At 68.9% G+C, this 55,912-nt stretch carries 53 protein-coding genes (1 of these 53 running past the window's edge); 29 read left to right on the top strand and 24 right to left on the bottom strand.

Going from position 1 to position 55,912, the window contains the following annotated elements:
* Positions 1-122: 122 nt before the first annotated feature.
* Complete coding sequence (locus GJG85_RS27430; RefSeq protein ID WP_235356237.1) at positions 123-1,283, bottom strand: hypothetical protein; 1,161 nt, start codon at positions 1,281-1,283, stop codon at positions 123-125.
* A 17-nt stretch (positions 1,284-1,300) separates the two neighbouring features.
* Positions 1,301-1,483 carry a PAAR domain-containing protein gene (locus tag GJG85_RS27420; RefSeq protein WP_239468954.1) on the bottom strand — a complete coding sequence of 61 codons (183 nt, stop codon included), beginning with the start codon at positions 1,481-1,483 and terminating at the stop codon, positions 1,301-1,303.
* 235 nt (positions 1,484-1,718) lie between these two features.
* On the opposite strand from GJG85_RS27420, the gene GJG85_RS27415 reads away from it, so the two are divergent.
* Positions 1,719-3,056, top strand: coding sequence for an MFS transporter (locus GJG85_RS27415; RefSeq protein WP_050014430.1), 1,338 nt, complete (start codon positions 1,719-1,721; stop codon positions 3,054-3,056).
* Between the two features lie 119 nt (positions 3,057-3,175).
* Here GJG85_RS27415 and GJG85_RS27410 read toward each other — a convergent pair whose 3' ends face one another.
* Together GJG85_RS27410 and GJG85_RS27405 are read right to left on the bottom strand one after the other, a co-directional pair.
* The gene (locus GJG85_RS27410) at positions 3,176-4,186 is read right to left on the bottom strand and encodes a 3-hydroxybutyryl-CoA dehydrogenase (RefSeq protein WP_050014429.1); all 1,011 of its coding nucleotides are present in this window, start codon (positions 4,184-4,186) and stop codon (positions 3,176-3,178) included.
* Positions 4,183-5,289, bottom strand: coding sequence for an NAD/NADP-dependent octopine/nopaline dehydrogenase family protein (locus tag GJG85_RS27405; protein ID WP_050014428.1), 1,107 nt, complete (start codon positions 5,287-5,289; stop codon positions 4,183-4,185). Before GJG85_RS27405 ends, GJG85_RS27410 begins: the two co-directional genes overlap by 4 nt.
* 138 nt (positions 5,290-5,427) lie before the next feature.
* Between GJG85_RS27405 and GJG85_RS27400 the strand changes: the two genes are divergently transcribed.
* Both GJG85_RS27400 and GJG85_RS27395 read left to right on the top strand, forming a co-directional pair.
* Complete coding sequence (locus tag GJG85_RS27400; protein WP_050014427.1) at positions 5,428-6,402, top strand: AraC family transcriptional regulator; 975 nt, start codon at positions 5,428-5,430, stop codon at positions 6,400-6,402.
* Positions 6,399-7,430 (top strand): LysR family transcriptional regulator, encoded by a 1,032-nt coding sequence (locus GJG85_RS27395; protein WP_050014426.1) that lies wholly within the window; start codon positions 6,399-6,401, stop codon positions 7,428-7,430. Before GJG85_RS27400 ends, GJG85_RS27395 begins: the two co-directional genes overlap by 4 nt.
* A 38-nt stretch (positions 7,431-7,468) precedes the next feature.
* Here the strand turns inward: GJG85_RS27395 and GJG85_RS27390 are convergent, their stop codons facing one another.
* A complete protein-coding gene (locus GJG85_RS27390; RefSeq protein ID WP_089489041.1) occupies positions 7,469-8,587 on the bottom strand; it encodes a porin in 1,119 nt (372 codons plus the stop codon).
* 410 nt (positions 8,588-8,997) lie between these two features.
* On the opposite strand from GJG85_RS27390, the gene GJG85_RS27385 reads away from it, so the two are divergent.
* On the top strand, positions 8,998-10,401 hold the full coding sequence (locus GJG85_RS27385) for an MFS transporter (protein WP_124630841.1): 1,404 nt from the start codon (positions 8,998-9,000) through the stop codon (positions 10,399-10,401).
* Between the two features lie 215 nt (positions 10,402-10,616).
* Positions 10,617-11,594 (top strand): PDR/VanB family oxidoreductase, encoded by a 978-nt coding sequence (locus GJG85_RS27380; protein WP_204384076.1) that lies wholly within the window; start codon positions 10,617-10,619, stop codon positions 11,592-11,594.
* 115 nt (positions 11,595-11,709) lie between these two features.
* Here GJG85_RS27380 and GJG85_RS27375 read toward each other — a convergent pair whose 3' ends face one another.
* Positions 11,710-12,627 carry a LysR family transcriptional regulator gene (locus GJG85_RS27375; protein WP_050014513.1) on the bottom strand — a complete coding sequence of 306 codons (918 nt, stop codon included), beginning with the start codon at positions 12,625-12,627 and terminating at the stop codon, positions 11,710-11,712.
* A 140-nt stretch (positions 12,628-12,767) separates the two neighbouring features.
* On the opposite strand from GJG85_RS27375, the gene GJG85_RS27370 reads away from it, so the two are divergent.
* The 3 genes from GJG85_RS27370 to GJG85_RS27360 all read left to right on the top strand — a co-directional run bounded on the left by GJG85_RS27370 (position 12,768) and on the right by GJG85_RS27360 (position 15,117).
* Positions 12,768-14,051, top strand: a complete 1,284-nt coding sequence (locus GJG85_RS27370; RefSeq protein WP_089489038.1) for an aromatic ring-hydroxylating dioxygenase subunit alpha — start codon at positions 12,768-12,770, stop codon at positions 14,049-14,051.
* Entirely contained in the window at positions 14,048-14,551 is a 504-nt protein-coding gene (locus tag GJG85_RS27365) for an aromatic-ring-hydroxylating dioxygenase subunit beta (protein WP_124630843.1), read from the top strand. The genes GJG85_RS27370 and GJG85_RS27365 overlap by 4 nt, the downstream gene beginning before the upstream one ends.
* A gap of 179 nt (positions 14,552-14,730) precedes the next feature.
* The gene (locus GJG85_RS27360) at positions 14,731-15,117 is read left to right on the top strand and encodes a tautomerase family protein (protein ID WP_050014418.1); all 387 of its coding nucleotides are present in this window, start codon (positions 14,731-14,733) and stop codon (positions 15,115-15,117) included.
* 50 nt (positions 15,118-15,167) lie between these two features.
* On the opposite strand, the gene GJG85_RS27355 is transcribed toward GJG85_RS27360, so the two are convergent.
* Entirely contained in the window at positions 15,168-16,715 is a 1,548-nt protein-coding gene (locus tag GJG85_RS27355; RefSeq protein ID WP_050014416.1) for an ATP-binding protein, read from the bottom strand.
* A gap of 152 nt (positions 16,716-16,867) precedes the next feature.
* On the opposite strand from GJG85_RS27355, the gene GJG85_RS27350 reads away from it, so the two are divergent.
* From GJG85_RS27350 to GJG85_RS27330, 5 genes are all read left to right on the top strand, one after another.
* Positions 16,868-18,061, top strand: coding sequence for an acyl-CoA dehydrogenase family protein (locus tag GJG85_RS27350; protein WP_089489036.1), 1,194 nt, complete (start codon positions 16,868-16,870; stop codon positions 18,059-18,061).
* 96 nt (positions 18,062-18,157) lie between these two features.
* Positions 18,158-18,535, top strand: coding sequence for a hypothetical protein (locus tag GJG85_RS27345; RefSeq protein ID WP_050014413.1), 378 nt, complete (start codon positions 18,158-18,160; stop codon positions 18,533-18,535).
* Between the two features lie 8 nt (positions 18,536-18,543).
* Positions 18,544-19,065, top strand: coding sequence for a nuclear transport factor 2 family protein (locus GJG85_RS27340; protein ID WP_050014412.1), 522 nt, complete (start codon positions 18,544-18,546; stop codon positions 19,063-19,065).
* 32 nt (positions 19,066-19,097) lie between these two features.
* On the top strand, positions 19,098-20,222 hold the full coding sequence (locus GJG85_RS27335; protein ID WP_089489035.1) for an amidase: 1,125 nt from the start codon (positions 19,098-19,100) through the stop codon (positions 20,220-20,222).
* Positions 20,223-20,281: 59 nt separating this feature from the next.
* Complete coding sequence (locus tag GJG85_RS27330) at positions 20,282-21,025, top strand: SDR family oxidoreductase (protein ID WP_089489706.1); 744 nt, start codon at positions 20,282-20,284, stop codon at positions 21,023-21,025.
* A gap of 124 nt (positions 21,026-21,149) precedes the next feature.
* Here the strand turns inward: GJG85_RS27330 and GJG85_RS27325 are convergent, their stop codons facing one another.
* Positions 21,150-21,782, bottom strand: coding sequence for a response regulator (locus GJG85_RS27325; protein WP_050014407.1), 633 nt, complete (start codon positions 21,780-21,782; stop codon positions 21,150-21,152).
* 334 nt (positions 21,783-22,116) lie between these two features.
* Here GJG85_RS27325 and hpaC point away from each other — a divergent pair, with 334 nt between their 5' ends.
* Positions 22,117-22,662, top strand: a complete 546-nt coding sequence (hpaC, locus tag GJG85_RS27320; RefSeq protein WP_089489033.1) for a 4-hydroxyphenylacetate 3-monooxygenase, reductase component — start codon at positions 22,117-22,119, stop codon at positions 22,660-22,662.
* Positions 22,663-22,673: 11 nt separating this feature from the next.
* Here hpaC and GJG85_RS27315 read toward each other — a convergent pair whose 3' ends face one another.
* Both GJG85_RS27315 and GJG85_RS27310 read right to left on the bottom strand, forming a co-directional pair.
* Positions 22,674-23,927 carry a YbfB/YjiJ family MFS transporter gene (locus GJG85_RS27315; RefSeq protein ID WP_050014403.1) on the bottom strand — a complete coding sequence of 418 codons (1,254 nt, stop codon included), beginning with the start codon at positions 23,925-23,927 and terminating at the stop codon, positions 22,674-22,676.
* A gap of 179 nt (positions 23,928-24,106) precedes the next feature.
* Positions 24,107-24,652 carry an alpha/beta hydrolase gene (locus GJG85_RS27310; protein ID WP_050014401.1) on the bottom strand — a complete coding sequence of 182 codons (546 nt, stop codon included), beginning with the start codon at positions 24,650-24,652 and terminating at the stop codon, positions 24,107-24,109.
* Between the two features lie 115 nt (positions 24,653-24,767).
* Between GJG85_RS27310 and GJG85_RS27305 the strand changes: the two genes are divergently transcribed.
* From GJG85_RS27305 to GJG85_RS27300, 3 genes are all read left to right on the top strand, one after another.
* On the top strand, positions 24,768-25,223 hold the full coding sequence (locus GJG85_RS27305; protein WP_050014512.1) for an Lrp/AsnC family transcriptional regulator: 456 nt from the start codon (positions 24,768-24,770) through the stop codon (positions 25,221-25,223).
* 341 nt (positions 25,224-25,564) lie between these two features.
* Positions 25,565-25,687 (top strand): hypothetical protein, encoded by a 123-nt coding sequence (locus GJG85_RS35265; RefSeq protein WP_006479692.1) that lies wholly within the window; start codon positions 25,565-25,567, stop codon positions 25,685-25,687.
* A gap of 58 nt (positions 25,688-25,745) precedes the next feature.
* Complete coding sequence (locus tag GJG85_RS27300) at positions 25,746-26,699, top strand: leucyl aminopeptidase (protein WP_124630849.1); 954 nt, start codon at positions 25,746-25,748, stop codon at positions 26,697-26,699.
* Positions 26,700-26,715: 16 nt separating this feature from the next.
* On the opposite strand, the gene GJG85_RS27295 is transcribed toward GJG85_RS27300, so the two are convergent.
* A complete protein-coding gene (locus GJG85_RS27295; RefSeq protein ID WP_050014396.1) occupies positions 26,716-27,225 on the bottom strand; it encodes a GNAT family N-acetyltransferase in 510 nt (169 codons plus the stop codon).
* 307 nt (positions 27,226-27,532) lie between these two features.
* Here GJG85_RS27295 and GJG85_RS27290 point away from each other — a divergent pair, with 307 nt between their 5' ends.
* Positions 27,533-27,865, top strand: a complete 333-nt coding sequence (locus GJG85_RS27290; RefSeq protein ID WP_204384074.1) for a type II toxin-antitoxin system RelE/ParE family toxin — start codon at positions 27,533-27,535, stop codon at positions 27,863-27,865.
* Positions 27,862-28,191 (top strand): transcriptional regulator, encoded by a 330-nt coding sequence (locus tag GJG85_RS27285; protein ID WP_006479699.1) that lies wholly within the window; start codon positions 27,862-27,864, stop codon positions 28,189-28,191. The genes GJG85_RS27290 and GJG85_RS27285 overlap by 4 nt, the downstream gene beginning before the upstream one ends.
* Positions 28,192-28,214: 23 nt before the next feature.
* On the opposite strand, the gene GJG85_RS27280 is transcribed toward GJG85_RS27285, so the two are convergent.
* Entirely contained in the window at positions 28,215-30,233 is a 2,019-nt protein-coding gene (locus GJG85_RS27280; RefSeq protein ID WP_204384072.1) for an LssY C-terminal domain-containing protein, read from the bottom strand.
* Positions 30,234-30,347: 114 nt separating this feature from the next.
* On the bottom strand, positions 30,348-30,800 hold the full coding sequence (locus GJG85_RS27275) for a hypothetical protein (RefSeq protein WP_124630851.1): 453 nt from the start codon (positions 30,798-30,800) through the stop codon (positions 30,348-30,350).
* 333 nt (positions 30,801-31,133) lie between these two features.
* Between GJG85_RS27275 and GJG85_RS27270 the strand changes: the two genes are divergently transcribed.
* Positions 31,134-31,781, top strand: a complete 648-nt coding sequence (locus tag GJG85_RS27270) for a response regulator transcription factor (RefSeq protein WP_204384070.1) — start codon at positions 31,134-31,136, stop codon at positions 31,779-31,781.
* The gene (locus tag GJG85_RS27265; protein ID WP_204384068.1) at positions 31,778-33,592 is read left to right on the top strand and encodes a sensor histidine kinase; all 1,815 of its coding nucleotides are present in this window, start codon (positions 31,778-31,780) and stop codon (positions 33,590-33,592) included. Before GJG85_RS27270 ends, GJG85_RS27265 begins: the two co-directional genes overlap by 4 nt.
* 161 nt (positions 33,593-33,753) lie before the next feature.
* Here the strand turns inward: GJG85_RS27265 and GJG85_RS27260 are convergent, their stop codons facing one another.
* Entirely contained in the window at positions 33,754-35,064 is a 1,311-nt protein-coding gene (locus GJG85_RS27260) for an MFS transporter (RefSeq protein WP_050014384.1), read from the bottom strand.
* Between the two features lie 123 nt (positions 35,065-35,187).
* A complete protein-coding gene (locus GJG85_RS27255; RefSeq protein WP_050014511.1) occupies positions 35,188-36,213 on the bottom strand; it encodes an ABC transporter substrate-binding protein in 1,026 nt (341 codons plus the stop codon).
* Positions 36,214-36,450: 237 nt separating this feature from the next.
* Between GJG85_RS27255 and GJG85_RS27250 the strand changes: the two genes are divergently transcribed.
* On the top strand, positions 36,451-37,116 hold the full coding sequence (locus GJG85_RS27250) for a response regulator transcription factor (RefSeq protein ID WP_050014383.1): 666 nt from the start codon (positions 36,451-36,453) through the stop codon (positions 37,114-37,116).
* Positions 37,103-38,527 carry a sensor histidine kinase gene (locus GJG85_RS27245; RefSeq protein ID WP_050014381.1) on the top strand — a complete coding sequence of 475 codons (1,425 nt, stop codon included), beginning with the start codon at positions 37,103-37,105 and terminating at the stop codon, positions 38,525-38,527. The genes GJG85_RS27250 and GJG85_RS27245 overlap by 14 nt, the downstream gene beginning before the upstream one ends.
* Before the next feature lie 56 nt (positions 38,528-38,583).
* On the opposite strand, the gene GJG85_RS27240 is transcribed toward GJG85_RS27245, so the two are convergent.
* The 5 genes from GJG85_RS27240 to GJG85_RS27220 form a co-directional block, all read right to left on the bottom strand.
* Positions 38,584-39,036 (bottom strand): hypothetical protein, encoded by a 453-nt coding sequence (locus GJG85_RS27240; RefSeq protein WP_204384066.1) that lies wholly within the window; start codon positions 39,034-39,036, stop codon positions 38,584-38,586.
* Between the two features lie 87 nt (positions 39,037-39,123).
* Positions 39,124-39,888, bottom strand: coding sequence for an ABC transporter ATP-binding protein (locus GJG85_RS27235; RefSeq protein WP_204384064.1), 765 nt, complete (start codon positions 39,886-39,888; stop codon positions 39,124-39,126).
* Positions 39,885-40,742 carry an ABC transporter ATP-binding protein gene (locus GJG85_RS27230; protein WP_204384062.1) on the bottom strand — a complete coding sequence of 286 codons (858 nt, stop codon included), beginning with the start codon at positions 40,740-40,742 and terminating at the stop codon, positions 39,885-39,887. Before GJG85_RS27230 ends, GJG85_RS27235 begins: the two co-directional genes overlap by 4 nt.
* An 11-nt stretch (positions 40,743-40,753) precedes the next feature.
* Positions 40,754-42,565: an ABC transporter permease gene (locus GJG85_RS27225; RefSeq protein WP_204384061.1), complete on the bottom strand. Its 1,812-nt coding sequence runs from the start codon at positions 42,563-42,565 to the stop codon at positions 40,754-40,756.
* A 34-nt stretch (positions 42,566-42,599) separates the two neighbouring features.
* Positions 42,600-43,793: an ABC transporter substrate-binding protein gene (locus GJG85_RS27220; RefSeq protein ID WP_050014373.1), complete on the bottom strand. Its 1,194-nt coding sequence runs from the start codon at positions 43,791-43,793 to the stop codon at positions 42,600-42,602.
* 355 nt (positions 43,794-44,148) lie between these two features.
* Between GJG85_RS27220 and GJG85_RS27215 the strand changes: the two genes are divergently transcribed.
* From GJG85_RS27215 to GJG85_RS27200, 4 genes are read left to right on the top strand one after another with little or no spacing between them, the layout of a single operon-like run.
* On the top strand, positions 44,149-45,162 hold the full coding sequence (locus tag GJG85_RS27215) for a LysR family transcriptional regulator (RefSeq protein ID WP_089489705.1): 1,014 nt from the start codon (positions 44,149-44,151) through the stop codon (positions 45,160-45,162).
* The gene (locus GJG85_RS27210; RefSeq protein ID WP_204384060.1) at positions 45,159-46,619 is read left to right on the top strand and encodes an NAD(P)/FAD-dependent oxidoreductase; all 1,461 of its coding nucleotides are present in this window, start codon (positions 45,159-45,161) and stop codon (positions 46,617-46,619) included. Before GJG85_RS27215 ends, GJG85_RS27210 begins: the two co-directional genes overlap by 4 nt.
* The gene (locus GJG85_RS27205) at positions 46,616-47,146 is read left to right on the top strand and encodes a hypothetical protein (RefSeq protein WP_089489026.1); all 531 of its coding nucleotides are present in this window, start codon (positions 46,616-46,618) and stop codon (positions 47,144-47,146) included. Before GJG85_RS27210 ends, GJG85_RS27205 begins: the two co-directional genes overlap by 4 nt.
* The gene (locus GJG85_RS27200) at positions 47,143-47,736 is read left to right on the top strand and encodes a peroxidase-related enzyme (protein WP_050014369.1); all 594 of its coding nucleotides are present in this window, start codon (positions 47,143-47,145) and stop codon (positions 47,734-47,736) included. Before GJG85_RS27205 ends, GJG85_RS27200 begins: the two co-directional genes overlap by 4 nt.
* 245 nt (positions 47,737-47,981) lie before the next feature.
* Here GJG85_RS27200 and GJG85_RS27195 read toward each other — a convergent pair whose 3' ends face one another.
* The 4 genes from GJG85_RS27195 to GJG85_RS27180 form a co-directional block, all read right to left on the bottom strand.
* Positions 47,982-50,744, bottom strand: coding sequence for an Hsp70 family protein (locus GJG85_RS27195; protein ID WP_050014367.1), 2,763 nt, complete (start codon positions 50,742-50,744; stop codon positions 47,982-47,984).
* Between the two features lie 5 nt (positions 50,745-50,749).
* Positions 50,750-52,591, bottom strand: a complete 1,842-nt coding sequence (locus GJG85_RS27190) for an Hsp70 family protein (RefSeq protein WP_204384059.1) — start codon at positions 52,589-52,591, stop codon at positions 50,750-50,752.
* The gene (locus GJG85_RS27185; protein ID WP_050014363.1) at positions 52,588-53,178 is read right to left on the bottom strand and encodes a DUF2760 domain-containing protein; all 591 of its coding nucleotides are present in this window, start codon (positions 53,176-53,178) and stop codon (positions 52,588-52,590) included. Before GJG85_RS27185 ends, GJG85_RS27190 begins: the two co-directional genes overlap by 4 nt.
* A 251-nt stretch (positions 53,179-53,429) precedes the next feature.
* On the bottom strand, positions 53,430-53,870 hold the full coding sequence (locus tag GJG85_RS27180; protein WP_204384058.1) for an Rrf2 family transcriptional regulator: 441 nt from the start codon (positions 53,868-53,870) through the stop codon (positions 53,430-53,432).
* Positions 53,871-54,010: 140 nt separating this feature from the next.
* Between GJG85_RS27180 and GJG85_RS27175 the strand changes: the two genes are divergently transcribed.
* Together GJG85_RS27175 and GJG85_RS27170 are read left to right on the top strand one after the other, a co-directional pair.
* Entirely contained in the window at positions 54,011-54,925 is a 915-nt protein-coding gene (locus GJG85_RS27175; RefSeq protein ID WP_050014359.1) for an NAD(P)/FAD-dependent oxidoreductase, read from the top strand.
* 126 nt (positions 54,926-55,051) lie between these two features.
* Positions 55,052-55,912: the 5' portion of a LysR substrate-binding domain-containing protein gene (locus GJG85_RS27170; protein ID WP_089489024.1), read on the top strand. 99 nt of this gene lie beyond the right edge of the window; the window shows 861 of its 960 coding nt (coding positions 1-861); the start codon lies at positions 55,052-55,054; its stop codon lies off the right edge, out of view.

The following is a 55,912-nucleotide window of genomic DNA, read 5'->3' as shown; positions in this document are numbered from 1 at the left end:
CGCTGAGCGCGCCATGCCACGTCGCACGAAGGCCAGAAGCGATACACCGGGATGCGGGCGGGGACGTCCCGCAACGCGAGATTGTTGTCGGAAGCCCCGCCGCCCGTGCTGCAATTTTCAGGTCAGCCTTCCTTCATCCACTCCGGCTCCACATATTCCTTTACCCACATCCACTGACCCGGCTCAAACAAATTCGTGTATTGCTTCCGTTCCGCTTGCTCCCGAGGGGTCAGCGTGCGGACATCGGGGAATTCATGTCCCTTCCGGATCATATGAATATCCGAACTGGAAGTCTTCGTGTATCCCTGCCAGATCCCCGTTTCAGGACACAGCATCCCCGTACACAGATTCATCGACCCGTATTTGTGGCGCTTCGCTTGTTGCTCTTCCAAGCGGCGCTGTTCGCGTTCCTCCGGTGTCAAAATCCTGTATATGCGGCTTATCTCAACTATCCACAGTCGCTGCGGAAAAGATCCATCCACCGGGTTGATGTAACCAAGATCGACATCGATAGGAAATTTGCTACCCGGAACATCCTTTGATCGGTAACGAAAAGACTGCAAATTGGGAGCGTCGGGAGTGCGCCCCATTATTTCATTCCCGTACTCACGATTTCCATCCCCGTCAACCCAATAGTCCTCTAGTTGGAGGAGAGATTTGATTTCCGTATCAGGCAGATTGGCAACCCTTGCGTCAACGACAATTCTTACCCCAGCCGGAACGATTTTCACTTTATCGCGATCCTCACTGTAGTCCTCCGGATCGTCGCCAGTGGAAAATTCAATCTTCGTCCCGCGCAGCGCACGATTTTTGTATTTATAAAGAAACCCTTTTGCAGGAGGGTGCGTCCACGTCGTGTAGTTTGTCCCAAAGATAATATTCTTCGGATCGTACGGCGCATCATCGCGCAGGATTGCCATTGCTGTTTTAAGGATGGTGCGCAGTGCGACGCGCTGCTCTTCGTCGGTCGCCTGCATCCCTCCCCCAATGGCGTCAAGTGAAGCATCGTATCCTCCTGTGCATGTACCGGGGTTGCGCACGAAAGCACGATCAGGGCGGTCCCAATAGGCTTGCACCACTTCCGCACACGCATAAGCATCTTCTTCATGTAACTGGCTCCGGTATCCCTCTTCGAAACTCACCATCTTCGCCGCCGTTTCCGGTGACACTCTCAACAGCTTGCACACCTCGGCCTGTGCGATCGGCACATCGGGTTTCATATAGGCTCCGCCCGTCTGATTTTGCATGTGCGAAATCATCCAGTAATAATGGAAAATCAACATGCGATGTAGCCCCGCCATCACACGCGTGTCATCTGGGATAACGGAAAAACACCGCCGCATTTCCGACAACGAACACTATGGCCGTCAAGCGCCACGCCGACTCCGAGATGTTTCAGGTCGTTCGCGCATTCGATGACTTCGCCACCATGATCGGTGGCGTCTCCCAGGCGAACCATTTCGTGGCCTTGTGCATTCTTCATCAGCGATCTCACATCTCACGTGGATCGAGATTGATAATGTGGAAATGCTGTGTCGCCTATAGGATGAATACGATTTTTCCGGTCCTGATCGCACGGCTGGTACGCACCCATCATTTGCCGGAGTGATGACACTCCCCTTTTTCTGCGGATTTGACCGGGGCCGGCGGGGCCGACAACACTAGCCCGCAGTGCCGCACAAGACGGCACGCGCCTGCCTCCCCCTTCAGAGTCCGCCATGTACCCGACCGACACCGTGCAATCCCCGAGCGCCGCCCGGCCGCTCGCCGACCGGCAACTACGCCGGATCGTCATCGCCTCCGTCGCCGGCAACGCGATGGAATGGTATGACTTCTTCGTGTACGGCACGGCCGCGGCGCTCGTGTTCGGCCACGTGTTCTTTCCGCCCGGCGCATCGCCGCTCGCCGGCAGTCTCGCCGCGTTCGCGGCGTTCGCGCTCGGCTTCGTCGCGCGGCCGCTCGGCGGGATCGTGTTCGGCCACGTCGGCGATCGCTACGGGCGCAAGGCGTCGCTCGTATGGACGCTGCTGATCATGGGTGCGTCGACGTTCGCGATCGGCCTGCTGCCGACCTATGCGCAGGTCGGCCTGTGGGCGCCGGCCGCACTCGTCGTGCTGCGCCTGCTGCAGGGCATCGCGTCCGGCGGAGAATGGGGCGGCGGCGTGCTGATGATCAGCGAGAACGCGCCGCCCGAGCAGCGCGGCTACTACGCGGCGTGGAGCCAGCTCGGCGTGGGCGGCGGCTTCGTGCTGTCGTCGGCCGCGTTTCTCGCCGCGCAGGCGCTGCCGGACGACGCGTTCCGCACGTGGGGCTGGCGGCTGCCGTTCCTCGCGAGCATCGCGATCTTCGCGATCGGCATCTACATCCGCCGCCATCTGCCGGAAAGCCGCGACTTCGAGCAGGCCGGCAAGCGCGGCGCGCACACGCACTTGCCGATCGTCGAGTGCATCCGCCGTCATCCGAAGGAAATCCTGCTCGCGATGGGGCTGCGCGTGGCCGAGAACGGCGGCGCGTACATCTTCCTCGCGTTCTCGCTCGTCTATGGAAAATACGTCGGGATTCCGAACGGCACGATGCTGACCGGCGTGATGATCGCGATGATCGTCGAGATGGGCGCGATGCTCGCATGGGGCCGGCTGTCCGACCGGATCGGCCGCAAGCCCGTGTACCTGATCGGCGCGCTGAGTCTCGTCGCATGCGCGTTTCCGTTCTTCTGGCTGCTCGACACGCGCGTGACGCCGCTCGTGTGGCTCGCGCTGACGGTCGGCACGGCGGTGAGCCACGGCGCGATGATCGGCACGCTGCCGGCACTCGTCGGCGAACTGTTCAGCACCGAAGTGCGCTACTCGGGCGTCGCGCTCGGTCATGAGGTCGCGTCGATCTTCGCGGGCGGGATGTCGCCGCTGATTGCGACCGCGCTGCTCGCGCGCTATCACGCGTCGTGGCCCGTGTCGCTGTTCCTCATTGCGCTCGGCCTCGTCACGGTCGCGACGCTGTGCGTGATGCGCGAGACGCGTGCCGTGCCGGCAGCCGGCACGCGCGGCGACACGGCATGAGCGCGCGGCCCGCGCCGGCCGCCGCACCCGCGTTGCCGGTGGGCGATTGGCGCACCGGTCCACGGCGCCACGTGCGCGCTTGCGCGGCGCCGCAAGCGCACGCAGCCGCAACGTCCAGGCTACGCGTCCCGGCCGCGCCGCGCGCTGTCGAACGCCGGCGCCAGCCCGAGATGGTCGAGCAGCCGCGAGAATTCGCCGAGCCGCTGGCGCATGTACGCGGGCACGTCGACCGCCGCATAGTCGTGGAAGCCGGCGCCCGTGCGCACGCCGTCGCGCCCGGTTTCCATGTTGCGCACGACGCTCGCGGCCGGCGCGAAGCGCGGGCCGATCTCGCCGGCCAGGTACTGCGACGCGTAGTACAGGATGTCGCAGCCGCCCCAGTCGATGAATTCGAGCAGCCCGAGCACCGCGAAGCGCGGACCGAAGCCGGTGCGGATCGCGATATCGATGTCCTCGGCGCTGGCCACGCCTTCCTCGACCATCCGCGCGGCCTCGTTCATCGCGAGCGCCTGAATGCGCGGCACGATGTAGCCGGGCGCCGGCCCGCAGATCACTGGCTTCTTGCCCACGCGTTCGAGCAGCGCTGCGACGGTGTCGACAACGGCCTGATCGGTCGCGTCGCTGCGGCTGACCTCGACGAGCGGCATCAGCAGCGCGGGATTCAGCCAGTGTGCGTTCAGCATTCGTGCCGGGTGCGCAACGTGGCGCTGCAATTCGGTGACGACGAACGTCGACGTGGTCGACGCGATCGTTGCGTGCGCATCGACGTGTTCGCCGAGCCACCGCAGCGCGTCGACCTTTGCATCGAGCACTTCGGGCAGTGCTTCGAACACGATATCGGCATCGCGCACCGCGTCGGCCGCGCCGTCCCGCGCCACCAGTGCGATGCGCGCGACGACGGCGTCGGCCTGTGCGGCATCGATGCGGCCGAGCGCGAGCTGCGCATGCAGCGGCCGGGCGATCTCGTCGCGCGTGCGCGCGTCGAACGCGCGACGGCCAGCCGCATCGCGCGGCTTGAAGTCGATCAGCGTCACGTCGAGGCCGGCAAACGCGAACACGAGCGCGATGCCCTGCCCCATCCGTCCCGCGCCGAGCACGTGGATGCGCGTCACATCGTCGGCCGCCTTCATGCCGCGTACCCCGCATCGACCAGCGCGCGCAGCGCGTCCTTCGACAGCGCCGCGAGCCCGAGCCGCTCCAGCGTGCGGCCCTCCGCATACAGGTCGCGCCCCGCGACCGCGCTCGCGATGCTCAGCAGCCCCTGCGCGACGGGCGTCGGCACGCCGGCCCAGCGCCCGCACGACACGATGAACGACAGCCCGAGCCGGGTATCCTCGAGCATGTAGCGATGCGTGCGCAGATCGATCTTCTCGCGCCAGTCGCCGCTATCGGTCAGCTTGCCGTGCGCGCCGCGCCCGTACATCCACTCGTCGCCGTCGATCGCGTAGTGATCGGCGAGCGGGAAATGCGGCGCGCGATAGCCGAGCGCTTCGCGCACCGCGATGCGTTCGGCATCGAGCGCGTTCGTCACGCGGCGGATCGACGGCTGCGTGCCTTCGTTGTGGATGTCCCACGCGTCGAAGTGTTCGAGCGGTCCGGCGTTCATCAGGATCAGCGGCGGATGGATCACCGGGCCCGCATTCATCAGCGCGCCGGACAACGCATCCTCGACCGGCTCGACCGACGGATAGCCGGCGCGCAACACGTCGAACGCCCAGCCGGCTGCATTCACCGGCCACACGCCGGTCGGCAGGCGCGTCGCGTACGCGCTGATCACGACGTCGTTGTCGCGATACTTGCGCACCAGGTACGGCAGCGTGCCCGTTTCGGCGAACGCGACGCGCGAACGGTTGCCGGCATCGGCCGCCGCGCGGGCGAACACGGCGCTGCCGAACGTGCCGGGCGGCAGGAACACGACCTGGCCGTCCTCCAGCAGCGGCGCGACCTGCGCGGCAAGCGCGTCGTGCGACGTGGCCGGCAACGGCACCACGACGAGTTGCGCGCCGTGCAGCGCGGCGGCCAGATCGTCGGTCAGGCGGATCGCGCCCGGCGCATCGCCGAGCGGCACCGCGCGCTTGCCGCGATAGTCGGTGACGTTCAACACGCCAAGCGCGCGCAGCCGCGCGTGCGGCTCGCGATCGCGCCGCCACCACGTCACGTCGTGACCTTTTTCGAGCAGGTCGATGGCCGCCGCATGGCAGCCGTGGCCGCCGCCCAGAACACATACCTTCATCGTCTTCTCCTGGTGATCGAGTACGCCCGAGACTACGCGGCCGCCTGCGCCGCGTCGCTTCAAAACACGCAACGACGCGCCCGTTCGCGCAACGCTGCGCAAGCCGACGCGCCCCTGCATCCGCTACGAGGTCTATCAATGGACATCGCCCTTTCCCGCCATGCACCGAACCGGCTCGGCACGCTGCACGCCCCCGACGAAGTCGAACGCGCGGTCGCGCATCGGCTCGGACCGCACCGGATGGCCGCGTCCGGCCGCGATCCGTTTCGCGCGGAGCTGTACGAGGTGCCACTGCATCACGGCGCGCTGCTCGAACTCAGCTACGGACGCGAAACGCGCATCGAGTTCGGCGAAGACGCCGATCACTTCCTGTTCCGGCTGACGCTCGCCGGTGCGTGCGAGCTGCAGGCCGGCAACGTCGTCGCGTACGCCGGCCCCGGCGCGCTGACCGTGTCGTCGCCCGCGCTCGCGAGCCGCCTGCGCACGAGCCCCGATTGCCGCAATCTCGTGCTGCGGCTCGAACGCGGCGCGCTCGAACGCAAGCTGCAGGACATGCTTCGCGCGCCGCTCGCGCGCCCGCTGCAATTCGACGTGGCGGCCGGCGGCGCCGGCACGGGCGCCGCGCTCGTGCTGCCGACCTTCGAGTACCTGTGCCGGATCGGCGCGCAGCCGGGCATCGGCATCGCGTCGCCGGTGTTCGGCACCGACCTCACCGCGTGGCTGATGTCGCTGCTGCTCACGCACCTGCCGCATTCGTACAGCGACACGCTGCTGCGCGGCACGCCGCCGCTGCCGGCCCATGTGCGGCGTGCGTGCGCTCACGTCGATGCGCACCTCGACGAACCGCTCGCGCTCGCCGCGCTGGCGGCCGTCGCGGGCGTCGCGCCGCGCACGCTGCAGCATGCATTCCGCGCGTTCCTGCACACCACGCCGGCCGCGTACGTGCGCGAGCGCCGGCTCGCCGCCGTGCACGCGGCGCTGCAACGCGGCGACGCGCGCAGCGTGACCGACGTGCTGCTCGCGCACGGCATCCATGGCTTCGGCCATTTCGCGAAGGCGTATGCGCGGCGTTACGGCCACGCGCCTTCCGTCACCGCGAGGCAAGCTCGATGACGCACTCCGCCCCCGGTCGGCCGACGGCCCGCCCCGAACCCGCGCCGCACGACAGCGACGCCGCCGACGGCCTGCGTGTGCAGGATCTCGATCTCAACCTGTTGAAGACGTTTCGCGCGGTGTATGAAGAGCGGCACGTCGGCCGCGCGGCGCTGCGGCTCGGCGTCACGCAGCCGTCCGTCAGCTATGCACTCGGCCGGCTGCGGCTGATGTTTCGCGACGCGCTGTTCGTGCGCACCGGCACCGGCGTCGAGCCGACCCCGCGCGCGCAACGGCTCGCGATCTCGGTCGACAAGGCGCTCGCGATCCTGCAGCACGTGCTCGACGAAGGCTCGCGCTTCACGCCCGACAGCACGCAGCGCGTGTTCCGTCTGCACATGAGCGATTTCGCGGCGAGCGCGTTCCTGCCGACGCTGCTCGCCGCATTCGACCGGCGTGCGCCGGGCGCGGTGATCGAGACGCTGCACGTCGACGAGTGCCAGCTCAACGTCGCGCTCGAATCCGGGCGCATCGACTTCGCGCTCGGGCATTTCGCCGATGCGTCGAGCCACTTCCAGCGCACCGCGCTGCTGCACGAGCGCTGCGTGCTGTTGATGCCGCGCCGCACCGCCCAACGCGTCGGGCTGCCTGACGATTTCGTGCTCGACGGCACGGCGCCCGACGCGCTGCGCTTCGTCGCGGTCACGTCGCATCGGCAGTCGATGCAACTGCTCGAACGGCACGAACTGATGCCGCGCGTGCGCGCCGCGCTGCCCGATTTCATGGTGGTGCCCGCGTTGCTGCAGGACGGCGATTACGCGCTGATCCTGCCGGAGACGATCGCGATCACGTTCGCGGCGCGCCAGCCGTGCGTGCTGTACGAGATCGCCGGCGCCGGCGAATGGGCCGTCAACGCGTACTGGCATCGGCGCTTCGATGCGGACCCCGGCCATCGCTGGCTGCGTGCGCTGCTGCTCGAACTGTTCAATATCGGCGAGCAGGCGCCGTTCGATGCATGGCTCGCGCCGCAGCCGCCTGCTTGCGCGTAGCGGCTCGAGCGAGCATGGGCACGGGCCCGCCGGCACGCTCAGAACGACGTGAGGATGCCCGCGACGAGCGAACTCGCGGTCGCGCCCAGCTTCGCCACCGCGACGCCGCCGCCCGCCGCGCCGTTGACGACGAAGCGCGCATGCGCGCCGTTGCGCACCATCGCGGCGCCCGTGTACAGCACCGTGCGCTTCGACAGCGGATAGTCGAAGCGGATGCCGTACGAATCGGCGTTGCCGTCGCTGTCGGCGACCTTCCGGTAATGGCCGACACTCAGCAGCAGCGACGCGCGCCCGATCGGCACCGTCGCGCTGAGCTCCATGATGTCGCTGTGCGGATACGCGCTCTGGCTGTCGATCGCGGTCGCGACGTCGGGACCGCCGCGATGGCGCAGGTACAGCGCGGCCACCTTCACGACGCTGAAGTCGTACGAAATCGCGCCGAGCGTGTAGTTGCTGTTCGCGGCCGTGCTCGCGGCACCGAGCGTCGATGCGGCGACCGGGCTGAACTTCTGCTGCATGATGTCGACGTCGACCGACAATCCGCCGCGCACGTAGTTGATGCCGGCGCCATACGTATCGCCGAGCGTCGCCGGCTGCCCGGCCGCGCCGTTGGCGCCGCGCGCGGCCATCGCGCGCAACAGGAAGCCCGCGTAGCGCGGCGACGTGTAGCGCATCGAGTTGCGCACGCGCAGGAATGCGGGCCCGACGAAGTTGTTGGTCGCGTTGCCCCATGCGAGCCCCGCGCCGAGCCCGGGCAGGCTGTATGTGACGAGTGTCGTATGCAGGATCGTGTAGAGCTCGCCGAACTGCACGCCGCCGAACGGCCCCGTGATGCCGACCCACGCTTCGCGGCCGAACAGCGCGCTGCTGTTCGACAATGCGCCGCTCGCCGCGTTGAAGCCGTCCTCGAGCTTGAAGATCGTCGCGTAGCCGCCGCCGAGATCCTCGACGCCCTTCAGCCCCCACTGCGACGCCCACAGGTTGCCGCTGCCCATGCGCGTCACGTGGTTCGGCCCGGCGTTCGCGTATTCGATCGCGGTGTCGATGCGGCCGTAGAGCGTCACGCTCGATTGCGCGACGGCAGGCAGCGCGTTGCACGCGAGCAGCGCGGCGAGCGGTACGGCAAGCCGGAAGGCTCGCCCGTTCGAATGGTTCATCTGCGTCGTCCCGTAGAAGTTGCGGCGCCTGTCGGCATCGCGCCGCTTGATGTGAAGCGCGTTCGCTTTCGGATGCGAACGCTGCCGATCAAAACCGGCCCGAGTCTAGGAACGACAATTTCGGACGTCGACGCAATGCGCTCTATAACGCTTATAGACGCGCCGCATGACGCGCACGGGCCCCGCCGCGCGCGCGCTGCGCGGCGGCCCGCGCGCACGGCCTCGGTGTTTTCTTTATCCGGGTCGGTAAATATCCGTGTGGCGCGGCTGTCACTCCGGCTATGGCGGCCGAATTTGGCCGACTACGCTGCGTCACCGATCGTGTCATCCGCACGCTTTCGCGCCGCGACGGCGCCCGGCCCGCGAGGCCGATGCCGCGCTTTTCCACCGCCCGCTCCTGGAGAACCCGCATGTCCGCATCCACGGCCCGCGCTGCCGACGGCAAGCGCTATACGTACGAATGGTATGTCGTCGTCATCTGCATGCTCGCGTACGTCTTTTCGTTCGTCGACCGCCAGGTCCTCGTGCTGATGATCGAACCGATCAAGCGCGACCTGCACCTGTCCGATACGCAGTTCAGCCTGCTCAACGGCTTCGCGTTTTCGCTGTTCTATGCGGTGATGGGGCTGCCCGTCGCGTATCTCGCCGACCGCTATGCGCGCCCGCGCATCATCTCGCTCGGCATCGCGCTGTGGAGCATCGCGACCGCCGCGTGCGGGCTCAGCCAGCACTTCGTGCAGATGTTCGTTGCGCGGATGGGCGTCGGCGTCGGCGAGGCCGCGCTGTCCCCCGGCGCGTATTCGATGCTCGCCGACTACTTCCCGAAGGAGAAGCTCGGCCGCGCGATCGCCGTGTATTCGCTCGGCTCGTTCATCGGCGGCGGCATCGCGTTCCTGATCGGCGGCTACGTGATCGCGCTGCTCAAGCATGCGAGCGCATTCACGCTGCCGGTGGTCGGGCAGGTGCATGCGTGGCAGGTCACGTTCCTGATCGTCGGGCTGCCGGGCATCCTCGTCGCGCTGCTGTTCGCCGCGACCGTGCGCGACCCGCAGCGCAAGGGGCTCGCGCAGGATCGCTCGGGCGCCGTGCGGCGCGTGTCGATGCGCGATTCGCTGCGCTTCGTCGGCATGCACAGCGCGACCTTCTCGTGCCACTATCTCGGCTTCTCGTTCTACGCGATGACGCTGTATTGCCTGCTGAGCTGGACGCCCGCGTTCTATATCCGCCGCTTCGGAATGACGGCCGTCGAAGCCGGCTACACGCTCGGCATCGTGCTGCTGGTCGCGAACACGGCCGGCGTGTTCTGCGGCGGCTGGCTCAACGACTGGCTGCTGCGGCGCGGCCGCGGCGATGCGCCGATGCGCGCCGGCGCGATCGGCGCCGCCTGCATGGTGATTCCCGCGACGCTGTTCACGCAGCTCGACAGCCTGCCGGCGTCGCTCGCGATGCTGGTCGTCGCGATGTTCTTCGCGTCGTTCCCGATGCCGACGTCGACCGCCGCGATGCAGACGCTCGCGCCGAACCAGATGCGTGCGCAGATCTCCGCGCTGTTCCTGCTCGTGTCGAACCTGATCGCGCTCGGGATCGGCACGACCGTCGTCGCGCTGTTTACCGATCGCGTGTTCGGCGCGCCGGCCGCGGTCGGGCACTCGATGTCGATCGTCAACGTCGCGGCGGCGACGCTCGCCGCGCTGCTGCTCGCCGCCGGCTGCCGCCACTATCGCCGCAGCCTCGAGCGCGAACGCGGCCACGCGTCGGCATCGGCTTCGGCTGATGTGGCCGTCGACGGCGGTAACGCCATTGCCGCCCGCTGAGGTCGCGCGGTTCACCGATCGCGTGGTCGGCGCACCGGCCGCGCGATTGCCGCACCGCTGACCGGCGACGATCGACACGCCCACCATCATCCATCCCGCTTATTCCGGCATCGATTTTTAATCGATTTGATTTATGCGATGCCCGTCCCTATTCTCGATCGCATGACGGCGCGGGGCTCCGCCGCGCCGCGTTTCTCTACCCCACGGAATTTCCCATGCAAGCGAACCGCCACCAGGTCCGGATCGACACACTGATCGACGCGGCGCAGGACATCCGCTGTTTCCGGGTCTCGCGCGTCGACGGCCAGCCGTTCGACGCTTACGAACCGGGCGCCCATATCGACGTCACCGCGCCATCCGGCATCACGCGGCAATATTCGCTGTGCGGCAACCCCGACGAGCGCGGCAGCTATCTGTTCGCGGTGAAGAAGGAAGCGCAGTCGCGCGGCGGCTCGCGTTCGCTGCACGACGACGTGAGCGTCGGCGCCGAATTGTGGATCGGCACGCCGCGCAACCTGTTTCGTCTGACCGATGACGCGAGCGAGCACGTGCTGATCGCGGCCGGCATCGGCATCACGCCGCTGCTGTCGATGGCGTATGCGCTGCACCAGCGCGGCGCGCGTTATCGACTGCACTATTTCGCGCGCAGCCGCGACCATGCGGCGTTCGTCGACGAACTGTCGGCCGAACCGTTCGCGTCGCACGTGACGTTCCATTACGGTGTCGAGCCCGATGCGCTCGCGGCCGAACTCGGCCGCTGCATCGAGTCGATTGATCTGGAAGCGCATGTCTATACGTGCGGCCCCGGGCCGTTCATGGATGCCGTTGTCGCAGCCGCGGCCAGGCGAATCCCGGAAGACGCGATTCATCTCGAACGCTTCGCGGCGGAACCCTCCGCGACGGTCACTGCGGATGCCGCTCCAGCGGAAGGCTTCGAAGTGCGCCTGCAACGCAGCGGCCAATCGGTGCGCGTCGCGCCCGATACGTCGATCGTCGACGCACTCGCGAAGATCGGCATCGAGGTCGATACCTCATGCGGCGAAGGCGTGTGCGGCACCTGCATGGTGCCCGTCATCGACGGCGAACCCGATCATCGCGATCACTGCCTCAGCAAGGCCGAGCGCGCGAGCAACACGGTGATCTGCTGCTGCGTGTCGCGCGCGCGCTCGGCGGTGCTCGTACTCGATCTCTGATGCGCCGAACGCGCCACCGTATTGCCGCGCCGATCTACTGATCGACTCATGTAAAGATGCGCGGCCGACGGACACTCCGCCACCGCGGTTGCGTCGGGCACGAGCCGCCCGACCGTCATTCGTCGAAACGCTCGACGATCTCGGCGAGCAGCGCGCGCATCCACGCATTGCCCTCGTCCTCGTGAAAGTGCTCGTGCCAATGCATCGTCACCGGCGCGGGCGGCAGCGTGACCGGCAGCGCATACAGGCGGAACGCGTTGTCGCGGTTCAGGATCTGCGCGAGCCGCTTCGGCAGCGTCGCATACAGATCGGTGACCGACAGCACGCTCGGCAGCGCGACGAAGTGCGGCACCTCCAGCGCGATGTTGCGACCCACGCCCTGCGCGCGCAACGCGTCGTCGAGCGCGTGGTGGCTGTGCTCGACCGATTTCACGTTGACGTGCGCGGCGCGCACGAACTGCTCGAGACTCAGCGCGGCGGCCGTCGGCAGCCCGCGCCGGCGCCCCGTCATGCACACGTAGGTTTCCTCGAACAGCACCTGGTGGCGCGTGCGCGGCATCAGCTCAGGCAGGTTGCCGATCGCGAAATCGAGCCGGCTCGCGCGCAGCGCCTCCTCGATCTCCTCCACCGGCAGCGGCTGCACGCTCAACGTCACGCGCGGCGCGCGCTCGCGCAGCGCCTGGCAGATCGCCGGCAGGTATGCCATCTCGCCCGCATCCGACAGCGACACCCGGAACGTGCGCGTGCTGGTGGCCGGATCGAAGCGCTCCGCATAGCGCAGCGCGACGCGCACCATGTCGAGCGCCTTGCCGACGATGCCCGCGAGCTCCAGCGCGACCGGCGTCGGCTGCATGCCCGAGCGCGTGCGCACGAACAGCGGATCGTCGAACAGCGTGCGCAGCCGGCCGAGCGAATAGCTGACGGCCGGCTGCGACAGCGCGAGCCGCTCGCCGGCCTTCGTCAGGCTGCGTTCCTCGACGATCGCCTGGAATACGCGCAACAGGTTCAGATCGAGATGATCGACCGACGTCATCGTGACCTCCATCATTTGCCACATTTATTTGATTATCAATTTTAGATCAATTTGACCGATATGCGGCAGAAGACGAGACTGGTCTCCGGACGCTGCGCCCAGCGCGGCCCGATTTTCGCGACTCTTTCCCCACGACGACGATGAGCGACATTCCCTACCAGACGATCGACACCCGCGCTTTGCATGGTCTCGCGCAGCCCGACCGCATCGCGCCCGCGATGTATCACGATCCCGCGCTGTTCGAAGCCGAGCTCGAGCGCATCTTCTACCGCACCTGGATCTGGGTCGCGCACGACAGCGAACTGCCGAACCCGGGCGACTTCATCACGACGACGATCGGCCGCCAGCCGGTAATCGTCGTGCGCGACAAGACCGGCGAGGTGAACGTGCTGCAGAACCGCTGCCGCCATCGCGGCGCGACCGTGTGCGAATCGCACAAGGGCAACGCGAAGGGCTTCACGTGCCCGTATCACAGCTGGTCGTACGCGCTCGACGGCACGCTGCGCGCGCTGCCGTACGGCGACGGCTACGAAGGCGTGTGCGAGAAAGGCGACCTGCCGCTCGTGAAGCTGCGCGTCGGCGTGTACCAGGGGCTGATCTTCGCGAGCTTCAACGATGACATCGAACCGCTCGAGGATTTCCTCGGCGGCGCGAAGCCGTGGATCGACCTGTTCGTGAAACAGGGCGCCGGCTACCCGATCAAGGCGAACGGCGAGCACAAGTTCAAGTTCAAGGGCAACTGGAAGATCCAGCTCGAGAACACGACCGACCTCTATCACTTCCCGGTCGTGCACAAGTCGTGGATGAAGTCGATCGACGACGAGACGGCCGCCGCGATCACGAGCTTCATGACGAGCGAGCACGCGTTCTGCCGCGCGCTCGGCAACGGCCACAGCCTCGCGGTGCTGATGCCCGAGCTGATCGATCTCGACGATGACGACGGCGCACCGCTGGCCGAACGCTTCGCGCCGCTCGCGGCGAAACTCGCCGAACGTCACTCGCCCGACGAAGTGCGCCGCATCGTGCGCTCGCTGATGGGCGTCGGCTTCAACCTGAACCTGTTCCCGAACCTCGCGCTGTCGATGGCGTTCTTCCGCGTGCTGCGGCCGATCTCCGCGAACGAAACCGAGATCCGCCACGTCGCGCTCGCGATGGACGGCGGCCCCGACGAAGCGAACCGCGAGCGGCTGCGCATTCACGAGCACTTCCAGGGCCCGTTCGGCTTCGGCAGCCCCGACGATGCGGAAGCGTGGGAGCGCGTGCAGCGCGGCGCGCAGGCGGGGCCCGACGTGCCGATCCTGGTCAACCGCGGGCTGAACCGCGAGACGACCGCCGCGAACGGCGAAAAGACCGCGCATGCGACCGACGAGACCGGCATGCGCGAAGCCTACCGGCAATGGCGCAACATGATGGAGCAGCAATGATGGACGACCGCAACGCCCTCTTTTCCGAGCAGACCTTCGCCCGCGCGGTCGAATTCGTGTGGCGCGAAGCCGAGATGCTCGACCGCCGCGACTATCGCGCGTGGCTCGACCTGTGGGATCCGACCGGCCACTACGTGGTGCCGATCGATCCCGACGCGACCGATTTCGCGGCGACGCTGAACTACGTGTTCGACGACCGGGACATGCGCGAGAAGCGCGTGCAGCGGATGGTGTCCGGCTATTCGGCGTCGGCCACCGACGCGGCGCGCACGGTGCGCACCGTATCGCGCTTCACGCTGGAAAGCGGCAGCGCCGATACCGTCGAGCTGAAATCGGCGCAGGTGGTGGTCGCATACAAGCGCGGCGTCGCGACGCTGTTCGCGGCCGACGTCACGCACAAGCTGCACGTCGATGCCGAAGGCGAGATGCGGATTGCGGAGAAGGTCGTGCGCCTGATCGACTCGACCGAAGCGCTCAGCGCGATCGGCTTCCTGCTGTAAGCCGCGACCGGTTCACCGTCGCCAGCGCAATGGTGAGCCGGGCACCTTCACCTGTGAACGGCTGCCGGTTCGCCGTCGCCCGCGCAAAGGTGAACCGGTCACCTTCACCTTTCAGCGGCGACCGCTTCGCCGTCGCTCGCGCAACGGTGAGCCAGTCACCTTCACCTTTCCGGACGACCATGCCCACACTCGAAGTTTTCCTGCCGGCCGGCCATGACGACGCGCGCAAGGCCGAGCTGATCGCGCGCCTCAGCCACGCGACCGTCGACGCGATCGGCGCACCGCTCGAATCCGTGCGCGTACTGCTCACCGAACTGCCCGCGACGCATATCGGCCTCGGCGGCCGCAGCGCCGCGGACGGCGCGCCGCCGTCGCTGCCGGTGATCGTCGCGATCCTGATCGCCGGGCGCACCGACGCACAGAAGCGCGCGCTGATCGCCGCGCTGTCCGATGCGGGCGCGAACGTGCTCGACGCGCCGCTGCAGGCGACGCGCGTGATCATCAAGGACATTCCGAACACCGACTTCGGCATTGGCGGCCAGACCGCGCGGGCGCTGGGGCGCTGACCATGCGTCGCGCGTCGCCGCCCCGCCGCAATGCGCCGACGCGGTTGCGCTCACCCGTCGGCGAGCGGCAGCGTCACGCGGCAGTCGAGCCCGCCGCCCGCGGCCGGGCTCGCGGCGATCCGCCCGCCGTGGCGCGTGACGATGCTCTTGCACAGCGACAACCCGATCCCGTTGCCGCCCGCCTTCGACGACGAGAAGCCGTCGAACAGCCGGTCGTGCGCGCCGGCGTCGACGCCCGGGCCATTGTCGATCGCACGCAACTCCGCATGGCCGGCCACGTTCGCGGTGCCGAGCGTCAGCGTGCGCGGCGCGCGCTCGCAACTGGCGAACGCCTCGATCGCATTGAACGCGAGATTCAGGATCACCTGCCCGATCAGCACGCGCTCGCAGCGGATCGGCAGCGGCGCGTCGGCCTGCACGATCGCGACCGTCACGCCGGCCTCCTTCGCGCGCAGCTCGATGAAGTACGCGACGTCCGCGAGAATGTCGCGCAGGTCGGCGCGCGCGACGACCGGCTCGCGCTTCACGATGAATTCGCGCACGCTCTTGATGATCAGCGCCGCATGCTCGGCCTGCCGATCCGCGCTGCGCAGCCCCCAGATCGCGTCGTCGACGGCGCCGTTGCCGTTCAGCCGCCGCACCGCGCCTTCGATGAAATTGCGCACGGCCGCGAGCGGCTGGCTCAGTTCGTGCGCGATCACGGTCGCCATCTCGCCCATCGCGTTGTAGCGGCCCGCGTATTCGAGCATCCGCGCCTCGGCGCGCCGCGCGTCCTCGATCGCGACTTCGTCGCTCACGTCGCGAAACTGCACGAGCAGCCCGTCGAGATCGCCTTCGATCTCGACCTGCCGGCACAGGATGCGCAGCCAGCAGGCGGAGCCGTCGCGCCGCACGATCCGGTAGCGCTGCGGCGCGGACGGGCATGCGGACGGCGCGTCGCGCAACTGCGCGACGAGCCGGTCGCGATCGGCCGCCGAGCAGTAGTCGAGCACCTCGCCGAGCGGCTCGTCGGGCGCGAGCCCCAGCACGCGGCGGCCCGACTCGCTGATGAACTGCACGCCGCCGTGCGGCGTCACGACCGCGATCCCTTCGTCGAGATCCTGCATGAACTCGCGCAGCCGCGCCTCGTAGCGGCGCAACTGCTGGCGGACCGCCTCTTCCGCGCTGATGTCGCGGAACTGCACCATCACGACGTCGCGCCCGCGCAGCGGCACGTAGGTCGCGGTGGCCTCGGACAGCATGTCGACCCCCGTGCGCGAGCGATAGCACCATTCGTACACCTGCGGGCCGTCGACGAGTGCACGATCCCACGCGCTCACCGCGATCTCGCGCCGGTACTTCGGCTCGGGGCGCGTCATGTCCGGCGCCTTCAGCGGCAGCAATTCCTCGACGGAAAAGCCGAGCGCGATGCACGCGGCGCGATTCGCCCACACGATCGCCCGGGTGCGCGCGTCGTGCAGCAGCACGCACGTGGTCAGCGCGTCGAGCAGCCGGTGGAAATCGTCTTCGTCGGGAAAACTCATGATCGGATTCGGAGGAAGGCGCGCGGCATCGCGCGGCCGGAAACCCAACATAGCACCGGCGCGCGCCGATCGCATCTGAAGATTTCTTTAGGCCGGCACGGAGCGTCACCAGTCGCGCGGCCCAACGCACCAATTGCTGCGTGTTTTCGGCGTTTCTAGACTAGGGTCTGTTTGCATATGAAACGCACATGCGAATGCCGGAATCGCCCCATCCCCAGGAGACTTTCATGCCGCAAGCCGCCCTCGCCATCGAATCCGCGCCGACCTCGCCGCCCGCGGCCCGTCCCGCGGCCGCGCCGTTGTCGCCGCTCGACGCGGTGATCGAAACCGTCGCCGCGCGCCGCGACGAATTCGACCGGCTGTCGCACGTACCGCGCGACGTGATCGCGCTGTTCAAGCAGGCCGGCATCTATCGCGCGGGCACGCCGCGCCGCTTCGGCGGCGATGCGCTCGCGCCGACCGCGTTCCTCGACATGATCGAACGGATCGCGACCGCCGACGGCTCGGCCGCGTGGGTCGCAAGCTTTGGCTCCGCGAACGTCTATCTCGCCGCGCTGCCGCTCGACACGCAGGCCGAGCTGTACGCGAGCGGCCCCGACCAGGTGTTCGCGGGCGGCCTGTTCCCGGTGCAGCCTGCGCAGGCCGCGCCGGGCGGCTGGCGCGTGAACGGCACGTGGAAATTCGCGAGCGGCTGCAAGGGCGCCGACTGGCTCGGCGTCGGCATCGCCGTGCCGGGCGCGCAGGACGCCGCGCCGAACAAGCCGCGCACCGCCGTGTTCCGCGCCGCGGATGTCGAGATCGTCGAGAACTGGAGCGTGGTCGGCATGCAGGGCACCGGCAGCCACGACCTGCGCGTGAACGACCGCTTCGTGCCGGAGGCGTGGACCTTCGTGCGCGGCGGCGAAGCGACCGTCGACGAGCCGCTGTACCGCTATCCGACCGTCGCGTATGCGGCGCAGGTGCTGGCCGTCGTCAACCTCGGCCTCGCGCGCGCGGCGCTCGACGTCGTGAACCGGATGTCGGGCGGCCGCCAGACGACGACCGGCGCGCCGCGTCTCGCCGATCGCGCGTATTTCCGCATCGAGCTCGCGAAGGCCGAGGCGCAACTGCGCTCGGCGCGCGCGTTTTTCTACGATGCGACCGATTCGGTGTGGCAATCGATTCTCGCGGGCAACCCGGTGACGCCCGACCAGGTCAGCCTGCTGCGGCTCGCGGCCACGCAGATCGCGCGCGAAGGCGCGAGCGTCGTCGAACGCGCGTACCGCCTCGGCGGCACGGCCGCGATCTACCGGTCGCATCCGCTGCAGCGGCTGCTGCGCGATGCGATGGTCGTCACGCAGCACGCGTTCCTCGCCGAAGGCAACTTCGACGGCGCGGGCGCGGTCTTCACCGGCGTCACGCCGTTTCCCGGCTATCTGTAACCTGCATCGCCCGAAACTTTCGATGAACGCGCATGAAGCCGCCGCACCGTCGCCGGCCGGCTCATGCGCCCGACCGATTCCTCTGGAGAACCCATTATGTCCGATTCGAATCCGCTGCCGCTGCGCGTGCTGTTCTGCTGCGGCGTGTCGCAGAATTTCTTCGACCTGCCGCGCGAGAAAATCGGCGAGGTGTGGCAGGCGTACGGTGCGATGCTCGCGGCCGTCGAAGCGATGCCCGGCGTGCGCGTGCTCGGCGTGATGGACGACGATCGCCTCGTGGTCGGCCAGGCCGACGGCGCACCGTGGACCTTCTACATCATGGCCGACGTCGCCGATTTCGACACGACGGTCGCCGTGTGCAACCTGTACCGCACGACGCCCGTCGGCGAATACAACCTGTGGCGCTACGGCAAGATCGAGGCACGCGTCGGCCGCGCGCTGACCGTGCCGCCGGCCACGAAGCCCGCGGCGTGAGGCGCGCGATGACCGATCTGTCTCCGGCCGCGATCGACGCGCTCGCACAGCGCGTCGCGGCGCTCGACGCCGAGCGCGCGGTGCGCGCGACGATCACGCGCTACATGGCGCTGTGCGACGTACCCGAAGATGCGGGCGAAGGCCCGTCGCTGGCGGAACTGTTCACGTCCGACGCCGTGTGGGAAGGCATCGGCCCGCGGTACGCGCGGAAGTTCGGCCGTCTCGAAGGCCCGGCCGCGATCGTCGCGATGCTCGGCCGCTATCTTCCGCCCGATCCGCATTTCTCGGCGAACCTGCACTTCCTGACGTCGGAGTCGATCGAGATCGGTGTCGACCATGCAAGCGCACGCGGCCGCTGGATCATGCTCCAGGCGTCGCGCTACGCAGACGATTCGGCCGAGCTGATCGCCGCGCGGCTCACGATCGATTTCGCGCCGTGCGCCGACGGCGCCGCCTGGCTGATCCGCCATTTCCGCACCGAACGCGTGCTCGACGGCCCGTGGCCGCTCGCCGCCGCGCCACGGTCCTGAACCCTTCCACCGTATTCGCACGCCATCGCACCATGACAGGCTTCATCGACACCTTCACGCTCGGCGGCCCCGGCCCGACGATCGCGATCAAGGACACGATCGACATCGCGGGCTATCCGACCCGCGCGGCAAGCCGCGCGCTCGCCGATGCGCCGCCGGCCGTCCGACACGCGGACGTGGTCCGCCTGCTGCTCGACGCCGGCTGGCAGATCGCCGGCAAGGCGAACATGCACGAACTCGCGTTCGGCATGACCGGCATCAACGACTACACCGGCACGCCCGTCAATCCGCAGGATGCCGCGCGCATTCCCGGCGGCTCGTCGAGCGGCTCCGCGTCGCTCGTCGGCCTCGGCGCCGTCGACGCGGCGCTCGGCACCGATACCGGCGGCTCGATCCGCGGGCCGGCCGCGTGCTGCGGCGTGGCCGGGCTGAAGCCGACGTTCGGCCGCGTGTCGCGTCGCGGCGTCGCGCCCGCGGACACCACGCTCGATTGCGTCGGGCCGTTCGCGCGCGAGATCCGCACGCTCGTCGCGGTGATGGCCGCGATCGCGCCGGACTTCGATCGCGCGCAGGCGACCGCTTCCGTTGAAGGCTGCACGGTCGCCCAACTCGCCGTCGAAACCGATCCGGCGATCGCCGCCGCGCTCGATGCGGCCGTTCGCGCGTCGGGCCTGCGTTCGCATACGATCGTGCTCGATGCAATGCCGGCCGCGTTCGCGGCGGGGCTCACCGTGATCAACGCGGAAACGTCGCGCGCGTTCGGTCACCTGGTCGCGACCGGCAAGCTCGGCGCCGACCTCGATGCGCGATTGCGTGCGGCCGCAACGACCGCGCCTGCGGCATTGAAGGAAGCCGAAGCCGTGCGCGCACGCTTCACCGCACAGATCGACGCCGCGCTCGAACACGCGGACGTGCTGGTGCTGCCGACGCTGCCCGCGTTGCCGATCACGCTGCAGCAGGCACGCGACGGCGTATCGGTGATCGCGATGTCGTCGCTGATCCGCCCGTTCAACCTGAGCGGCCATCCGGCGCTCAGCCTGCCGCTGCCGCTCGCCGGTTCGCCGTTGAAGGCCGGCTTGCAGATCGTCGGACGCAAGGGCGCGGACGAACGGGTCTGCGCAATCGCGGCACACTTCGAAGCCGCGCTCGCCGCATGAACCACGATACGGGCGCCGCTTCCCTCGGCGTGCGCCCGCGAACCACGGAACTCCATACCATGTCAGACAGAGTCGTTCTCGTCACCGGCGCCGCGCGCGGGCTCGGCGCCGTCATCGCCGAACGCTTCCATGCGGCCGGCTATCGCGTCGCGCTGGCCGACATCGCCGCCAACGCGATTCACGCGCATGCACGCGAGCTCGATCCGAGCGGCGAACGCGCGATCGCGCTGCCGCTCGACGTCACGTCGAAACGCGATTTCGAAGCCGCGCGCGATACGCTCGTCGCGCGCTGGGGCACGATCGACGTGCTCGTCAACAATGCGGGCGCATCGAAGGTCGTGCCGGCGATGGAGATCACGGCCGAGCAGTTCGACCAGGTGATCGACGTGAACCTGCGCAGCGTGCTGTTCGGCTGCCAGGTGTTCGGCCAGTATTTCGCGACGCGCGGCGCGGGTCGCATCGTCAACATCGCGTCGCTGGCCGGACAGAACGGCGGCTCGGCGACGGGCGCCCATTACGCGGCTGCGAAAGGCGGTACGCTGACGCTGACCAAGGTGTTCGCGCGCGATCTCGCTGCACAGGGCGTGACCGTCAACGCGATCTCGCCGGGGCCGCTCGATCTGCCGATCGTGTACGAAAGCGTCGCGCCGGAAAAGCTGCGTCAGGTGCTCGCGAGCCTGCCGGGTGGCAAGCTCGGCTCGGCCGGCTTCGTCGCGGATGCCGCGGTGCTGCTCGCGTCGGGCGACGCGCATTTCGCGAACGGCGCATGCTGGGACATCAACGGCGGGTTGTACATGCGCTGAACGGTACGCACGCATCGGGCGCGCGGTGCGTGTGCGCGGTGTGCGTGCGCGTCGGCTGCGTCGCGTGCGTTGCATGCTTCTCGTGGTCCGGATGCGCAAGCCGATCCGCGCACAGCCCCGACCGCTATCGAGACGCCTCCCCATCGTCGCCCCACACGACCATCACGTCGCGCACGAGCGCGGCGATCGACGTCGCGCCGAGCTTCTCCTTGATGCTCGCGCGATGCACGTCGACGGTCTTCACGCTGATCGACAGGTCCGACGCGATCTGCTTGCTGCCCTTGCCGTCCACGACGCCGCGCAGCACTTCCTTCTCGCGCGCGGTCAGCGCGTCGAGCCGCTGGCGCAGCTCGCGGTGGCGCTGGCTCACCGCATGCCGCTGCTGCGCGAGCCGCAGCGCGCGCTGCACGCGTTCGAGCATCTGCTGCGAGTTGTACGGCTTCTCGACGAAATCGATCGCACCGTTCTGCAGTGCGCGCACCGACATCGGAATGTCGCCGTGTCCGCTGACGAAGATCACCGGCAGCGTCGCGCCGCGCGCATTCAGTTCGGCCTGCACGTCGAAGCCGCTTTTCTCCGGCATCCGCACGTCGAGCACGAGGCACGCAGGCAGGTTCACGTCGAAGCGCGCGAGAAAATCGGCCGCGTTCGCGAACCCTTCGGACGCGATGCCGACCGATTCGAGCAGCCACGCGAGGGACGTCCGCATGCCGCCGTCGTCGTCGACGATGTATACGATCGGTGCCGGTGACGTCATCGGGGTGTCTCGCAAAATATCGGTATCGGTATCACGCGCGACGCAGGGGTGAAGCCCGCGTCGTTCGTCGGGGGTATGCGGCACATCATAGCGAGCCGAAAATCCGCTGAATACCCCTTCACGTACCGCGTGAACGCACAACCGCTCATTTTTCGCGCAGCGTGCCGCGCATCTAGGTAGAACCTTTAGATGCGTTGGCGCGAACGCCATCTTCGTCATCGTTCGTGCGAATGGTCGGCCGCATTTTCGCGGCGTACGCTTGGGTCATCGTCGGCCGAGCGATGCTGCATCGACAGCACCCGCGATCGCCGCCTTCATCCAATCTGGAGTGCCCATGTCCGCCACGACCGATATCCCGCAACCGGCGCGCGTCGAACCGACCGACGCGCAAAAGGCCTTCCGCCAGGCGATGGCCCATCTCGGCGCGGCCGTCAACGTGATCACCACCGCGGGGCCGCACGGCCGTTGCGGGATCACCGCGAGCGCCGTGTGCTCGGTCACCGACGCGCCGCCGACGCTGCTCGTGTGCCTGAACCGGTCGAGCGCGATGCATGCGACCTTCGAGCGCAACCGTCAGGTCTGCATCAACGTGTTGCCGGCCGAGCACGAGCTGCTCGCGCGACACTTCGCGGGGCTCACCGACCTGCCGATGGAACAGCGCTTCGCTCTCCCCGTGTGGGATCGCGGCGAACGGGACGTGCCGGTGCTGCGCGATGCGCTCGCGAGCCTGCAGGGCACGATCGCCGAGATGAAGGAAGTCGGCTCGCATTCGGTGATGTTCATCGAGGCGACGTCGATCCGCGTGCGCGACGACGGTGACAGCCTGATCTACTTCAGCCGCGCGTTTCATCGCGTGTCGCGCACCGCATGCGTGCGGTGACGGGTGCTTGGCTACGCGGACGTGCTGCGCAGCGCGCGCTGCCCGGCCGCGAATGCCGCGCCCGCGAACAGCGTGAGCGCCGAATACACGAGCCCGCGCGCGAGCCCCGCGCTGTCCGACACCCAGCCGATCGCGACCGGCCCCGCGATCTGCCCGAATGCGAAGACCGTCGTGAAGGCGCTGATCCCCTTCGCCCAGCCGTCGGGCGGCAGGTTGTGCCGCACGAAGGCCGTCGTCGACGCGACCGCCGACAGGAACGTCGCGCCGAACAGCAAGCCCGATGCGAATGCGGCGGCCGGATGCACGAACAGCGCGGGCATCAGCGTCGCGACGCCGAGCAGCGCGTTGAGCACCGCGAGCGCCTGGCCGCCGCGCATCCGGTCGAGCAGCCCCGACCATAGCCGCGCCGACACGACGGTCGCGACGCCGAGCATCACGTAGAACGCGGCGACGACCGAGCCGCTCATCCCCGCGCCGCGCAGCAACGCGACGATGAACGTCATGTAGCCGATATAGCCGACGCCGAACAGCGCGTAGCCGGCCAGCGCGAGTGCGAAGCGGGCCGGGCTCGCGGCAGCCGCCGGTTTCGCACCGTCGGCCCGCGTGGCCGGTGCCGCATGGGCATGCTCGATGCGGCGCGCGGCCGACACGGCGACTGCCGAGAACAGCACGCACGCCGTCGCGAGTGCGAACCACGCGGGCTGCCAGCCGTGCACGCGTGACACGAGCGTGGCCGGCACGAGCAGCGACGACGCGACGATGCCCCATCCGGTGCCGCCGTAGTAAAGGCCGAGCAGCAGCCCCGCATCGCGCGGCGACGCGGAGGCGAGCCGCGCGGCCAGTACGCCGCCGCTGATGAAGATCAACGCGCTGCCGACACCCGTCGCCAGCCGCTGCGCGAGCAACGCGTGCATGTCCGGCGTGAGCCCGCCCGCGGCCATCAGCACGGCGGTCAGCGCGCAGCCGGCCGCGAGCAGCGTGCCCGCGCGCCAGCGCCGCGACAGCAGCGGGAATGCAAGCGCGCCGATCAGGTAGCCGGCCGCGTTCGCCGTATTCAGCGCGCCGGCCTGCGCGAACGTCCAGCCGAGATCGGCCTTCATCGGCGACAGCAGCAACGCATACGAAAAGCGTGCGAGGCCGAGCGCGATCGCGCTGCCGAGCGACAGGCAGATCGCGAGCCGCCACGCGGCCATGCGGCCGGGATCGGTCGCGCCGGCGTCCGGCCGCGAGCGACCGTCACGCTCCGGTTGCGGCACTGCACGCATCGGGGTGTCTCCTTCGTTGTTCGATTCCGGGGCTTGCGCCGCCGTCGGTCGATCATACTGGAGCCGCCACGAAATCGGCACGCGCGGCAGCGGAACAACCGCGACGGCCGCCGCGCCCGGTTCCCGCTCCCCGACACGACGGCCGAACACCGCGGGAAACCAGCCGGCGCGGGCACGCGCTATCGCCCGAGTCCGGCCGCAAACGCCGCCAGCAACGCGCGCCCTTCGGGCCATCCAGCCAGCCCGGACGCCGCGTTCAGATGGCCGCGCGCGCCGAGCAGAAGCGGCGTCGCACCCTGTTCCGTTGCCCATTCGAGCGCGCGCCCCGACGGATCGTACGGATCGTCCTCGCTCGCGATCGCCAGCACAGGCACGCGCCCGAACCCACTGTTCGGCAGGTTCGCGAACGCGGCGGCGGCAACGGGAAAGCGCGGCCCTGCCGGGTCGGGCACGGCCACGAGAAACGCGCCGCGCACCGCCCGAGCCGACACGGCATGCCAATGCGCGAACAACAGACAACCCAGCGAATGACACACCACGAGCGGAGGCACCCCGGCGTTCGCGACGGCCTCGTCCAGCGCCGCCGTCCAGTCGGCCAGGTCGGGCGCGTCCCATGAAGCCGGCGCGATGCGCGCGGCGCCGGGCAACGCCGCCTCCCAGTGGCTCTGCCAATGATCCGGTCCCGAATTGCCGATACCCGGCACGATCACGATCGCTCGATCCATCACTCCCTCCATCGACGAAAGCCCAGAGTGTGACCACGCATCAGTCGGCATGGAATGGCAAGTCATCGGTTATTGGGACAAAATGCCGATGAATCAACGGTACCGGAGGACCGTCATGCCGGAAGAAGCACTGGATCGCCTGGATCTTGCGATCCTCGAAGCGCTGCAGGACAACGCGCGGACGCCGCTGTCGGAAGTCGGCAGGCGCATCGGGCTGTCGCAGCCCGCCACGTCGGAGCGCGTGAAGCGGCTGGAAGAACGCGGGATCATCGCCGGCTACGGCGCGCGGATCGATCCGGCGGCGCTGGGGTTGGGCATGATGGCGATCATCCGGCTCAAAACGACTCACGAGCACATCAAACCGGCGCTGCGCACGTTTGCCGAGATGCCGCATGTCATCGAAGTCCACCGCATGACCGGCGAGGACTGCTTTCTGCTGAAGGTGCTGGTACCGACGCCGGGCCAGCTCGAAACCCTGATCGACGCGATTGCCCGCTTCGGCGCGGTCACGACTTCGCTGGTGCTGCGCTCGGAACCGACGAAGGCGATCGGAAAGGCGCTGCTCGGATGACGTTCGCATGCGGCTTTCTTTAACGACATAAAGTGCAGCAATCATTTCAATTGAACTCAAATTAAAAATTACCGAATTCAATTCGGCGTTCTGGATTTGAATTCACTAAAAAAAGATGCGCGATCTGTCGCTCGTTTTATCCATTTTTCCAATATGTGAATCGAAAACGCCAGTGTTTAGCGCACCTCAGCTAAAAACAATGCGACGCATTGCATTCGTAAATTCGTCAGACTAATATCGACGCCACTCGCCCGGCATTCACAAAATTCCGAACGAGGAGCGGCCATGTTTTTGCCGCGCTTTCATGTTGAATCACTCATGTTCACCACAGGAGAATTGACATGCAGGAAACCCAGCAGATCGAATTGCTTGACTGGATGCAGGAAGACACGCACCCCGAGGCCGTCGACATGATGGTCGAGGACGCCGTGGTGCCGTTCGGCACCGCGCTCTGGCCGGTCTGAGCGGGCCACCCGTTCTCGCGGAAGGGCCTCGGCCCTTCCGCCGCTTCCGGAGATACGCATGCTGAACCTGCACCGCGCGCTCGGTTTTCACCCGGCGCTGCGCGACAAGCTGGCACGCGGCGAATCGGGAAAACTGCTGGTCGGCTATGACACCCGCAACCGCGACACCGCGTTGCGCGCCTTTTCCGCCCTGCCCGATTCGCTCGACGCGACCACCCTCTGCCTCGAAAGCACCGCGCCCGCCGATATCGCCGCCGCACTCGACGACGCCGACCTGTTCGTGCTGCTGTACGACTCGTCGTGCCTGCCGACGCCGTCGCCGAGCGGGCCGCCATTTCTCGCCGCGATCCGCCCCGCGATCGTCGAACACTGGGGCAAATCGGTTTTATTCAAGGATTACGGCCCGCACCTCGACGAGGCGTTCGCCGAATCGCTCGACGACATCGCCGCGCGCAACGGCCGGCTGATCGAGGCCGCCGCACGCGCGTCGCAGATCCGCTTCATCGACGAAGCCGGCAACACGCTGACGGGCTCGCTCGCGCCGGACCAGAAATGGACGAGCGTGGACGGCATGGGCAACCTCGACGTCGTGCCCGGCGAGATCGCGACGCACGTGACGGACCTGAACGGCACCGTCGTGTTCAGCGGCACGTTTCTCGGCACCGTGCCGTTCGCGATCAAGTACAAGGTGGCCGAGCGGCTCGCGACGCTGCATGTCGAGCACAGCACGATCGTCGATTTCGACACCGACGATGCGGGCTTCCGGCGCGATTTCGCGACCTATCTCGACCGGCACGCGAATCATCGGCGGATCGAGGAATTCGGCATCGGCACGAACCTCGGCATTCGCGGCCTGTACGGCCGCAACGCGGGGTTCGAGGAACGCCATCCGGGCCTGCATCTCGGGCTCGGCGGCGGCGAAAACGGCAGCCACCATCTCGACCTGATCTTCGCGCGCGGCACGCTCGCGCTCGACGAACGGATCGTGTTCGACGGCGCGTTCGCCGTCTGACGCGGCGGCGGGTTGCTCAGGCTTCGGCGGCCGCCGCGTCGCCGAGCCACTTGAACATCACGAAGCAGTCGACGAAGCCGAGCCGCGCGTGACGGTATGCGCGCGGCACCCGGCCGACGATCTCGAATCCCAGCTTCTGCCACAGCGCGACCGCGACCGCGTTCGTCGCGACCACCGAATTGAACTGCATCGCGAGGAAACCGCGCTCGCGCGCCATCTGCTGCGAGTGTTCGCACATCAGGCGCGCGACGCCGCGTCCGCGCGCGGCCTCGCTCACCATGTAGCCGCAGTTGCTCACGTGCTTGCCGGGCCCGGCCGCGTTCGCCTTCAGGAAATACGAGCCGAGCACCACGCCGTCCTCTTCGGCGATCCACGTGCAAAGCGGCGCGTCGAGCCACTGTGCGCGCGCCGCTTCCTGGGTCGGCTCGGGATCGAATGCATAGGTTTCCTGAGCAGCGACGATCGCGCGGTAAGTCGGCCAGAAGCGCGCGAAATCGTCGTCGGTCATCGGGCGAATCGTGATCATGCGGGGTCTCTCGTGAGGTGATGTCGGCAGGCCAGACGGGCGAACGAGCGATCGTACCGCGATTCATCGACGGTCGCCGTTATCGCCGCGCTGCGCTGCGATACGCGCGTCCCGTCGCACCATCCGTAGCGGCCATTTGGCCGAATCGTCACGCGCCATCCCGGATGAAAAAATGATCGTCGTCCGGGAAGCCCGCTCCACGCCCTCGAATCCCGAACGATGAAGACGCCGCATGCTCATCGGCCGCCCAGCCATTGCGATGTGAACCGCCCCGCTCCATTTACCTTTTTGTAGCTTATAAGTTACAATGCTCTCCAAGTTCGAACTTCTTCGCTATCAACGCGACGACGGTCGCGAGCCGTTCACCGAATGGCTGAACGCCGTCCGTGACAAGCCCGCGCAGGCGCGAATCCGCGAGCGGCTGCGCCGCGTGCAGACCGGCAACTTCGGCGATTGCGAGCCGGTCGGCGAAGGCGTGATCGAACTGCGCGTCCATGTCGGCGCCGGCTATCGCGTGTACTTCGGCCGGCACGGCGGCGCCGTGGTGCTGCTGCTGTCCGGCGGCGACAAGGCGAGTCAATCCGACGACATCAGGCGCGCCAAGGAACACTGGTCGAACTGGAAACGGAGGCAAACATGAACAAGCTCAAAGGCGCGGTATCGCACCACGATGCGGAAGTCGCCGAACTCGGCGCCGACCGCGAGCTCGCGGTCGCCTATCTGCGCGTCGCGATGGAATCGCTCGACGATCCCGACAACCGCGCGGCCGGTCTGCTCGCGCTGCGCACGGTCGCGGAAGCGTACGGCGGGCTCGGCGCCGTCGCGGCCGAAGCCGGCATCAGCCGCGAATCGCTGTATCGCACGCTGTCTCCGAACGGCAACCCGACGCTGAAAACCCTGCTCGCGGTGCTCAAGACCGTCGGCCTGCGCCTGTCCGTCGTTCCCGCGCAGCCGTCGCACGCGTAAGGGCGCACGTCACACCTGCCCCGTCACGGCTGAACCATCCACACCAGCAGCATCTGATCCGGCGAGGCCGTCATCCCCGCCGGCGGATGCGCGATCATCGGCTCGACCGCCAACGCGTGTGCGATCGTCGCCGCATCGTCGATCGTCGTCGTGTGCACGATCGTCATCAGCCGCGCCGGCCGGCGCAGCGTTTCGCGATACAACGCGCCATACCACAGCGGCCGCATGCCGAGCGCATCCTGCAACACGTACGGATAACGCCACAGCCGCAGCACGAAGCGGCTTTCCGGGTGGGCGGGATCGACGCGGACGAACACGCGTCGCGTGCTCTCGCCGTGCGTATAACGCGGCAGCACGGGCAGCGTATCGGCGGGCGCCTGCGGCAATAGCCAACGCAGCGCGGTGGCCGGCGACCACGGCGTCGCGCGCTGCCAGCCGGCCTGCGCGAGATGGCGGTCGAGCGTGTCCGACGTCGCGCTCCATTGCAGCGGCAGATATTCCTCGCGGTCGCCGCCGATCTCGGTGCGCCGCGCCGGCACGCGCTGCCACCCGCCGCGCAGCCACTGGTCGACGGTCATCGCGACCACGTCGCCGACATGCGGACGCGCCGCGCGATCGAGCTGCCACTGCGCGGGCACCGTCCATACGCCGGCCGTCGCGAGCACGACGACGACCGCGACGAGCGCGCCGCGCGGCTGCACGTGCTCGCGCACGCGCCAGTACGCATAGGCGCCGGCGAGCAATGCGAACCAGGCGAGCCCGAGGCTCCATCCGCCCAGCAAGCCCGACAACCAGGTATCGCCAACGTACAGCCGCGCGAAGCCGCCGAGCACGATCCACAGCATGACCGCCGTCACGACCGGAATGCGCCACCGCGCGGGCCGGTCGCGCGCCAGCACCCAGCCAAGGCCGCTGCTCGCGAGGATCGCGAACGCGGCGTCGCCGTCCGGCAGCGGCACGTGCAGCGCGCCGGGCGGCAGGCTCGCAGGCGTCGCGCCGGGCGCGCCCGCGCCGAACACCGGCACGAGCACGACGGCGACGCCGATCGTCGCGAGCCACCATGCGGCCGTCAGCCAGCAGCGGTGGATCATCAGCCAGACGAGAAACGCGGCCGCGACGATCAGCCCCGTGTCGTGTCCGTGCAGCACGGCGAGCGCGCTCATCGCGGCGTCGGCGGGCGGCGTGCGCAGGTGCTGCAAGAACGCGTACAGCGCGATGTCCGCGTGCATCAGCGGATCGTTCGCGACGACGTCCTGCACGATCCCCGCGAACAGCCACACGCAGCCGACGAACAACAGCGCGAGCACGGGCACCGCGCCCGGCAGCCCGCGCAGGTACGCGATCCCGTCGTGCAGCCGCGTGCCGAACCGCGGCCAGCGGCGCACGCATGCATGCACGGCTTCGGCGAGCGCACGACACAACAACGGCCAGCCGCGCCGCAGCGCGACGCGCACGCCGATCCACACGAGCGCGACCAGCGCGGCCACGACCAGCAGGATCGCGGCGACCCGCACACTGATCGCCGCGGCCAGCGCGGCCGACGCGCCGAACAGGATGCCGGGCGCGACGTGCACGGGCGCCCACACGAGCGCCGAGATCACGTTGACCGGATAGAACAACCGGCGCGGCAGCGTCGCGCAACCGACGACGACCGGTACGACCGCACGCACCGGCGCGAGAAAGCGCGCGAGCACGATGCTCTTCATGCCGTGACGCAGCACGAATTCCTCGCCGCGTGCGTACGCGTTCGCCGAGCCGAAGCGCGCCCACGCAGTGCGGATCATCCCGCGGTAACGTCGGCCGAGTTCGTAGCTGATCCCGTCGCCGATCACCGCGCCGACGGCCGCGACGCCGATCGTCGCCCATGCGTCGAGCGCACCCGCGCCGATCAGCGCGCCGGCCGCGAACATCACGGCGCCCGCCGGCACGACCGTGCCGATCAGCGCGATCGCCTCGGCGCACGCGGCCACGAACACGACCGCCAGCACGAGAAGCGGATGCGCGCCGATCGCGCCGATCCACGCATGGATCGTGTCGCTCATCGCACACTCCCGAACGGTGCGGCCCGATGCGCGAACAGCGGGCCGGGAGGGGCATTGGATACGTTCATCGCGACATGCGCACGCTCGCGCCGGCGTCGGAGGCTAGGGGGTGGGTCAATCGAACTCGTGTTGCCGCGCGTCGGCCTCGAGCGGTGCGTCGTGGTAGCCGACCGTCGCGATCTCGTGCAGGTAGCGCGCAAGAAACGCGCCGATCGAGCCGGCGGCCTCGTATTGATGCACGTGACGGAACTCGTGAGTCAGCAGCCGGCGCGTGTCCTGCCCGCGCAGCACGTACACCGCATGACCGAGCGTGAGGCCGATCGTCCCGGGCGACAGCAGCCCCGTGTCGCGGGCGATCGCGGCAAGCGTCGGCGTGTCCGGAAACGGCATGCGCTCGACCGTCATCACGCGAATCCGCTCCGGCTGCGCGACACCCACCGTGCGCGCGTCGTCGGCCTGCCCGAGGGTCAGCGGCGCGCCCTGCGCGAGTCCGCGCGCTGCCTCCGCTTCGGCCCAGGCAACGGCGGCAGGCAGGGCGGACGGCAGGATATCGGCCAGCTCGATCATTGCAGGACTCCTCGGTTCGCGCAGATGGCATCGGGCACCAGTTTAGTCCCGAATCGGAGCGGTTCGCGGGGCGAGCCGTCGATGCCGCGCCGGCCCGCGTCCGGTGCAACGATCATCCGGGAATACCCTGATTCGCGTGCGCTGCGCACGATACGCTTGCCGGGAAATTATTTCGTCGCAGTGCGCATTCCGCGATCAACCCCCTTGAAAATTTCTCGAACGAGTACCGTTTTCGGGTTCGGGGGCATATATTGGTCAGAAGAACGGCCGCGGCGACAACCGGACAGCCACGACGGCAACGCGCGGCGTCATCCCGAAGAGGACCGCTGGAAGATGATCAGGGTAATTCTGGCTGACGATCACGCAGTCATGCGGGACGGACTGCGTCACATTCTGGAGATGGCCGGCGGTTTCGAGATCGTCGGCGAGGCAAGCGACGGCTCGGGCACGCTCGCGCTGGCCGAACGCATGGCCGCCGACGTGCTGCTGCTCGACCTGTCGATGCCCGCGCCGACCGGCATCGAGCTGATCCGGCTGGTCAAGCGCCAGGCGCCGTCGCTGCGCACGCTGGTGTTGACGATGCACGCGGAAGCGCAGTACGCGGCGCGCGCGTTCAAGGCCGGCGCCACCGGCTACCTGACGAAGGACAGTGCGACCGCCGAACTCGTCGAGGCCGTCGGCAAGGTGGCGGCGGGCGACGTCTACGTGAGCCCGTCCGCGGCGGAAAGCCTCGCGCACACGCTGCGCGCACCGGCTCAGGCGCTGCCGCACGAGCGACTGTCCGCGCGCGAGTTCGACGTGATGCGCCGCATCGTCGCCGGTCAGACCGTCACGCGGATCGCGTCCGAACTCGCACTAAGCGCGAAGACGGTCAGCACGTACAAGACGCGGATCCTCGAGAAGATGGGGCTGCCGCACGAAGCCGCACTGGTCCGCTACACGGTGCGCCACGATCTCGACCTCGGGGCCGACGACGCATGATGGCCGCCTTCCGCTTCCCGCCCGCACCGCCGTCGCCGCCGTCGCCGTCGTCGGACAACGACGATCCGGACACGTCGCGCCTGTTCATGTCGTCGCTGCCGCCGGGCCGGCGCGAAAGGCGGCTCGCGCTCGCGACGGTACTCGTGTCGGCCGTGATCTTCGCCGCGCTCGCGCCGTTCGCGGCGATGCCGCTCGCGCCCGGCTGGGCGTTCATTCCCGTTTACCAGTCGGCGATCGTCGTCAACGACATGGTGACGGCCGGCCTGCTGCTCGGTCAGTACGCGATCCTGCGCGAGAAGCCGCTGCTCGTGCTGGCGGGCGGCTACCTGTTCACGGCGTTCATGGCCGGCACGCACATGCTGACCTTCCCCGGGCTGTTCGCGCGGACCGGCCTGCTCGGCGCCGGCGAACAGACCACCGCATGGCTGTACCTGTTCTGGCATGGCGGCTTTCCGCTGTCGGTCGCCGCGTACGCGCTGCTGCGCGCGACGTCGCGCGGGCATCCGGCCCCGAGCCCGGCCCTGCAGCGCCGCGCGGCGATTCCGGTCGGCCTCTGCATCGCCGCCGCGATCGGCGCGACGGTCGCGCTCGCGCTGCTCGCGACCGCCGGCCACGACCTGCTGCCGCGCATCATGAGCGGCAACCGGATGACCGCGACGATGACGAAAGCGATCACGGTCGTCTGGGGGTTGAATCTCGTCGCGCTGATGCTGATGTGGCGGCAGCGGCGCCGCCATTCGGTGCTCGACCTGTGGGTGATGACGGTGCTCGTCGCGTGGCTGTTCGACATCGCGCTGTCGTCGATGCTGAACCACGGGCGCTTCGATCTCGGCTTCTACGCCGGGCGCGCGTACGGCCTCGTCGCGTCGGGTGTCGTGCTGTTCGCGATGCTGTTCGAGAACGGCCGGCTGCACGCGCAGACGGTGCGCGCGCTGGCCGGCGCACGCTTCCAGCATCTGCTCGTCGTGCAGAAAAGCGCGCAGCTGAACGACGCGAACGAACGGCTCGAACAACGCGTCGCCGCGCGCACCGCGCAGCTGAGCGCGTCGAACCGCGACCTGCGACGCGAAGTCGAGGAGCGCGTGCGCGCGGAGCGGGCGTTGCAAGCGTCGCGCGAGGAGCTGCGCGAGATCGCCGCGATCAGCGCCAGCGCGCGCGAAGCCGAGCAGCGCCGCATCGCGCGCGAACTGCACGATGAACTCGCGCAGTCGCTCGCGGCGCTGAAGAACGATCTCGAATGGCTGATCGACCGCGTGCCGCAGGACGACGCATCGCTCGCACGCAAGATCGCGGCGATGCATGCGCTCGCGCGCGGCGCGGTGGCCGCGACGCGCCGCATCGCGTCGGACCTGCGCCCGCTGATGCTGGACGATCTCGGCTTCGCGGCGGCGATGCAATGGCTCGTGGAGGATTTCCGGCACCGTCACGGGATCGCCTGTTCGCTGCACGTCGAGCCGCCCGAACTGCAACTCGACGAACCGTATGCGACGGCCGTGTTCCGTATCGCGCAGGAAGCGCTCGCGAACGTCGCCCGGCACGCGGCCGCGTCGCACGCGGACGTCGAGCTCGTGTGCGGCAGCGAAGCGATCGCGCTGACGATACGCGACGACGGCGCGGGCTTCGATCCCGCGGTGCCGCGCAAGTCGGCTTCGTTCGGGCTGGTGGGGTTGCGCGAGCGTGCGTATCTGGTCGGCGGCACGCTGCGGATCGCGACGACGCTCGGCGAAGGCACGACGGTCGAGGTCGAGATTCCGCGGGTGCCGGCGCCCGTGGCGCTCGCGCATGGCGGGCACGGGGTTTCGCGGGGCTAGACGGGCGGCGGGAGACGCCGGACAACGATGGCTTGGTCGACTGCCTTCGTCGAGCGCGCCGCTTTCAGCATGCGCTCGAGTACTTGCCGTCGAACCGGCATGCGTCGTCCTGTTTCAGGATCATCGAAAACCGGCCGACGCTGCGATAGCGCCGCACGCCATCACGCCCGCGCCGCGACCATCCCCCGCTCCGAGCGCGTCCACGCGACCAGCGCACCGACGCCGAGCAACGCGAGGCACACGATCGGCACGATCATCGGCCCGAACGCGGTGCCCGTCACCTTGCCCGCGAACGGCATCAGGTTCTGGCTGAAGAAGCCGCCGAGGTTGCCGATCGAGTTGATCGCGGCGACGCTCGCGGCCGCCCGCGCGCCGGTGAAGTAACGCGGCGGCATCGACCAGAAGCACGGATACAGCAGCGGGATGCACGCGCCGCCCAGCACGAGCGCGATGAAGCGCAGCGGCGTCGACGGCAGCACGAGGCTCAGCAGGAAGCCGAGCGCGCCGAGCGCCGCGACGATCGCGATCGTGCGGAGGATGCTCTTCGCGCGACGCAGCTTCGCCGGCAGCCACACCAGCAGCACCACCGCGAGCGCCCACGGCAGCATGCTCAGGAAGCCATTCGTGGTGCTCGACACGCCGAACGATTTCACGAGCGTCGGCAGCCAGTACGTGACGCCGTACAGCGACGTCGACATCAGCATGTAGGTCGCCGCGAACAGCATCACGCGCGGATCGAGCAGCGCCTTCCACGGCTGACCGTGCTCGGCCTGCGCCGGCTTCTCGCGCTCCAGCGCGGCCGCGACGATCTGCTTCTCGCGCGCGTCGAGGAACGGCGCTTCTCGGAACGACGCGGGCAGCACGCGAAACACGACGATCGCGACGACCACGGCCGGAATGCCCGTCGCGACGAACACCCACTGCCAGCCCGCGAGCCCCCACACGCCGTTCAGGCTCAGCAGCACGCCGCCGACCAGCGAGCCGAGCATGTTCGCGAGCGCGCTGCCGAGCGTGAAGATGCCGAGCACCTTCGCGCGGTAGCTCTGCGGAAACCACAGCGTCAGGTAATAGATCACGCCCGGATAGAAGCCGGCCTCGGCGATGCCAAGCAGGAAGCGCAGCGAGCAGAACGCGGGCATCGACGTCGTGAAGCCCATCAGCACCGTGATGAGCCCCCACGTCAGCATGATCCGCGCGAGCCACACGCGCGCGCCGTAACGATGCAGCGCAAGGGTGCTCGGCACCTCGAACAGCAGGTAGCCGATGAAGAACAGCGACGACGCGAGCCCGAACGCGGCTTCCGTCATCCCGAGGCTGTGCACCATCTGCAGTTTCGCGAAACCGACGTTCTGCCGGTCGATGAACGCGATCAGGAACATCACGACGAGGATGGGCAGCAGGCGCCGCGCCATCTTCGACATGATGCGCTGTTCTTCGGCGGACGCGGGGTCCAGGGTGTCGGTAGCGTTCACTTCAGGCTCCTTGGGTGAATCGATTGCATATCGGTTGCTTGTCGGTTGAATCGGCGCCGCGCTTGATGAACGCGCGGGCGTCACGTGGTTCGATAAACGGACTCGGATCGCGGCCCGCGTGGCTCAACCCGCCCGGTAGTCGTCGAGCATCGGCGCGAACATCTCGTGCCACGCGCGCGGCTTCGCCTTGATCGTGCCGGCGAGGTACAGGAATTCGACGTAGTCCATCAGCTGGTTCGGCAACACCGAGAAGCGCGTGTCGGGCGCGGCGAGCATCCGCATCACGTCGTCGTGCGACACGCCGACGCCCGACGACGACGCATAGAGCGCGGCCGCCGCGCGCGGGTCCTGCGCGATCATTCGATTCGCCTCGTCGAGCGCGCCCAGAAACGCGGCGGCGAGCGCCGGCTCCGCATCGACGAGCCGCTTCGGCGCGAACACGACGTCGAGCGTCAGCGGGCCGAGCACGTCGACCGAATTCACCACGCGATGGATGCCCGGCTGCCGCAATTCGAGCGTCGAGAACGGCGGCGACGTGAAGTGCGCGGTCACGCCGTTCTCGCGGCGGACCAGCGCCTGCATCGCCTGCGGATGCGGCAGGTTCACGGTGATCGAATCGAGTTGCGCGAAATGCGTCGGGCCGAGCTGCCGGCTCGCGACCATCTGCAGCACGACCGCCGACAGCGACGTGCGGATGCCCGGCACCGCGATCCGGTCGGACGGCGTGAAGTCGCGCAGCGACACGAGGCCCGCGCGGTTCGCGTTCAGCGACAGCGACGTGGTCGACAGCCCGCTGACGCCGATCACCTCGACGTTCGGAATGCCGCGCGCCCGCGCCCACAGCTCGATGAAACCCGGCGCGCCGGCGGCCGCGAAATCGAGCGTGCCGGCCATCATCGCGTCGTTGACGGAATTGCCGCCGTCGAGCAGCACCCATTCGACCGCGACGTCGCGCACGCCGCGGCGCGCCGCATGCCGCTCGAACAGCCGCTGCTTCTCCATCACGAGCAGCGGCAGGTACAGCACGCCATAGCCTTTCGAGATCCGCACGGTGCGCGGCTTCGCGCGCACCCGCGCCGGCGCCCCGAGCACGCCCAGCACGCCGAGGCCGGCTGCGATCAACGCGCGGCGGCGCGGCGACGTCGTCATGCGCGCGCCGCCGTGCAGCGGACGGCCTGCGGCCACGCGCAGGCCGGCGTGGCGCCGCGGCGCGCGTTCGTCGTGCCCGTGACATGCTGCATGTTGCCGTCTCCATGAATATTTCTGGTATTAATGCCGTCCTTGCATCCTGCTTCCGGCTCGACACAGGTTATCGGCCGAGTCTGAGAAAATGCTGACATCCCGGCCCCGGGAAAACCCCTAACCCACCTACCTTCAAACGGCACCATGCGCATTCTCGTCGTGGAGGACGATGCCGAAATCGGCGCGGCGATCCGCAGCCGTCTGGCCCGGCTCGGCCACGCCGTCGATCTCGAAACCGACGGCGCGACCGCGAACGGGCTGCTGCGCGTCGAGCGCTTCGATCTCGTCGTGCTCGATGCGAACCTGCCCGGCATGGACGGCTTCACGGTACTGCGCAACCTGCGCGCGACGGGCAGCACGACGCCCGTGCTGCTCGTCACCGCGCGCTCGGCGATCGACGACCGCGTGAGCGGCCTCGGCCTCGGCGCCGACGACTACCTCGTGAAGCCGTTCGACTACCGCGAACTCGACGCACGCGTGCAGGCGCTCCTGCGCCGCAACAGCGGCCATGCGAACGACGTGCTGACGCTCGGCGGCCTCGTGATCGACCGCAGCAGCCGTCTCGCGGAACTCGACGGCCAGCCGCTGTCGCTGTCGCGCCAGGAATTCGCGCTGCTCGAAATCCTCGCGAGTCGCCCGCAACGCATCTTCTCGAAGGAAGAACTGCTGAACCAGTTGTTCAGCTTCGGCAACGAGCCGACCGCGAACGCGGTCGAGCAATACGTGACGCGCGTGCGCAAGAAGCTGCAGGGCAGCTCGGTCGAGATCCGCACCGCACGCGGGATGGGGTATCAGATTGCCGCGCATTGACTGGTTCCCGAAGACGCTGTTCGGGCGCACGCTGCTGTTCATCGCGCTCGTCGTCGCGACCGGCGCGCTCGCGCTCGCGGCGATCGCGCGCTACTACGCGGGCGTCGCGGCCGAACGCGCGTACGACCAATTGCTCGCCGGCGCATCGATCCAGGTCGCCGAAAACCTCTACGTGCAAGGCGGCGTGCTCGCGCTGAATCCGCCGGTGGCCGCGCTGTCGACGCTGTCGCGCTACGACCTCGTCTACTACAAGGTGGTCGATTCGCGCGGCGTGGTCGTGGCTGGGTACCACGATCTCGCGAGCCCCGCGACGCTCGCCGCCGCGAAGCAGGGCCCCGCGTTCGCGAACGCCGTCTACCAGGGGCATCGGGTGCGCACCGCGACGATCGCGCGCTTCATGCCCGAGGAAAGCACGCCGGGCTGGGCGCTCGTGACGGTTGCGCAGACAACCAACGCGCGCCAGCAGCTGACGAACGACATGAGCATCAAGGTATGGACGCTGATCCTGCTGATGAGCGTACTCGCGATCGGCGCGAGCGGCCTCGCGATCCGGCGTGGCCTGCGCCCGCTCGCGCAGATCGGCACGATCATCGCCGCGCGCGACCCGGCCGACCTGCGGCCGGTGGCCGTCGATACGCCGAGCGAGATCGACGCGATCATCGGGTCGATCAATGGCCTGATGCACCGCCTTGCCGAGCGGATCAACGCGATGCAGCGCTTCATCGCCGACGCCGCGCACCAGATGCGCACGCCGCTCGCGCGGCTCGACGCGCAGATCGAGCTGCTCGACGGCGAATCGGATCCCGCGCGTCACGCGGCGCGGCTCGATGCGTTGCGTGCGACTTCTTCGGACGTCGGCCGGCTCACCGGCCAGTTGCTCAATCATGCGATGGTGATTCATCGCACCGAGGCCGTGCCACTGCAACCGGTCGAACTCGTCACGCTCGCGAAAGAGGTCCTGGGCCGCACGATTCCGCTCGCCGGCGAACGCGACGTGGCCGTTGCGTTCGCGAGCGACGCGCCGCACGCATGGATCGACGGCGATGCGATCAGTCTTCAGGAAGCGCTGTCGAACGTGCTGCACAACGCGCTGCTGCACGGCCACGCGGACGACATCGTCGTGTCGGTCGCGACCGCCGGCAATGCAGAGGGCACGGTGACGCTGACCGTCACCGACAACGGGCGCGGGATACCGCGCGAGCACTGGGACGCGGCGTTGCAGCCGTTCGTGCGAATCGCGCCGGACGGCAGCGAGCGGCGTACCGGGTCCGGCCTCGGGCTCGCGATCGTGCAGGAAGTGATGAAGGCGCACGGCGGGCGCGTGCGGTTTGCGTTTCCCGATGCGGGCGGGTTCGCGGTGGTGCTGACGTTTCCGCGCGCGGCGGCGACGCACGCCGCGAGCGACGATTAGGCAACCGCGAATCCGGCGCACGCACGTTCGATCGAACGCCACCGGGCGACACGCGTTCAGTCGTCGCTGTCCCGATCCGCGTCGTCGGCGTTGCGCTGCGCGTGTCGCGCAACCAATTGGTCCAGCTCGTCATACTGGCGCTCGCAGAACAGCCTGCACAACGCATCGACATCGACGCGCTTTCTCACGTCGATCGTGTCGACGTGCTGCTCCAGCTTGCCCTTGCCGATGCCGAAGAGCCCCTTCTTCATCCGCATGGACACCGCATTCAACTGGAAGCCGTCCGAATGCGCATCCGTCAACGCGGTCACCCACAGCTCGCGCTGATCGTCGGCATGCTGCAGCACGAGCGCCGGCAGCGGGCCGTCCTGCGTCTCGTTCCATTCGACGTGCTGAGCAGCCCAAGGGAACGCATCGAACGCATGAACGAACGACGCGTAGTCGGTCGCGCCCTGCTGATCGAGCTGGTTGAAATCGTAGCCGGCTTTCTGGATGGAATAGGTCAACATGGCGCGGTGCTCTCCGTGGTGTCGATCGCGACAGAACGCCAATCTACTCCACATTTCGCGGCGCCTGGCAGCGCCTGCTTGCGCCGCCTACGCCACCACCGCCTCCCCACCGAGATACGCATCGCGCACGCGCTCATCGTCGAGCAGCGTTTTCGCGGGCCCTTCGAGCACGACGCGCCCCGTCTGCAGCACATACCCGTAATGCGCGATCTCCAGCGCGAGGCTCGCGTTCTGCTCGACCATGAACACCGTCACGCCTTGCTTGTTGATCGCGTCGATCAGCTCCAGCACCTTGTCGACGTACAGCGGCGACAGCCCCATCGTCGGCTCGTCCATGCAGATCAGTTTCGGCCGCGCCATCAGCGCACGCGCCATCGCGAGCATCTGCTGCTCGCCGCCCGACAGCGTGCCCGCGCGCTGAGCGAGCCGTTCGCGCACCCGCGGAAACAAATCGAGCACACGCGCGTAGTCGTCGGCCACCGCCGCACGATCGCCGCGCGTGTAAGCGCCCATCAGCAGGTTCTCGCGAACGCTCATGTCGCCGAACAGCCGCCGCGCTTCCGGCACGGCCGCGATCCCGCGCCGCACGCGCTGCGGCGTCGCGAGCGCGGTCACGTCGTCGCCGTCGAAACGCACGACGCCGCGACGCGGACGCATCAGCCCGAGGATCAGCTTCATCGTCGTCGACTTGCCGCTCGCGTTGCCGCCGAGCAGGCTGACGATCTGCCCGCGGCCGACTTCGAAATTCACGTCGAAATGCACCTGCACGGGCCCGTAGAACGTGTCGAGGTGTTCGAGTTTCAGCAGCGCGTCGGTCATGGTCGTATCGGGTCCGGAAGATTGCAAGCTCATGCGGCCGCCTGCGCGGCGCGCTCGGCCGGCGCACCGCCCGCATGGCGGCGGCCGAGATAAGCCTCGATCACGCGCGGGTCGTGCCGCACGTCGCGCGGCGCGCCTTCGGCGATCTTCACGCCGTTGTCGAGCACCATCACGCGATCGGACACGCGCATCACGAGTTCGAGCTTGTGCTCGATCAGCAGGATCGTCAGCCCGCGCGCCTTCAGCGACTGGATCAGTTGCAGCATCTCGGCCGTTTCCGTCTCGTTCATCCCGGCCGTCGGCTCGTCGAGCAGCAGCAGGCGCGGATGCAGCGCAAGCGCGCGGCCGATCTCCACACGCCGCCGGTTCGCATACGACAGGCTGTGCGCCGGATGATCGATGCGCGGCGTGAGCCGTTCGCCGAAGCCGGCGACGATCGCGCGCGCTTCTTCGCGCAACGCGGCCTCTTCGCGGCGTACCGACGCGGGCCGCACGAGCGCGCGCCACACCTCGGCGGCCGCGCCGAGCGCCGGCCAGCCGGGCCGCGCCGCGCGCAGCCGCGCATGCGCGCCGATCAGCACGTTGTCGAGCACGCTCAGGTTGCCGAACACGCGGCCGTGCTGGAACGTGCGCGCGATGCCGAGCGCCGCGAGCCGCTCGGGCGCCGTGCCCGTGATGTCGCGGCCGTCGAACGTCACGCGGCCGGCATCGGGCCGGTCGGCGCCCGCGATCAGGTTGAACAGCGTCGACTTGCCCGCACCGTTCGGGCCGATCACGCTCAGCAGCTCGCCGCCGGCGAGCGTCAGGCTCGCGCCGTCGAGCGCGGTCACGCCGTCGAAGCGGCGCGTCAGGCCCTGCACGTCGAGCAGGGGTCGGGTGGTCGTCATCGCATTCCTCCTCACACCGTGCCGAGCAGGCCCTGCGGCCGGAACCGGACGAGCAGCAGCAGCACGAGGCCGTAGATCAGCATCCGGTAGTCAGCCGCCCAGCGGAACAGCTCGGGCAGCCCGATCAGCGCGATCGCGCCGACGATGCCGCCGAGCACGTTGCCGAGCCCGCCCAGGATCACCATCGTCAGCGCGAGGATCGACACCTGCGAATCGAAGGTCTGGTGATTGATGTAGCTGTACAGATGCGCGGCGATGCCGCCGCTCACGCCCGCCGCGACGCCGCCGACCGCGAACGCGATCGCCTTGTAGCGGTTCGGCGCGATGCCGTGCGCACGCGCGGCGACGTCGTCCTCGCGCACCGCGCGTAGCGTGCGGCCCAGATGCGAACGCAGCAGCCGCACCTGTACGAGCGCGAACACGACGAGCACCGCGAACGTGAACCAGTACGCGGCGCGCGCGGTCGTCGCCCACGGCAGCGGCGCGATGCCGGTGATGCCGAGCGGGCCGCGCGTCAGGCTGTCCCAGTTCAGGATCACGAGGCTCACCACTTCGCCGATCCCGAGCGTCGCGATCGACACGTAGTGCCCACGCAAGCGGAACGCCGGATAGACGAGCAGCGTGCCGAACACGGCGGTGATCGCGCCCGCGCACGGAATCGTCACGGCCGGCGACCAGCCGAGATCCGACGACAGCAGCGCCGACGCATACGCGCCGATCACGAGCAGCGCGGCGTGGCCGAGCGAGATCTGCCCGACCGTACCCGCGACGAGCGTGAGACTCAGCGCGAGCAGCCCGTACAGCCACGCGTTGGTCAGCGTCTGCAGCACGTAAGGCGATGCCCCGAGCCACGGCAGCACGGCCGCCGCCGCGATCAGCGCGACGAGCACCGGGCGCGGCACGCGCACGGCTTTCGCGACAGCGAGGAAGGTGCCCGTCATCGGCTCCGGCGGCAGCGCACGGTTCGCACTGAACAAGCCGTTCGGCCGCCACACGAGGAAGACGATCAGCAGTCCGAACGCGAACAGGTCGCGATAGCTGGTGCCGAACAGCGCGACGCCGTAGCTTTCGACGAGACCGAGCAGCAGGCTGCCCGCGATCGCACCCGGCACGTTGCCGAGCCCGCCGATCAGCAGCGCGACGACGCCCTTCAGCGTCGCCTGGAAGCCCATCGCCGGATCGATGCTGTTGTAGTACATGCCGACCAGCAGCCCGCTCACGCCACCGAGCGCGCACGCGATCGCGAACACGGTCTGGTTCACGCGATCGACGTCGACGCCCATCTGCAACGCGGCGTCGCGATCCTGCGCGGTCGCGCGCACGGCCCAGCCGAGCCGCGTGAAGCGCAGGAAGCCGTACAGCAGCGCGGCCGCCGCGATGCCGATGCCCGCGATCAGCAGGTCGAGCGAGCCGAGCGTCGCGCCGGCGATCCGCACGTGCCAGTCGGGCAGCGGCGTCGGCACCGCGCGCGGGTCCGCGCCGAACGCGAGCTGCGCGAGCTGATCGAGGATGAAGCTGATGCCGATCGTCGCGAGCAGCGGCGCGATGCGCGCGGCGTGGCGCAGCGGCCGCAACCCGATCCGCTCGATCGCGATGCCGAGCGCGCCGCACCCGACCACGACCGCCGCGAGCGCAACCGGCAGCGGCAGCCCGAAGCGCGTCAGGCACAGCCAGCCGATGAACGCGCCGACCATGTACACCGAGCCGTGCGCGAAGTTGATCAGGTGCGACACGCCGAAGATCAGCGCGAGCCCGACCGCGAGCAGCGCGTAGATGTTGCCGACGATGAGGCCGTTGAGCGTGTAGTCGAGCCAGGAAGCCATCAGGATGCGTCCGTCATGTGCGTGCGGTTCGGGTTCAGCGCGCCGCGAGTTGCGGCTTCGCGCCGTCCCACAGCGCCCACTGCCCCTGCTTCACGACCAGATACACGGTGCGCGCGCCGGCGACGCGGCGCGTCTGCGGATCGAAGCGCACCTTGCCGAAGATCACGCTCGGCACGTCGCTGATCTTCGCGAAGCCGTCGTGCGCGGCCTGGCGCGTCGTGCCGTAGCGGCGCAGCACTTCCGCCGACAGGATCAGCGCGTCGTACGCGCGCGCGACGAACGAATCGGGATCGGCGTGGAATTTCGCGCGATAGCGCTGCACGAACGCCTGCACCTCGGGGCGCGGTTCGGCCGGGAAGAAGTTCGATTCCGTATAGACGCCTTCGACGGCCGTACCGCCCAGTTCGAGGAACTTCGGCGAATACACGGAGCCCACCGCCGCGATCGGCAGCGCGACGCCCGACGTGCGCGCCTGGCGCACGATCTGCGCGCCGTCCGCGTAGTACGAGATCAGCACGATCGAATCCGGCTTCGATTCGCCGATGCGCACGAGCGTCGAGCGGAAATCCTTCTCCGCCGGCTGGTAGCCTTCGGCCGCGACGACCTGCGCGCCGAACCCCGTCACCGCCTTCGCGAAGATGTCCTTGCTGGTGCGGCCCCAGTCCGTGTTCAGGTACAGCACCGCGATCCGCTTGAAGCCGAGTTCCCTCACCGCATAGCGCGCGAGCAGCGGTTGTTCCTCCGCCTGGCTCAGCGCGGTGCTCCACAGATAGTCGCCGCCCTTCGTGAAATCCGGATGCGAATTCGTGAAGCCGAACTGGATCAGTTGCCCGCGCTGGTAGATCGGCGACGCGGCCATCGACGTCGCGCTCGAGAAGTCGCCGAGCTCGATCGCGATGCGCGGATCGGCGACGAACTTCTGCGCGATCGCCACCGCCTGGCGCGGGTCGCTGCGACTGTCCTGGAAGTCGATCGCGAGCGGCCGGCCGTGAATGCCGCCGCTGCCGTTGATCTCGTCGAGCGCGAGATCGAAGCCGCGCTTCCACTGCTCGCCGTATTGCGCGTCCTGGCCCGTGAGCGGCCCGCTCGCGCCGATCACCACCGGCTCGCCCGACACGCCGGCCGCGAGCGCACCGCCTGTCGACAAGCCCCATGCGGCGGCGAGCGCCGCCACCGTGCCCAGCACGCGCCACCATGCGCCGCGCGCGTCGTTCCCCGAAACGTTCATGCGTCCCCCTGCTTCAGTCAATCGAAAAGAGTGAGGGCATGTAACCATCGGGTTCAGGACGATCCAACGAAGTTTTGCGCATATCGATATCGCACGCGGCGCGAAGCGGATAACGCTCATGATCGATCCAGGCTACCCGCTGCCTCGATCGACATGCCGGCATGCGTCGCATCGCGTTGATTCGATTGGCCTTTCGTTTTTGTCACCCCGCGCAACCGGCGCGCATGCGCGCATGGCCGGCCGCCGCGACGATCGCGCGCTTCGCAGTTTTCCCGCTGTCGATAGCAAAAATCATTATATGAATCGCGCATGCTTGCACTCCTACAATGCGCAAATCGCATCATCGGAACGCGTCATGGAGTTGCATCAACTCGAAGCCTTTTCCGCGGTCATGTCGGCCGGCAGCGTCACCGGCGCGGGCGAACTGCTCGGCCGCTCGCAGCCGGCCGTCACGCGGCAGATCCAGGAACTCGAAGCCGATCTCGGCTACGCGCTGTTCGACCGGCACGGCCCGCGCGTCACGCCGACGCGGCGCGCGTTTCTGCTGTACGAGGAAGTCGAACGCTCGCTGGTCGGCCTGCGCGCGATCGAGGCGCGGGCCCGCGCGCTCGGCGACGACACCGCCGAACCCGTGCGCATCGCGGCCACGCCGTCGCTCGCGGCCACGCTCGTGCCGACCGCGCTCGCCGCGCTGCCCGACGATACGCATGCGCCGCACTACCAGTTGCGCAGCGAATCGGCCGAGCATGTGGTGCACGAGGTGCTGGCCGGCACGGCCGATGTCGGCGTCGTCACGCTGCCGATGGCGCATGCCGGGCTCGACGTGCACTGGATCGCGCAGACGCCGTGCGTCGCCGTGCTGCCGGCCGGCGATCCGCTCGCGGCGAAACCTCGCATTGCGTTGCGCGACCTCGCGCGGCGCCGCATCGTGACGGTCGCGAACCGGCATCGGCTGCGCCAGCGGATCGACGCGGCGTTCGCGGCCGCGCGTGTCGAGGCGCGCGTGTTCATCGAAACCAATGCGTCGCTGAATGCGGTGATGGCCGCGCGCGCGGGCATCGGGATCGGCATCGTCGATCCGGCAACCGGCGTCGCGCTGCCGGTGGACGGGGTCGTCGCACGCCCGCTCGACGTCGACATCCCGTTCGCGTTCGGCGTCGCGACGCCGACCGGCAAGGCGCGCACGGCGGCCGTCGATGCGCTGCTCGACGCGCTGCGCCGCACGACGCGCACGCTGCTCGACGACGTGATTTTTCACGACGCCGCCGCGCACGATGCGCTGCTGCGCGGCGACCGGCTGCGCACCGAACGCACGGCGCGCCCGCCTCGCCCGACACGAACCCGCCGCGCGCGCTCGGAGGCCGCATGACGACGCCACTCGACGCACTCGAAGCACGGCTCGCACAGGACCTGCGCTGGCTCGACCTGCCCGCGCCGTCGTGGGTGCCGCCACGTGACGTGGACGGCGCGCGCGTGCTCGACGTCGCGATCGTCGGCGGCGGGATGGCCGGGCTCGCGGCATCCGCCGAACTGCGCCTGCTCGGCATCGACAACCAGTGCGTGATCGATCGCGCGCCGGCCGGCTACGAAGGCCCGTGGGTCACGTTCGCGCGGATGGAAACGCTGCGTTCTCCGAAGCAGCTTGCGGGCCCCGCGCTCGGCCTGCCGGCGCTTACGTTCCGCGCGTGGTTCGAAGCGCAATACGGCCGCGACGCGTGGGATGCGCTGTACAAGATCCCGCGCGCGCAATGGATGGAGTACCTGCGCTGGTATCGGCGCGTGCTCGACCTGCAGGTGCGCAACGACACGACGCTCGTCGCGTTGCGTCCGCGCGAGGACGGGCTGCTCGCGCTCGACGTGCGCGGCAACGGCGAAGCGCAGACGCTGCTCGCGCGGCACGTCGTGCTCGCGACCGGCCGCGACGGCCTCGGCGGCCCGTACGTGCCGCCCGTCGCGCAACGCGCGCCGCGCACGCGCTGGGCCCATTCGTCCGAGCCGATCGATTTCGCCGCGCTCGCGGGCAAGCGCGTCGGCGTGGTCGGCGCGGGCGCGTCCGCGTTCGACAACGCGGGCACCGCGCTCGAAGCGGGCGCCGCACGCGTCGACCTGTTCTTCCGCCGCGCGGACATTCCACGCATCAACAAGCTGACCGGCATCGGCAGCCCGGGCCTCGTGCACGGCTACGCCGATCTCGACGACGCGACGAAATGGCGCTACATGCACTACGCGCTGACGTCGCAGACGCCGCCGCCACGCGACAGCGTGCTGCGCGTGTCGCGTCACGATCATGCGCATTTCCATGCGGGCAGCCCGATCGAGGCGCTCGCCGACCACGCGGACGGCCTCGACGTGACGACGCCGCGCGGCCGCTACACGGTCGACTTCCTGATCTTCGCGACGGGCTTTCATTCGGACTGGACGACGCGCGACGAATTCGCGTCGTTCGGCGCGCACGTGCGGCGCTGGAAGGATCGCTATCGGCCGGAACCGGCGCGATGGCTCGACGAGCTCGCCGAGTCGCCCGATCTCGGCCCAGCGTTCGCGTTCCAGGAGCGCGAGCGCGGTGCGTGCCCGGCCGTCACGCGCATCCATTGCTTCAATCATGCGGCGAGCCTGAGCCACGGCAAGCTGTCCGGCGACATTCCGGCCATCAGCGCAGGCGCGCAGCGGCTCGCGCGCGGCATTGCGAGCCGGCTGTTCGATGCCGATCGCGACCGCCACTACGACGCGCTCGTCGCGTACGCGAATGCCGAACTGCAAGGCGACGAATGGCGCGACGCCGACGCCATCGGTCACTTTGACGACGAAGGAAAACCGAAACGATGACTGACTCCCTCACGCCGGCCGCCGTGCCGGATACGATCGATGCGGCAGCCGGCCTGCGCGAAGGCGACGCCGTCGCCGCGCTGCGCCGCGCACGCGGCAAGGTGCTGTTGCATACGCAACTGAGCGAAGCCGCACTGTTCGATCCCCCCCTGCCCGATCTTTCGCCGGTCGAGCGGCTGCATGCGGCACGCTATGTCGCGCGACAGTCGAACGCACACGCGCTGACCGACATCTATCGCACGCGACTGCTCGACGCAGGCGGCACGCTCGACGATATCGAACGAGCCGATGCCGATGCGTTCGACGCGCTGCCTCGCCGCCTCGGCGCGATCCTGTTGCACGCGAAGCGCCTGACGCACGCGCCGGTCGACGCACGCGCGGCCGATCTCGCCGCGTTGAAATCGGCCGGACTTACGACATCCGCGATCGTCGCGTTGTCGCAGCTCATCGCGTTCGTCGCGTATCAGTTGCGCGTGGCCGCCGCCGCGCGGGCACTTCAAGCGCGCGCCGCCAAGGAGGCCGCATGACGACTACGGCCCACGGCTTCACGTTCGACACGCTCGGCTGGCGCGCATGGCTCGACACGGTATCGCTCGACGCGGCGACACCCGATCAGCTCGCGGTGCTCGACGCGAGCCACCCGCAAGCGAAAACATCCGACTATTACCTGCTGCTCGTCCATCTGCCCGAGATCCTGCTGCAGCGCTCGGGCGTGTTCAACGCGATCATGTACGGCCCCGGCGGGCTGTCGCGCGCCGAGCGCGAACTGGCGAGCACGGCGGTGTCGCGCGTGAACGGTTGCGTGTACTGCGCGTCGGTGCATGCGCAGCGCTTCACGCAGCTCGCGAAACGCACCGATGCGATCGAGCAGGTGTTCGACGATCCGGCGACGGCCGGCACGACGGCGCGCGAACGCGCGATCGTCCGCTATGCGATTGCATTGACCGAACGGCCCGACGCGATCGATGACAGCGATATCGCCGCGCTCGAGGCCGAAGGGCTCACGCATGAGGAGATTCTCGACCTGTCGCACGCGATCGCGATCTTCGCGTGGGCGAACCGGCTGATGCTGACGCTTGGTGAGCCGGTGTTTCCGGAATCGGCGGCGGGCGCCTGACCGCACGCAGGAACGTGCCGCGTCGCGCCTTGTGCGTCGACAACAAAATGCTCGTCTCGGTGTTGGCGATTCCCGTTCGGTAACCGCGCGCGATGGCGCAGAAACCGGATCAGCGGAAAAGCGTCGCGAAGGGGTGTCGCATGCCTGAATGAAACCGGCTTCGACGTCGTGCCATGGGTGGCGCGACGTCGACCGGGAACGGACGCTTCGATCCGCGAACGAGATCGACGCATCCCGCACTGCTCTCAATCACCCAGCAGCTTCAATCCGGCCGGCAGCGTTTCGCCGAACACGCGCACCGTATCGGCTTCGTCGAACGCGGTCGCTTCACGGACCATGTCGATCCACGCCGCCGACACGTTGGCGGCCGACAGGCGCTTGATGACGGCCTCGCGCGTGTCGTCCGGCAAATCGCGCGAGCGGTCGCCCGTCATCCGCGCGATCTGTGCGGCCGCGAACGCAGCCGGTTCGACCTGCTTCCAGTCGAGCGCGAACAGCGCATCGAGCCAGCCGTTGACGATTTCCGCCGGCACGACGCTATGCGCGCTGCCATAGAACGGCCGCCTTGCACCGATCCGCCCGAGCGCCCACGCGCACAACGCGCGATCGGCCGGCTTCTGCAATTGCGCGATCAGGCGCTCGGCCAGCTCGACCTTGCGCGCGACGGGCAGCCGTTCGAGCGACGCGGACAATCGCGTCATGTCGGCCGGCCCGACCTTGGCCGGATCGAACGGCAACTTGCGCCGCTTGTCGTCGGACGGCTCGAGGAACGCGATCGCGTCGCGCACCTGCGTCTGCGCATCGTCGTCGAGGCCGCCGGCCACGCGCCGCCACAGCGTCCACCACTCGGACCACACCTGTGCATCGGTCACATACTGAATGCCGTCGTCGAAGAGCGGCCACAGCTGCTCGATGCGCCATGCGTCGAGCGGATGGCCGAAACCCGGACGCAGGCAATACCCGGCGAGATTCAGCCACGCGCGCTCGTGATCGGCCGAGCGCCGCCGCCGCCGCACCCGCGCGAGCAATGCGTCGAACAGTTCGCGCGCGAGCGCGACATCCCAGTCTTCGCGCGCGCCGAGCACCTGTTCGAGTTGCGCGCGCAACCGACGCGTGTCCTTCGGCGTGACGCCCGCGGCCTTGCTGCCGAACGAACGCTCGATCAGCTCGAGCGCCTGGTCGAGCCGCGGATGCCGCGCGAGCGCCGCATCGTCGCCTTGCACCGGCGCATCGCCGCGCAACTGGAATTCGAGCCGCCAGCGGCGCGCCGCGTCGCCCGTCGCGATGCAATGCATTTCGAGCGTGCCGACCTCGGTCAGCGACGCGGTGAGCTTCACCGGCGTTTCGCGCGCGTCGCCGCCCGCCTTCGCATCGACGACCGTCGCGATCGGCGGCAGCCGCACGAAATCGCCGCCGTCGAGATCGACGAGATCGCCGGGTTGATACTTCGTGTCGGCCACCGTCGACACGAGGTGGAAACGCACCGGCTGCCCGAGCTGCAGCGCGAACGTGCGATCGTCGAGGCGGATCTCGCGGCCCTCTTCCGCGCCGCGCGGCAGCAGGCAGACGCCGCGGGCGGCTGCGTCGCCTTCGCCATCGTCGAGCACGAGGAAATAGCTGCGCGCGGAGCCGCCGCCGATGCGCGGCGCATGCCCGGCGCGCGCAAGCCCGTAGGCCACCGCGCCGCGCGCGACGGCCACATCGGGATGCGCGTTGTGCAGCACGTCGAGCGGTGCGCCGCGCCACGCACCGAGCGTCTGCGCGAGACGGCCGGCAAGCGCGCCCGCGCGGAACACGCCGCCGTTGAGCAGCAGCGTGTCCGGCAGCGGGCCTTCCGCATGACGGTTCAGGAACGCGGCGACGTGGCGCGTGACGGCCGCGTCGCTCGCATACGGCAAGCCGAATTCGACGATCGCCGCGCGCGCACGGCGCGGCAATTCGCCGGCCTCGACCTGCGGAAAGAACCCGTCGACGACGATCTGCTCGACTTCCTGCCGCGTCAGCTCCGCCGAACGCGCACCGCCGACGAGCTTGCTGCCCGCGCCGAGCAGCGTGACGGTGACGGACGCCGGCGCGTCGTCACCGAGCAGCCGCTCCTTCGCCGCGCGGCAGCGCTCGACGAGTTGCGACAGGCTCGCGGCCGACAGCCGCGTACCGGGCTCGGTCAGCCGCGACTCGACCAGGCGCGCGAGCGCGAGGTCCATGTTGTCGCCGCCAAGCATCAGGTGGTTGCCGACGCCGACGCGCGTGAAGGTGGGTTGGCCGTCGTCACCCGGCGCGACGTCGACGAGCGTGAGGTCGGTCGTGCCGCCGCCGACGTCGCAGATCAGCACGCGCCGCGGCGCGGCGAACGTCTCGCGCAACGTGTCGCGCTGGCCGTACAGCCAGTCGTAGAACGCGGCCTGCGGTTCTTCGAGCAAGCGCAGCGCCGGCAGCTTCGCGCGCCGCGCGGCCTCGACGGTCAACGCACGCGCGCCGTCGTCGAACGACGCGGGCACCGTCAGGATCACGTCCTGCTGCGCGAGCGGCTCATCGGGAAAACGCGCGTTCCACGCGTCGCGCACATGCGCGAGATAGCTCGCGCTCGCATCAACCGGCGACACCTTGTCGACGCCATCGGCCGCGCCCCACGGCAGGATCGCCGCGAGCCGGTCGACCGCGGCGTGCGACAGCCAGCTCTTCGCGCTCGACACGAGCCGGCCCGGCACCTGCGCGCCGAGCGTGCGCGCGTAGCGGCCGATCACGGCCGGCGGCGAATCGGCCGCATTCGCGCTGGCCTTCGGATCAGCCTTCGAATTGGCCGCCCACGGCAGCCGCAGCGCGTCCGGCGGCAGCTCGCCCGCCGCCGGGTGATAGCGCACCGACGGCAGCAGCGGCTGCGCGGCCACCGCGCCCGGGCCGACCAGCTGCTCGACGTCGAACACGCGGATCGCGTCGGAACCGGCCTCGACGTACGCGACGACCGTATTGCTCGTGCCGAGGTCGATGCCGACCGTATAGCGCTTCATCGCGCTCAGGCGGCGCCGCGCACGTCGAACTCGACCTTCCAGCGCTCGTTCGTGCCGCTCGGGATCGCCTCGAGTTCGAGCGTGCCGGCTTCGGTCACGCGCGCATGCAGCTTCACCGGCACGACTTCGCCGACGGTGCGCCCTTCGGCGGGCAGCGTCGCCTGGATTTCCTCCAGCTCCTGCAGCTCTTCCGCCGACCAGTAGTCGAGCAGCGTGCCGACCTGGTCCTGACGACGCACCGACGAACCGAAGAAGCGGAATTGCACCGGTTCGCCGACGACGAGACCGAATTCCTGCGGCGGCAGCGCCGCGTCCGTGCCCTCCTCCATCCCGAACGGCGCGACGCACAGCGCCTGCACCGGCGGCTCGAGCCCCGGCACCGCGGGCATCGCCGATTCGATCGCGACGTAGTACGCACGCGCCGTGCCGCCGCGAATGCGCACGCCCCGGCCGCGCTTCACGTAGCCGTAGTACGCCGCGCCGCGTGCGACCGCGAGATCGAGATCGGCGCCTTCGAGCAGGCGGGCGGGCGGCGCGCCTTCGGCGGCGAGCCAGTTGTTGAGCGTGTCGAGCACGCGCTGCGTGAGCAGCGTCGACTTGAACACGCCGCCGTTGAACAGCACGGCGGTCGGATGCAGGAACGTCGCGCCTTGCGGCAGCGTGCGCTGCACGCCTTCGAGCGTGTCGAGCGCCGCGACCTGGCGGCCGAGGAACGCCGCGAGATGGCGGGTGATGCCGGCGTCCTGCGCATACGGCAGGCCGAGCTGCGTCAGGCCGACACGCGCGCGGCTCACCGGGCGCGCGGCTGCATCGACCTGCGGGAAGAAACCTTCGAGGATCGTCTGCGTCAGTTCCGCGCGCGTCAGCTCGGTGCGGATCGAGCCGCCGATCAGCTTCGAGCCGCGGCTCGGCACGACGAGCGGCACCGCGTCGGTGGTCGGATCGGACAGCAGCGTTTCCTTGGCCGCGCGGCACGCGTAGGTCAGCGCGCGCAGTTGCCACGGATCGGCCTGCGTGCCCTGCTGCGCGAGCTTGCGTGCGACCACGTGCGCGAGCGCGAGGTCCATGTTGTCGCCGCCGAGCAGGATGTGCTCGCCGACGGCGACGCGATGCAGTTCGAGATTGCCGTCGCGCTCGACCACCGCGATCAGCGACAGGTCGGTCGTGCCGCCGCCGACGTCGACGCACAGGATCAGGTCGCCGACCTGCACCTGCTTGCGCCAGCCACCTTCGCTTTTCTGGATCCAGCTGTAGAGCGCCGCTTGCGGCTCTTCGAGCAGCGTCATCCGCGTGTAGCCGGCGGCGCGCGCGGCCTCGGCCGTCAGTTCGCGCGCGGCCGGGTCGAACGACGCGGGGATCGTGACCGTCACGTCCTGGTCGGCGAACGGCGCGTCGGGATGCGCGTGGTCCCACGCTTCGCGCAGGTGCGTGAGATAGCGGATCGAGCTTTCCAGCGGCGACACGCGCGCCACTTCCGGCGGCGCATCGCTCGGCAGGATCGCTGCGCGGCGATCGACGCCCGGGTGGCACAGCCAGCTTTTCGCACTCGACACGAGGCGGATCGGCGTGCCGGCGCCGCGCGTGCGCGCCATCTCGCCGACCGCGAACGCGCGCGAGGCCGTCCACGGCAGCGTCAGGTCGCCCTGCGTCAGCTCGCTTTCATGCGGCAGGTAGAGGAACGACGGCAGCAGGTCGCGCGATTCCAGCGCGCCCGGTGCGGTCAGCTGCGCGATCGGCAGCACCTGCTGCACGATCTTTTCGCCGTCGCTCGTGCTGCTGTCGACGTACGACAGCGCGCAGTGGGTCGTCCCGAGGTCGATACCGATCGAATAGCGCGGATCGCTCACAGTTCCACCTCCGCCGGTGCGACGACCGATGCGTCGTGGCTGCCCGTCAGCTTCGGCAGGCGCACGTCGGAAACACGCCAGCCGCGATGGCTGACGGTGCCCGTGAACGGCGCGGAGCCGACCACGTTGCCGGTCACGCGCACGGCCGTCGCGTCGAAGCCGGCCGGCAGCGTCACGCGGCTGCCTTCCGCTTCGTCGCGCACCGGCACGATCGTGAAGTGCTCGCGCAGCGCCGCGCGGCAGCCGTCGTGCACGAGGCGCGCGGCCGCGCCGATGTCGGCGTCCGCATAGCCGGCGATGTCTTCCTCGACGAAATCGATGAAGCGCGCATCGCGCTGCAGCAGGCCGAGCAGTTGCAGCGCGGCCTGCGGGCTCGCTTCGCGCAGCTCGGGGGCCGGCGCCTTCACCGGCGCGGGTGCGACGGGCGCGGCAGCGGGGGCCGGCGTCGGGACCGGCGCGACCGGCGCCGGGGCGCCGTCGCGCACGCGCAGCACGCCGGCCGCGAACTCGCGGTTGCCGAGCACGGAGAAGAACGTGCCGACGGCCAGCGACAGCCGGCCGAAAAAGGACAGGTTGGATTCGGGCATGGGGTCTGGACTCCTGTGGGCTCGCGGCAGGGCGAGCGTTTCTTGCCTGGGCGCCCGGCGGCGGCGTGCGGCATGCGCACTGCCGCCGCCGGGCGCGTGATTCGAACGCGCCCTCGCGGGTGCGGAAAACCCGTATTTTGCCCTGTGGCGGGCGAACCGGGCAGAAGTCGGGGGACAGAACATGGCGGCGCGGCGGTTTCGGCCGCGCCTGCGCGTGCGTGACGCGCGTACGGCGGCCGTGCTGCGCTGCGTCAGCGCGGCTTGCGCAGCCGCGCCGCCTTCGCTTCGAAATCGCGCGACAGCATGCCGAGCGTGACTTCGCCGAAGCGCGCGAGCAGCGACGCTTCAGCCTCCTTCAGCGCCGCCGACAGATGCGCGTTGACCGCCTGTTCGACCAGGCATTCGGGCGCGTCCTCGGACACCAGGTCGGAAAACAGCGGCGGCTCGCCCACCGCGCGATAGACGTCGAGCAGCGTGATGTCGTCGAGCGCGACGCTCAGCGCCCAGCCGCCGCCGTGCCCCTTCTCCGACTGCACGTAGCCGCAATCGCGCAACCCGCCGAGCAGGCGCCGCACGACGACCGGATTCGTGCCCAGCATCGTCGCGATCGTCTCCGACGTCAGCGGGCCGTCGGCCCGGTCCATGTGGATCAGCGCATGCAGCATGCGCGACAAACGGCTGTCGGTTCTCACGGGCGGGATTCCCCTCTCTCGAAACTTCTGAAGTTGCATGAATGATACCATCGCCCTATCATGCAACTTCTCGTGTTTCATGAGTTGGCCGCCAGCGAAGCACGTCTATCCGTCACACAGATTCAGAAAGGAGTGGATGCATGGATACCCATCATGAAGTGATCGTGATCGGCGGCAGCTTTGCCGGGCTGTCGGCCGCGATGCAACTGGCGCGCGCACGCCGCCGCGTGCTCGTGATCGACGCCGGCCGGCCGCGCAACCGCTTTGCCGAGCATGCGCACGGCTTCTTCGGGCAGGACGGCAAGCCGCCCGCGCGGATCGTCGCCGAAGCGAGCGCGCAGCTTGCCGCGTATCCGACCGTGCAGCGCATCGACGGCGAAGTACGTGCGGCCGAACGCGACGCGGATGAACGCTTTCACGTGACGCTCGCCGACGGCAGCCGCGCGAGCGCCGACCGGCTGATTCTCGCGACCGGCATCCGCGACGAACTGCCCGCGCTGCCGGGGCTCGCCGAACGCTGGGGCATCAGCGTGCTGCATTGTCCGTACTGTCATGGATACGAAGTGAGCGGCCAGCGGCTCGGCGTGCTCGCCACGCATCCGCTGTCGGTCCATCAGGCGATCCTGATTCCGGACTGGGGCCCGACGACGTGGTTCACGCAGCGCGTGGTCGAAGCGAACGAGGAGGAAGCCGCGTTGCTCGCCGCGCGCGGCGTGCGCATCGAACGCTCGCCGGTCGTCGAGATCGTCGGCGACGCGCCGCGTATCGACGCGCTGCGGCTCGCCGACGGGCAGGTCGTGCCGATCGACGCGTTGTTCGTCGGCGCGCGCACCGACATGGCGAGCGACCTCGCGCAGCAGCTCGGCTGCGCGTTCGACGAAGGGCCGCTCGGCACCGCGATTCGCGTCGATGCGTGGAAGCGGACGAGCGTCGCAGGCGTGTATGCGGCCGGCGATGCGTCGAGCCTGATGACCAATGCGACGTTCGCATCGGCATCGGGCGTGGCGGCCGGCGTGGGCGTACATCGATCGCTGATTTTCGGGCTGGACGCGTAGGCGGGTGGACAGCGGGGGCGTCACGGTCGTCGATGTATCAGGCGAAGGAAGCGGGCGCCTTCCGGCCATCCTCACCGCAGCCACCCCGCGCCACGTCGATGGCTTCGCCGCGCGATCTGCGGTTTAATGCTCGATACCCTATGCATTAAGAGTCATGAAATGCTCGACCTCGACGACCTTCGACTCGTCCGCGCGATCGGCACGTCGCGCTCGCTGGCCGCGGCGGCCCGGCTGCTCGACCTCACGCCGCCCGCGGTCACGATTCGGCTGCAACGGATGGAGGCGCGCCTGAACGCGAGGCTCGCCGTGCGGCAGCCGAAAGGGATTGCGCTCACCGACGAAGGGCAGCGGCTGTACCAGGAAGCCGTCGGCATTCTCGAGCGCGTGGAGGCGCTGCCAGTCAGCATCGCGGGCGACCACGGCGACGTGCAGGGCACGCTGCGCGTCGTCGCCCCGCTCGGCTTCGGCCGCAAGTACGTCGCGCGGATCGTGCGCGACGTGCAGCGCGCGCATCCGAAGCTCGAAATCTCGCTCCATCTGTCGGAAAGCCCGTTGACCAGCGCATCGGGCGCCGACGTGGTCGTCCACGTCGGCGGCCTCAAGTCGTCTTCGTGGATCGGCTATCCGCTCGCGCCCAACGAGCGCTTCCTGTGCGCGAGCCCCGCGTATGCGCGCCGCCTCAAAGACCTGAACCATCCATCCGACCTGACGCGCTACGACTGCCTGTGCCTGCGCGAGAACGACGAAGACATCCCGCGCTGGCGCTTCTCGCCCGGCCGCGGCGTCAAGGGCGAATCGCGGCGGGCGACCGTCATCCGCGTGACCGGCGCGCTGTCGTCCAACGACGGCACCGTCATCACCGAATGGGCGCTGGCCGGGCTCGGCATCGTCGAACGCTCGGAGTGGGACGTCGCGCAGTTGCTCGCGAACGGCAAGCTCGTACGGCTGCTGCCCGGCTGGAGCCTGCCGCCCGCGCCGGTGACGGCG

The organism is Burkholderia sp. MS389 (assembly GCF_016899425.1).
Taxonomy (GTDB): domain Bacteria; phylum Pseudomonadota; class Gammaproteobacteria; order Burkholderiales; family Burkholderiaceae; genus Burkholderia; species Burkholderia sola.
Note: the sequence above shows the minus strand (reverse complement) of the source record. Positions and strands in the feature narration are given on the sequence as shown.

Bases quoted from the DNA above. Each gene is read 5' to 3' on its own strand.
- GJG85_RS27430 (WP_235356237.1), bottom strand. From the start codon at position 1,283: ATGTTGATTTTCCATTATTACTGGATGATTTCGCACATGCAAAATCAG.
- GJG85_RS27420 (WP_239468954.1), bottom strand. From the start codon at position 1,483: ATGAAGAATGCACAAGGCCACGAAATGGTTCGCCTGGGAGACGCCACC.
- GJG85_RS27415 (WP_050014430.1), top strand. From the start codon at position 1,719: ATGTACCCGACCGACACCGTGCAATCCCCGAGCGCCGCCCGGCCGCTC.
- GJG85_RS27410 (WP_050014429.1), bottom strand. From the start codon at position 4,186: ATGAAGGCGGCCGACGATGTGACGCGCATCCACGTGCTCGGCGCGGGA.
- GJG85_RS27405 (WP_050014428.1), bottom strand. From the start codon at position 5,289: ATGAAGGTATGTGTTCTGGGCGGCGGCCACGGCTGCCATGCGGCGGCC.
- GJG85_RS27400 (WP_050014427.1), top strand. From the start codon at position 5,428: ATGGACATCGCCCTTTCCCGCCATGCACCGAACCGGCTCGGCACGCTG.
- GJG85_RS27395 (WP_050014426.1), top strand. From the start codon at position 6,399: ATGACGCACTCCGCCCCCGGTCGGCCGACGGCCCGCCCCGAACCCGCG.
- GJG85_RS27390 (WP_089489041.1), bottom strand. From the start codon at position 8,587: ATGAACCATTCGAACGGGCGAGCCTTCCGGCTTGCCGTACCGCTCGCC.
- GJG85_RS27385 (WP_124630841.1), top strand. From the start codon at position 8,998: ATGTCCGCATCCACGGCCCGCGCTGCCGACGGCAAGCGCTATACGTAC.
- GJG85_RS27380 (WP_204384076.1), top strand. From the start codon at position 10,617: ATGCAAGCGAACCGCCACCAGGTCCGGATCGACACACTGATCGACGCG.
- GJG85_RS27375 (WP_050014513.1), bottom strand. From the start codon at position 12,627: ATGACGTCGGTCGATCATCTCGATCTGAACCTGTTGCGCGTATTCCAG.
- GJG85_RS27370 (WP_089489038.1), top strand. From the start codon at position 12,768: ATGAGCGACATTCCCTACCAGACGATCGACACCCGCGCTTTGCATGGT.
- GJG85_RS27365 (WP_124630843.1), top strand. From the start codon at position 14,048: ATGATGGACGACCGCAACGCCCTCTTTTCCGAGCAGACCTTCGCCCGC.
- GJG85_RS27360 (WP_050014418.1), top strand. From the start codon at position 14,731: ATGCCCACACTCGAAGTTTTCCTGCCGGCCGGCCATGACGACGCGCGC.
- GJG85_RS27355 (WP_050014416.1), bottom strand. From the start codon at position 16,715: ATGCGATCGGCGCGCGCCGGTGCTATGTTGGGTTTCCGGCCGCGCGAT.
- GJG85_RS27350 (WP_089489036.1), top strand. From the start codon at position 16,868: ATGCCGCAAGCCGCCCTCGCCATCGAATCCGCGCCGACCTCGCCGCCC.
- GJG85_RS27345 (WP_050014413.1), top strand. From the start codon at position 18,158: ATGTCCGATTCGAATCCGCTGCCGCTGCGCGTGCTGTTCTGCTGCGGC.
- GJG85_RS27340 (WP_050014412.1), top strand. From the start codon at position 18,544: ATGACCGATCTGTCTCCGGCCGCGATCGACGCGCTCGCACAGCGCGTC.
- GJG85_RS27335 (WP_089489035.1), top strand. From the start codon at position 19,098: ATGACAGGCTTCATCGACACCTTCACGCTCGGCGGCCCCGGCCCGACG.
- GJG85_RS27330 (WP_089489706.1), top strand. From the start codon at position 20,282: ATGTCAGACAGAGTCGTTCTCGTCACCGGCGCCGCGCGCGGGCTCGGC.
- GJG85_RS27325 (WP_050014407.1), bottom strand. From the start codon at position 21,782: ATGACGTCACCGGCACCGATCGTATACATCGTCGACGACGACGGCGGC.
- hpaC (WP_089489033.1), top strand. From the start codon at position 22,117: ATGTCCGCCACGACCGATATCCCGCAACCGGCGCGCGTCGAACCGACC.
- GJG85_RS27315 (WP_050014403.1), bottom strand. From the start codon at position 23,927: ATGCGTGCAGTGCCGCAACCGGAGCGTGACGGTCGCTCGCGGCCGGAC.
- GJG85_RS27310 (WP_050014401.1), bottom strand. From the start codon at position 24,652: ATGGATCGAGCGATCGTGATCGTGCCGGGTATCGGCAATTCGGGACCG.
- GJG85_RS27305 (WP_050014512.1), top strand. From the start codon at position 24,768: ATGCCGGAAGAAGCACTGGATCGCCTGGATCTTGCGATCCTCGAAGCG.
- GJG85_RS35265 (WP_006479692.1), top strand. From the start codon at position 25,565: ATGCAGGAAACCCAGCAGATCGAATTGCTTGACTGGATGCAGGAAGAC.
- GJG85_RS27300 (WP_124630849.1), top strand. From the start codon at position 25,746: ATGCTGAACCTGCACCGCGCGCTCGGTTTTCACCCGGCGCTGCGCGAC.
- GJG85_RS27295 (WP_050014396.1), bottom strand. From the start codon at position 27,225: ATGATCACGATTCGCCCGATGACCGACGACGATTTCGCGCGCTTCTGG.
- GJG85_RS27290 (WP_204384074.1), top strand. From the start codon at position 27,533: ATGCTCTCCAAGTTCGAACTTCTTCGCTATCAACGCGACGACGGTCGC.
- GJG85_RS27285 (WP_006479699.1), top strand. From the start codon at position 27,862: ATGAACAAGCTCAAAGGCGCGGTATCGCACCACGATGCGGAAGTCGCC.
- GJG85_RS27280 (WP_204384072.1), bottom strand. From the start codon at position 30,233: ATGAGCGACACGATCCATGCGTGGATCGGCGCGATCGGCGCGCATCCG.
- GJG85_RS27275 (WP_124630851.1), bottom strand. From the start codon at position 30,800: ATGATCGAGCTGGCCGATATCCTGCCGTCCGCCCTGCCTGCCGCCGTT.
- GJG85_RS27270 (WP_204384070.1), top strand. From the start codon at position 31,134: ATGATCAGGGTAATTCTGGCTGACGATCACGCAGTCATGCGGGACGGA.
- GJG85_RS27265 (WP_204384068.1), top strand. From the start codon at position 31,778: ATGATGGCCGCCTTCCGCTTCCCGCCCGCACCGCCGTCGCCGCCGTCG.
- GJG85_RS27255 (WP_050014511.1), bottom strand. From the start codon at position 36,213: ATGACGACGTCGCCGCGCCGCCGCGCGTTGATCGCAGCCGGCCTCGGC.
- GJG85_RS27250 (WP_050014383.1), top strand. From the start codon at position 36,451: ATGCGCATTCTCGTCGTGGAGGACGATGCCGAAATCGGCGCGGCGATC.
- GJG85_RS27240 (WP_204384066.1), bottom strand. From the start codon at position 39,036: ATGTTGACCTATTCCATCCAGAAAGCCGGCTACGATTTCAACCAGCTC.
- GJG85_RS27235 (WP_204384064.1), bottom strand. From the start codon at position 39,888: ATGAGCTTGCAATCTTCCGGACCCGATACGACCATGACCGACGCGCTG.
- GJG85_RS27230 (WP_204384062.1), bottom strand. From the start codon at position 40,742: ATGACGACCACCCGACCCCTGCTCGACGTGCAGGGCCTGACGCGCCGC.
- GJG85_RS27225 (WP_204384061.1), bottom strand. From the start codon at position 42,565: ATGGCTTCCTGGCTCGACTACACGCTCAACGGCCTCATCGTCGGCAAC.
- GJG85_RS27220 (WP_050014373.1), bottom strand. From the start codon at position 43,793: ATGAACGTTTCGGGGAACGACGCGCGCGGCGCATGGTGGCGCGTGCTG.
- GJG85_RS27215 (WP_089489705.1), top strand. From the start codon at position 44,149: ATGGAGTTGCATCAACTCGAAGCCTTTTCCGCGGTCATGTCGGCCGGC.
- GJG85_RS27210 (WP_204384060.1), top strand. From the start codon at position 45,159: ATGACGACGCCACTCGACGCACTCGAAGCACGGCTCGCACAGGACCTG.
- GJG85_RS27205 (WP_089489026.1), top strand. From the start codon at position 46,616: ATGACTGACTCCCTCACGCCGGCCGCCGTGCCGGATACGATCGATGCG.
- GJG85_RS27200 (WP_050014369.1), top strand. From the start codon at position 47,143: ATGACGACTACGGCCCACGGCTTCACGTTCGACACGCTCGGCTGGCGC.
- GJG85_RS27195 (WP_050014367.1), bottom strand. From the start codon at position 50,744: ATGAAGCGCTATACGGTCGGCATCGACCTCGGCACGAGCAATACGGTC.
- GJG85_RS27185 (WP_050014363.1), bottom strand. From the start codon at position 53,178: ATGCCCGAATCCAACCTGTCCTTTTTCGGCCGGCTGTCGCTGGCCGTC.
- GJG85_RS27175 (WP_050014359.1), top strand. From the start codon at position 54,011: ATGGATACCCATCATGAAGTGATCGTGATCGGCGGCAGCTTTGCCGGG.